Consider the following 57,671-nt stretch of genomic DNA (forward strand, 5'->3'; position numbering starts at 1 on the left):
TCCTATCGCGGTAAACAGCCATAGAGGCCGCGATTTCCTCTGTTTCTTTTCTTTCTCTGCTGTTCCACAATTTATCGATCGGACACCGCCCGCTCGCCAAACTTTTTGTAAAATATCAGCAGTCAAATTTTCAGAGTTTGACTATTGAGATTAAAGTATAGCGGTTCTCAAAAAAGTGAGGTATGCCCTATGCCCTATGCCCACGGAGGCCTATGCCCTATGCCCTATGCCCAGTCGTACCTCATATGATATCTCGAAAGGCTATAGTATTATAAAACATCATTAAGATTGTAAACATCAATAGACAATGGTAGTATCATATAGCCAGATGATTAATGCCGATGTTAACGGGTCTTATAATATTTTGAGAAAAGCAATCCCAAATGCGTTTAGCGATGGGATAGGGAGCTGCGTAGTTCAGCCGAGGCGGGTTAATCCGCTCAAAGTAAAAGCGAAAGGGAAGGGACTTCATGCCTCCCACGTCATGTAATAGATGACTATAGTTTTACAAGCTATAAAAGCTTTCATTAAAAATCATAATTAGTTTAAGGGAGGAAATTCTGTGCAACTAAAAACTAAAGTGACCATCAGGCGTGCAACTGGTGGATTTGCTCTGATTGACAGCTTGATCCGCCACGGCGTCAAGCATATTTTTGGTTATCCCGGCGGCGCAATTCTGCCGCTTTACGACGAACTCTACCGCGCTGAAGAAACCGGCGCTATCAAACATATTCTGGTGCGGCACGAGCAAGGCGCTGCTCACGCGGCTGACGGATACGCCCGCGCTACTGGCAAAGTTGGGGTTTGTTTTGCTACTTCGGGCCCTGGCGCAACTAATTTAGTGACGGGGATTGCGACGGCCCACATGGATTCGATCCCGATGGTAATTATTACCGGTCAGGTGCCCCGTCCGGCGATCGGCACTGATGCCTTTCAGGAAACTGATATTTACGGGATTACCCTGCCAATTGTCAAGCATTCCTATGTAGTGCGCGACCCTAGAGATATGGCGCGAATTGTGGCAGAAGCTTTCCACATCGCGAGTACAGGGCGGCCGGGGCCTGTTTTGGTTGATGTGCCCAAGGATGTAGGTTTAGAAGAATTTGACTATTTGCCCGTGGAACCCGGATCGGTGAGAATTCCGGGCTATCGGCCGACGGTGAAGGGAAATCCTCGGCAAATTAATCAAGCAATCTATTTGCTGCAGGAAGCAAAGCGTCCTTTGCTTTATGTGGGCGGCGGGGCGATCGCGGCGGGGGCCCACGAAGAAATTAAGGAACTGGCCGAACTTTTCCAATTGCCGGTGACGACAACGCTGATGGGCAAAGGTGCCTTTGACGAAAACCATCCTTTGTCAGTGAAAATGCTGGGGATGCACGGCACTGCTTACGCTAATTTTGCCGTTACCGAGTGCGATTTGCTGATTGCTGTCGGGGCTCGGTTTGATGATCGCGTGACGGGCAAATTAGACGAGTTTGCCGCGCGCGCTAAGGTGATTCACATCGATATCGATCCAGCGGAAGTAGGCAAAAATCGTGGCCCTGACGTGCCGATTGTCGGGGATGTCCGCCAAGTTTTGCTCGATTTGCTGCGCCGCTGTCGGGAGACTGGAGTTTCGGGGAAAACCGGACAGACTGCGGAATGGCTGCACAGGATCGATCAGTGGAAACAGGACTATCCGTTAGTTGTGCCTCATTACCCAGACATTTTGTCTCCGCAAGAGGTGATTTCCGAGTTGGCTACTCAAGCGCCGGATGCTTACTACACAACGGATGTCGGTCAACATCAAATGTGGTCGGCTCAATTCTTGAACAACGGGCCGCGCCGCTGGATTTCGAGCGCTGGTTTGGGCACGATGGGTTTCGGGGTGCCGGCTGCGATGGGCGCGAAAATGGCGCTACCCAATGAGCAAGTGATTTGTATTGCTGGCGATGCTAGCGTGCAAATGAATATTCAAGAATTGGGAACATTAGCACAATACGGCATTAATGTCAAGGTTGTTATTGTAAATAATGGCTGGCAAGGCATGGTGCGGCAGTGGCAGCAGGCGTTCTACGGGGAGCGTTATTCCTCGTCGAATATGACGGTGGGGATGCCGGATTTTGTGATGCTGGCTGAAGCTTATGGCGTGAAGGGGATGCTGGTTTCGCGGCCGGAGGAACTCAAAGATGCGATCGGGCAAATGCTAGCTCACGAGGGCCCGGTGCTGATGAACGTCAAGGTGACGAGGGACGAAAACTGCTATCCGATGGTAGTTCCAGGTAAGAGCAACGCTCAAATGGTTGGTTTGCCTGAACGTAGCAAGTTGCAATCTGCGGAGTTGATTTATTGTCCGAGTTGCGGCGCGAAGAATGTTTCGACGAATAAGTTTTGTCCTGAGTGCGGGACAAAAGTTTAAGTGAGTTTTGAGTGGGGACTTAGGCGGTGCCTATTAGTCTCAACTTAAGGTCAAACGTAGTCATAGACTGCTGTTTATCGTCGAGGCCAGATCCCCCTAAATCCCCCTTAAGAAGGGGGACTTTGAGATCGCTCCGGTTCCCCCCTTCTTAAGGGGGGCTAGGGGGGATCTGGCCTCGGATAAAAGCGAGAGATATCAAAGGTTTCAGACTTAAGTTGACACGATGAAAGGCAATGCGATGTCCTTACCCGGCTCTGCTGTTCCACATTTAACACCATCTCCGCTGGCATCGCATCGAGAGCTTTAATGTGTAATCTCTAAGCATATTTTATGAGCCAGTGTCTAAACCCTGATTGCCTATTCCAAAACCCGTCTGGCTATACAAAATTTTGTCAAAAATGTGGGAATAAACTGCTATTGGGCGATCGCTACGGAGCCCAAAAAATTATTGGACAAGGGGGATTTGGGCGCACTTTTCTAGCTGTTGACGAGTATAAACCCTCAAAACCTCCCTGCGTTATTAAACAATTTTACCCCCAATTTCAAGGCCCTTCTAGTATCCAGAAAGCTGGTGAGTTATTTGAGCTTGAAGCAGTACGCCTAGAACAGTTGGGTAAACATTCTCAAATTCCCGACTTATTAGCATATTTTAGTCAAGATGGACGGCAGTATTTAGTCCAAGAATTCATCGACGGTGAAAATTTAGCCGAAGCACTAGAATCTAAGGGATATTTTAGCGAAACGCAGATTCGCAATTTGCTTAATAATTTATTGCCAGTATTCGAGTTCATTCATTCCCGCCAAGTAATTCACCGGGATATCAAGCCAGAAAATATTATTCTTAGGCAAGATAGGCAACTGGTTTTAGTTGACTTTGGAGCCGCGAAATATGCCACACAAACGGCTCTAGCGGTAACGGGAACGAGGATCGGGACGGCTGGATATACGGCACCCGAACAAGCCAACGGTAAAGCTATTCATGCGAGTGATATTTATAGTCTGGGTGTCACTTGTCTGTCTCTGTTAACTCAGGTTAAACCGATTGATTTATTCGATGATAGCGAGTTTGAGTGGGTGTGGCGAGAACACTTAAAAACATCTGTCAGTTCGGAACTGAGTCAGGTTTTAGATAAAATGATACAACCTGCTCTTAAAAAACGTTATCAATCTGCTACTGAAGTTTTGCAGGCTCTTGCTTCTCAATCACCTCAATTATCAGCTCAAACACCTCCACCACCAACGCCACCAGACTCGCTTACATCAGCGCGGGGTGTTGACTATACTCGTCTCCGGGATTTATTAGCAGCAGGAAAGTGGAAAGAGGCGGATAGGGAAACATTCAAGGTGATGTTAAAAGCTGCGAGACGGGAGAAGGAAGGTTGGTTCGATACGAACTCGATCGAGAATTTTCCTGGCGATGATTTGCGGACGATCGACCAGTTGTGGGTAAAATATAGTCAGGGTCGTTTCGGCTTTAGTGTCCAGAAAAAAATCTGGTTAGAAATAGGCGGTAAAGTTGATTATGACACTGAATGCAAGCTAGGCGATCGTGTCGGTTGGCGAAAGAGGAGAAAGGGGAGGAAAGGTTGGTTGGAGTACGATGATTTAACCTTTAATCTGGAAGCACCACGGGGTCACCTCCCGTCGTGTGCGCGTGTGTTTGCGTGGGGGGGAGAAGGATTGGGTTGGGTTGTTGGGGTGTTGGGGTGGTTGGGGTTGGTTGTGTGGTTCTCTCTTCTCTCGCATCAAGAGCTGTAAGCTGTAATTTATAGCGATTTCAGCCCTTGGTTGGTTTGCCCGATCGTAGCAAGTTGCACTCTGCGGAGTTGGTTTATTGTCCCAGTTGCAGCGCGAAGAATGTTTCGACGAATAACTTTTGTCCTGAGTGCGGGACAAAAGTTTAAGGGATGAAAGTAGGGACACGGGGGTCAGCCCATAGGTGTCAACAATCGCCTGAAAACAATTGTATCTCTGGTCGATCGCCGAGTCCCAATCCCCCTCGCATCCTTAAGAAGCTACCCTGTATACACAAGTCCGAAATCTTTCCACACAATTCCTGAAACCAAAGTCTCGCATGAATCTCAGAAAGGAAGCTTATTTTAATAAATTTTAAGTTATTGATTCGGCAAAACGAGAAATCCAGGTGCTAGGAAACAGGGTTTCTACAATATGGGTCAGCGAGCAACTTGTGTGTACACGGTAGCATCATAGAGGGGGTAGCTAACCCGGATTTGGTATAAATATTTTTTAAATATTTAAATAACACTTATATGTGCAATACTTAAAATTGTTGTAAATCACAAATCCGTGAAAAACGTCTAGCAGCGACGTATCCCAACGGTTTACCTTTATAAACCAACACTTCTCTGACCACAATAAATTCTCACAAAAATTAAAGGGGTAACTGATGACGAATATTAAAGAGGCACTACCTGCTTCACAATTTCTGAAAAACAACTTGGGTATTTCCGAAATTCCCCTTGAAGCATACCTTAGCTATGGATATGCACTGCTCGCTATTGCTGGAGCTGATGGAGAGGTTTCAGAAGCCGAACTTAATTGGTTACTAAATCATCAGCGCATGGCTGGCGCTCCTGAAGAAGTAATAGAAAAATACAAAACATTTGAATACAAAAATGCTGATTTAGAAAGCCTGCTCACCAAGATTACAGTTGATGTTTCTACTTGGTCAAAATCAAGGTCATTGTTGTATCATGCAATTCAAATGGCTCGTGCAGATGACAATTACTCACTTGAAGAGCAAAAAGCTGTAAAAAAAGCAGCTAAACTGCTTAAGGTTGAAGATGATATTGCGCTTGCTCTCCATAGGTTGATAGAAACAGAAGAAGCAGTAACGGCATTACGTAAAGCGCTACTACAAACTGAGGTTTTAGGTTAATCGAAGGGCTTTGTGTTACTTGAAAAAAGTTTAGTTTGTTTCATTAATTTTTAGGGCAGTTCGATCCCGAATTCTTCAATAAGTCGGGGATCTAACTGCTTTTTGGTGTTGCTTAATCGGGGTAGAAAAAAAATAAGTTGAAAATGCAGAAGCTTTGTGGATACAGGTTTCTATGACTTGCATATTTAGCTTTTCATACCCTAAATTCAGCAACGCCTCAGCAACTACATACCTAAAATTTAACCCCCATTTGTGACAGTTGGTCTTAGTCCTAATGCAAATAAACTTTGTGGTTTCCTCAAAATAGGAAAATTCGCGGGAGTGGCAAATGAATCTTTATTTGGGAATAGATTTCGGCACGACTGGCGCGCGATCGACTGTCATAGACTCCCAGGGTACAGTACATTGTGAGACAGAATATACTTTTGCTAACAACGGTCAACAACAGCCTGAATTGCCCTCGGTGTGGCAAAATGCGCTGTGGGATTCGATCGAGCAAATTCCCCCAACAATCCGCAATCAGGTAAGGGCGATCGCCCTTGACGGCACATCTTCCACTGTCATGCTGTGCAATACTGACGGTATACCAGTATGCGAGCCGATTTTATACAATGATGCGCGCGGTGCAGCGGTGACAGAGAGGTTGCGGGCGATCGCACCGGATAACCACACAGTATTGAGCGCAACGTCGAGTCTGGCCAAACTCCTGTGGTTCCAAGACTTTCGAGAGGAAACCGCCCCTACATTTTTCCTGCATCAAGCTGACTGGCTGGCATTTCTGCTGCACGGAAAATTAGGAATTAGCGACTATCACAATGCTTTGAAACTCGGTTTCGATGTTGATACTTTGTGCTATCCGAATTGGCTGATAGAGGGAATTGCGGGCGCTGCAACGCCTGAATTGCCTAAAGTTGTCGCACCGGGCACGCCTGTGGGGGAAGTGAGAGCTCAAGTGGGCGATCGCTTCGGTTTTCCCCGCGATTGTATGGTTTGTGCTGGTACAACCGATAGCATTGCCGCATTTTTAGCAAGCGGTGTCAATTTACCAGGGGAAGCAGTAACTTCTCTCGGTTCTACACTAGCAGTCAAACTGTTAAGTCATACCCGCGTCGATGATTCTAGATACGGGATTTACAGTCACAAATTAGGCGATTTGTGGTTGGTTGGAGGCGCTTCTAATACCGGAGGTGCGGTGCTGCGGCATTTTTTTACTGATGTTGAGTTGGACAATTATAGCATACAAATTGATACCGGAAAAGAGAGTTTGCTGGATTATTATCCATTGTTGAAAAAGGGCGATCGCTTTCCAATTAATGACCCGAATTTGCCGCCCCGACTCGAACCGCGTCCAACTGATTCAGTGGAATTTCTGCACGGTTTGCTAGAAAGCATAGCACGGATTGAAGCGCGGGGATATCAATTATTGCAAGAATTGGGTGCAACTCCTTTGACCAAAGTTTATACTGCTGGGGGCGGGGCAAAAAATTTGGTTTGGACTGCGATTAGAAAGCGTTATTTAAAAGTGCCTGTTGAAACCCCAATTCATACTGCGGCTGCTTATGGAAGTGCGTTATTGGCGAAGCATGGAACGCAAATTTAAAGGTGGTAAATTTGGACTGATATCGCTCTCAATTAAAACTCAAATGAGAGGAAGCAAACATTCTGATATATTGTGTTAAGTTGTTATCCCTAAAAATTAAGGACAATGGCAAAGCTACCTGATGACATCCTGAACACAATTTTCACATTGCAGCGGCGGCTAGTGGAAATCCTCAACGAGACAACCGCTACAGAATACATTTTAATGCAGCAGTTTGGCGAGACAGAAGCGACACTCCCCGAACTAGAATCTCTGGATAATGTTAAGGAAAGGTTGAGAAACCCTTACAATCGTTTGTACAGGCTTTTGCAGCAGGTAGCAGAATCTCAACCCGCTGCGACTGCGGATACGTTAAACTTTCTGTATAGAACGATAGAACAAACAGAGGCGGCTGTCGATGCCTCAGAAGCAACTATCCGAGAAATCAAAATGGATTGGAATTTGCCATGAATCAACAACCTAGAATCCCCGACGCTGAAACCAGAAAGCGACACGTTGAAAAGATGCGTGAAGTCTGCCAACAGCTTGACGCTTTGACTCTAAACCTGGATGAATTAATCGCTATCTTTGAAGCTGACAACCGTCGCCAGCGTCGAGAACGTTTGGCGGGTAAATACAGACGTGTGGAATCTCAGGTAGTCGAATAAGATATGAGATGTTGCATCATTGTTAATAAGTCTTTTATGAACAGGCAAGATGCCTGTTCCACAAAGAGTGAATTTTCTTGTGGAACAGGCATCTTGCGATGTTGCATTATTGTTAATAAGTCTTTTATGAACAGGCAAGATGCCTGTTCCACAAAAAGTGAATTTTCTTGTGGAACAGGCATCTTGCCTGTTCTTGAGAATGGTGCAAGATGTGAGATAAGATCGATCGAGGGGCGATTCCCTGCGGGAGAGTCTTGAATCATTTCTTTTGTGTCCCCTGAAGTTCGGACGGAAGGTTGTGTAGTAACGGTGTTAACCGCCGACTCCGATCGGGAGTTTTCAACACTTTTCTATTAAACTCGCTGCAACTTAGCTGTTCTCGGATCGATGATTTTTCGGCCCAAACCTGAAAACTTAATTGCCAGATTAGTTTTATCGCCTTCTCCCAAAACGTGGGTAATTTCTCCAACTCCAAAAGCATGATGAAAAACCCGATCGCCCGTTTTCCACTCTGCCGATTGAGAATTCCCAGAATTAGCTGCTGAATTATTAGTTTTTCCCTTGGAAACAGCCGTTTTAGCTGTCTTAGTTTTCTTCGCAGTTCCAGCCAGCAAATGTGTCGGCAATTCCCCTAAGAATAGGGAAGGGGTGCAGTGTTCCCGGAAACCTCCCCAGAGGCGGCGTTCGCGAGTGTGGGTGAGAAATAGCAATTCCTGGGCGCGAGTGATGCCGACGTAGCACAAACGGCGTTCTTCTTCGATCGCTTTCGGGTCGTCCAAACTGCGGAAATTAGGAAATAAACCCTGTTCCATCCCGACTAGAAATACCACGGGAAATTCTAATCCTTTTGCGGAGTGCAGCGTCATCAGCGACACGCGGGAATCTTCTTCCTGCAAGTCATCTAAATCGGATGCTAAAGATGCTTTTGCTAAAAACGATGTCAGCGTCGGTTCTTCGTTTTGTTCTTCAAATTGTAGCACCGCATTGTACAATTCTCTGACGTTTTCGATCCGATTTTCTGCTTCCTCGGTTCCTTGATTTTTTAAATCGTCAATGTAGCCTGAATCTTCAATAATTCCTTGGACAATTTGCGAAGCCGGCAGAGTTTCTACTTGCGATTGCCAACGACCAATCATTTCGGCAAACTTAATAATAGCTTTTGCCGATCGCCCTGCGAGAGTATTGACAGAAGATTCATCGCTGAGGATTTCCCACAACGGAATGCCTAACTGAGTTGCAGCGTCTTCGATTTTGGAAAATGTGGTATCGCCAATGCCGCGGCGGGGAGTATTGATGATGCGTTTGAGGCTGACGCTATCGTCGGGATTGGCTAGCGCCCGCAGGTATGCTAGGATGTCTTTGATTTCTTTGCGATCGTAAAACTTGAGGCCGCCGACAATATTGTAAGGAATGTCTAAACGCATTAACGCTTCTTCAAAGGAGCGAGATTGAGCGTTTGTGCGGTAGAGAATCGCAAAGTTACTGCCCTTTTCGTATTCGGAGTTTTGGCGCTTCAAGGAATGAATTTGACCTGCTACAAATTCCGCTTCTTCTAATTCGTTGTCGGCGCGCCAGACAACAATCGGAGCTCCCGGTTCGCGAGTCGGGCGCAGAATTTTTTCGATCCGTTCGGTATTGTGTTCGATCAAGTGGTTGGCGACTTGCAGGATGTTTTCGCGCGATCGATAATTTTCCTCTAATTTTACCATTGTCTGAGTTTTATCGTCCGACAAACCATCTCCGAAATCCTCTTGAAATTCCAGCAATATGGTATAATCTGCCATCCGAAAGCTGTAAATTGATTGATCGACATCGCCCACGACAAAAATCGAACGGTTTTGCCATTTATCGAAGTTTTTCGGGTCGGCGTTATTTGTCACCAACATCCGAATCAAATCGTATTGAGTGCGGTTAGTATCTTGGTATTCGTCAACTAAAATATGGCAAAACTTTTTATGCCAGTAACTTAATACTTGCTCGTTTTGGCTCAAAAGTTTGACTGGAACGAGGATTAAATCGTCAAAATCTAGGGCATTGTTGGCTGCTAAAGCGTCTTGGTAGCGACTGTAAACATCGGCAATCACGCGACCTCGATAATCCGGTTCTGCTGCTTGGTATTCTTGAGGCGACAAGCCTTTATTTTTAGCGTTGCTGATGACATAGCGGACTTTTCGCGGGTCAAATTTCTTGTCGTCAAGGTTCAGTATTTTGGTGACGATTTGTTTAACGAGACTTTGAGCATCTGACTCGTCAAAAATCGAAAAATTTTTCTTCCACTGCCGGCCTTTTTCGTCTTGATATTTTTCAATATCGTAGCGGAGAATGCGGCCGCACAAAGAGTGAAAAGTCCCCATCCAAATGTGTTTGGTGATTCTTTGGTAAATTTGCGATCGCAATTTCGTCTGCACATCCGGGGCTAAGTCTACCAAAGGTTTGCCATATTCGGCTTCAGCTTGCTGAGTTGCTAGCAATTTCTCAATTCTTTCTTTCATCTCCCTGGCGGCTTTATTTGTAAATGTCACCGCCAGAATATTTTCTGGATCGACTCTATGGGTGCGAACTAAGTTAGCAACTCGGTAAGTTAGAGCTCTGGTTTTGCCGGAACCAGCGCCCGCTACTACTAACAGCGGCCCGTTATAATGGGCGACTGCTTGGCGCTGAGATGGGTTGAGGTGGCTGAGGAAATCAGTGGTTTGAGTCATAGGTAGAAAGTTAGTTTAATTTTTAAGGGGTAAATAATACTTGGTATGCGATACCGCGAGTTCTTTTAACGTAAGGTGTACCTAGCGCACCCTATATTATAACTAGAATGGTGATTTTTTAAACTTTAAATATTTTTTGGTCACGCGAGTTGTTTAAGGTAAGGTGCTCGGCGCGCACCCTACACTATAAATAGATAGGTAATTTTTTTTAACGTTTAAATATCCGTGTCAGCCAAATTGCTGCTAATATTCCCAAGCCAATCCAAATGGCAATAATCACAACAGCCGCAGCCCGATTAATCGGTTTTCCTCGCTCTATTTCTGCGGCTGCTTTTTCCCGACACTCGGCTAAAACCTGTGGCGGAATCATCTTCAGTACCAGCAAAATTCCCAAAGGTACAATTATCAAATCGTCCAAGTAGCCGAAAATCGGTATGAAGTCAGGAATTAAGTCGATCGGGCTAAAAGCGTAGGCCACAGTAAGCCCTGCTAAAATTCTGGCGTACCAAGGTACTCTCTGGTCTGTACTGGCTAAATAAACAGCGTAAGTCTCTTTTTTTAGTCGGCGGGCAACTTGTTTTAAGGATTGCATATAATGACTAATGACTAATGACTAATGACTAATGACTAATGACTACTGACCAATGACTAATGACTAATGACTAATACTTTTTTTAGTTGCTAAAAATGTAACCACCCGGATATTTAGCAATTTCAGTGGGAAGGTAAAGTATAGCATCGGTTGTATGTGAGGAGAATCAAGTTTATGAGTTCAAATTTGCAACGTGGCGATCGCATTAATTTCCGTAGTCTGCTAACAGCGTTGTGTTTAACCTTAACTCTCGTCAGTTTCGTGAGATTAGATCCGGCGGCTGCTCAAGAACAGCGGATCAGAACGCTGACTGTTACTGGGCGGGGTGTGGAAGCGATTCCTACAACTCAAACGCAAGTGCGGCTGGGGGTTGAGGTGCAGGGGAAAACGGCGGCAGAGGTGCAGCAGGAAGCCGCGAGACGATCGTCCGCTGTGGTAGAGTTGCTGCGATCGCGCCAAGTCGAAAAACTCGAAACTGCCGGCATCACCCTCAATCCCATTTATAACTTCGACAACAACCAACAGCGCTTGACGGGCTATACGGCGACGAATACCGTCAGTTTTCGGATTAATACTGCATCTGCAGGCACTTTGCTCGACGATGCGGTGAATGCCGGAGCCACACGCATCGACGGTGTGAGTTTTGTAGCGGCCGAAAGTGCGATCGAACAAGCTCGAAAACAAGCACTCCGCAAAGCAACTCAAGATGCTCAAGCGCAAGCGGATGCTGTCTTGAGCGCCCTCAACCTCAAGCGGGGAGAGATTTTGGGCATTCAAGTCAACGGTGCGATCGCGCCGCCTCCAATGTACCGGCAATTGGCTGCTCCTCGCATGGCTGCTGCTGATGCTACAACGCCTGTGGTGGGAGGGGAACAGCAGATTGAAGCTTCTGTGACTTTGCAAATTGGATATTGATTGCAGCTTGCATTCTAAATGAACGTAAAATGCGATATCTGTTAGATACCCGACTTCTTAAAAAAGCCGGGTATCTGAGTGTTTTATTTTTTTATGTTTGTCTGCTGGTTGTTAGATAAAATATCTTAAATATCCGACGATAAGATGATAAAGTTTTATCATAAAATATGACGAGCAATTTTTATGACGCGATTTATTCACGATCGCTTTGCCAAAGACTTGTTAACAGAACTGCTGTCTCCCATCGGGACGGTGAATATCGGGCATGATGTTACTGCCGAAGTCCGAGAAATCGATGTTTATTTCATTCCAATGACTGTAATTCCTGAATACTCAGCAACTTTAGGGTTGTTGGGAAAAATGGCTGAGACGACGGCAATTTTTGAACCGTTTCGCAATCCAGTAACTGTCGGCGAAGTCATTAGCTGTATGAGTAAGTTATGGGATTTGCGGGGAGAATTGGAGCGGCAAGCCAGAAGAGAAAATACTCGCTATGATGATGCTAAGTTGCCCCAACTGTGGATTTTGACACCTACAGCATCGAAAGGATTGCTGGAGGGTTTTGGTGCGATCCCAAATATTGAGGATTGGATCGAGGGCATCTATTTTTTGCCCAGGCATTTGAAATCGGCAATGGTGGTGATTCACCAATTGCCAGAAACTCCCGAAACCTTGTGGTTGAGGATTTTGGGGAAAGGGAAAGTGCAGCAAAGGGCGATCGGCGAGTTGAGCTCTTTAGCAACCGACGATCCGTTACGGATTATCGCGCTAGAATTGTTGTATCAGTTACAGTCAAACTTAGTAACCGATACCCAACAAGAGTTACAGCCAGAAGAGCGGGAGTTAATTATGGCGATCCCATCACTTTTTAGAGAACAGTTAGAAGCCGCACAACAACAAGGAATTGAACAAGGAATTGAACAAGGAAGACAAGCACAACAGCGCTTAATTTTAGAAAATTTTCTGCAAGTACGATTTGGAGAAATCAACTCAAAAATGACTGCTTTCTTATCTCCCATATCAAAGTTACCCGCTGCGGAATTTACGATGCTGTTGCTGGCAATATCCCTGCTAACAGTCGATGAAGCAGGAAAACAACAAGCGGTCAGATTATTAGCAGAAAATGTCTTAAAAATGCGCCAAAATGAATTGGGCGATATTCTGCCTACAGCCCTTACCAATTTACTAGCCTTGCCTGTCGATGAATTGACGTTTTTCTTAGAACAATTGCCTCAGTTATCGGTCGATGAATTGAGAGCAAGGTTAGCAAGATAAAACGCGATAATACCTGTTCGGGTAGTCATAAACTCTACCCGAATTTCCCGCCATCCCGTGCAAGTCATCCGAAAAATCTATTTCGATCGCCCCTTCCACTCCCCAACCCCGCCCCCAACAACCCCCACAAATCCAATTACTACCGGATCAGCGATCGAAGTACCCGATATCGACTACAGTAAACACAAAATATTATTGGCGGTGATTTGAGTGATTGAGACTTTAGCAACAGGAATCGCAGCAGCCGGTTCGCTGCTAGCATTGGGCGGATTGGGCCTAGAGTTGAACTATCGCCGGACTGGAAGTCCAAATAAATTAGAACTAACAGCCGGAGAATGGCACTTAGCCATCTCCGAATCCAACCGCTATCTTTTAGTCGGGGAAATGGAGTTCCGCAACCTGACACAGCGGTTTGAGATTATGTTGCCGGAAGTGCGGGCACAGGTGAAACTGCTGTCAGACGGAAGTTTGGATGGTGTTACTTCCCAGACAAAGGTGATTCCTTGCCACAAAGACGCAGCAGCCAGAGCAGACGATTACTGGTTCGGCTATATTGTTAAAGCCCAAAAAAACACAAAAATTAAAGTTTCTGTAGACATTCAAGGGCAAGATTTAACCAAATTGCAGTCAGCTTGGGTGCAAGTACACTTCGTCACCTACGGCCCGGGCGGGCGCATCCCCAAAGTCCGTAACGTAGTAGTTCCCCTGCAATTTCCCAACTCGGACACCGTACCCATCGCCAGAAATGTCGGAGTTGCCGAAGTTTTGCCGATTCGCACTCACATACTGGCGGAATTGGACAATCCCGTCGAAATTGTCAAGCGGTACGTGCTGCCGCGCGCCCAGAAAGGCGATATTGTCGCCTTGGCAGAAACTCCCCTAGCTTTGATGCAGGGACGCTACCGCCATCCCAGCGAAGTCAAACCCGGATGGGCGGCAAAGCGAGTGTGTTTGTTTTTCTTGCCCACGTCGAGTTTGGCGACGGCTTGCGGAATGCAGACGTTGGTTGATGTAGTCGGCCCTTGGCGCGTAGTAGCGGCATTTGCTCTTGGCGCTGTGGCCAAAATATTTGGCAAACCGGGAGTCTTTTACCAACTAGCAGGGGAACAAGCCAGGCTGATCGACGACGTTACCGGGACTTTGCCTCCCTTCGACCAATTTATTGTCCTAGGCCCCGACAATCCCCAGCAAGTTGTAGAGGAAATTCAACGAGAAACCGGACTTGCGGCGGCGATCGTAGACGCTAATGACTTGAAAGCAGTTAAGATATTAGCAGCGACCTCCGATTTATCGGTAACATTCTTAGAGCAAGCCTTGCGAAGCAACCCCGCCGGGAATGGTGACGAGCGAACACCGGTCGTTTTAATTCGACCTCTGCCACAAAAATCTTGAGTTGAAAACAGAAAATTAAAAATTCAAAAAGATGATTTGAAATTTTTAATTTTCGATCGCGCAAGAAAGGGAGAAGAATCAAAAGTTATAAGTTTTGAACTCAAAATTTACCCATTCAAAACTAAAAACTTCTCTAACTCTTCCCCTTTCTGAATTTTTATTTTTAAATTTCCATTCTCCACTTTTATGCTATGACTTCATTTCCCTCCCAAAACCAAAACCAGGTTGTGATTCGCCCGTTTCAGTATCGCGACATCGAGGTGATGGAACAACTGTGCGCGGAAACAGCCGAAGAGCCAGAAAACCGCAAGGGCGCAAGCTGCGACGTGGTACTAGGTAGAAAGTTGCAGCAGATTCGTCGCTGGTACGGACTACTAAAGATTTTTAGCTTGTTTCCCAACCCTTGTCAGTCCCTGTTCCGTGCCCACGTTGCCGAAGAAGAGGGGAGCGTTAAGGGGATAATTCAGATTTCTCCTTTCAACCGCACCCGCAGCACTTGGCGGATCGATCGCATAGGAGTAGACCCGGAAGCCCGCAGCAAAGGAATTGGTTCCATGCTGCTGCGGTACTGCTTTGAGGCAGTCTGGGAGGCGCGGACGTGGCTGCTGGAGGTGAATGTCGGCGACAAAACTTCCTTGGCTTTGTATCGGCAGAACGGGTTTCAGCCTTTGGCCCAGATGACATACTGGACGATCGCCCCAGAACGCCTGCAAGAAATGGCCAACTCGACGCCAGATTTGCCCAACCTGCTGCCGGTCAGCAACGCCGACGCTCAGTTGCTCTACCAACTGGATACCGCGTCTATGCCGCCGCTGGTGCGCCAAGTATTCGATCGCCACATTCAAGATTTCAAAACCAGTTTTTTCGGCGCTTTAGTCGAAGGTGTCAGACAGTGGCTGGCAAAAACAGAGGTAGTCAGCGGTTACGTGTTTGAACCCCAGCGCAAAGCCGCGATCGGCTATTTTCAGGTGCAGCTATCCCGCAACGGCCAGCAACCGCACGTCGCCCAGTTGACTGTACACCCGGCCTACACTTGGCTTTACCCAGAACTACTGTCCCAGATGGCGCGCCTCGTTCAAGATTTCCCAGTTCAAAGCCTGCAACTGGCTTCCGCTGACTATCAGCCGGAACGGGAAGCTTATTTAGAGCAATTTGGAGCAGTGCGCGTGGAACACAGTTTGCTGATGTCGCGATCGGTGTGGCACAAATTGCGCGAGTCCAAGTTGGTCTCTCTCGAAGGACTCCAGCTATCAGAAATGTTGCAAAGCTTCCAGCCAACTCGCAAACCCGTACCGGGCCGGATGTCCTGGCTTGGCCCGATGGCTGGGGAAGCAGCAGCAGGGCCCGCGTCGTCTGAGATTAAACCGCTGTTGGCTGACTCAGGAAACAGCCAAACAAATCAAGTTAACCCCTTGAACTTCCAGAATTCCGAATCAGCGGCAACAGATATCAGCAGCATTTTGCCTCTAAATTTGCCGGAGTTGCCTCTAGACGGCGGCGGGCCGGGAGAAGTTAATTCTTAGTGAAAGCAGAAGGTAGAAGGTAGAAGGCAGAAAAAAAGAAAATGAATCATCCAAGAAATTCATTTTTTTCTGTCATCATCCCAAAATCTCCCTTCTGCTTTTGATTGATATAAACTTAAGATTACCTATTTTCTTCTTACTTTCTTCTGTTATTCCTTCGCGTCCTTAGCGTATTCGCGGTTCGTTAAATAAGATTATTTCCGCAAAAAAACAGTAAATCTAAAATCTAAAATCTAAAATCTAAAATTGCTTGATTGATAATGTCCAACAATAAATTATGGATTTCAGCACTGGGATTAGATATCGGTCTCAAACGAGTCGGCATCGCCGGGTGTGACGGCACTGGTTTAATAGCTACGGGCATTACAACACTGGTACGATCGTCCTTCGATCGAGACGTAGCTTATCTCCGAGAACTCGTGCGAGAGCGGAGAGTGCAAATTTTAGTGGCAGGCTTGCCCTACTCCCTGAGCGGAGAATTGGGCGCCCAAGCCCGACAGGTGCAGAAATATGCCAATCGCATCGCCTCCGCCTTAGAGCTCCCCCTAGAATATGTGGACGAGCGCCTGACTTCGGTTGAGGCAGAGGAATTGATGAAAACACAAGGGATTTCGCTGTCGCAAAATAAGGGTGCGATCGATCGCAAAGCCGCAGCCCTGATTTTGCAGCAGTGGCTAGACGAGCGGAGGCAAAATATCTCCGCCCTTCCCAATCCTTGATAGCTTGTAACAGAGGCGTGATATCCTGGTTGTGCAAGTTTGCTACGCACACCTGTAACCCTTGACAAAGTGGAGAAAATTCTGCTGTACCCTCGGTACTCAAGAAGCACAAAATCGTGATTTGTCCTCAGTGTCGGTTGCTAACTCGACTGAGATTTAAACGCTGCACTCCTCGCCTGTGGAAAAGGCCGCGAGTCTCGCGGTTTAAGCTGGTGGACTGGCGATCGCCCATTTAGCCAGAATATCGCCACGAAAATTCCCAATTGTCAAGCAAACGTTACTGAATTATTGACGGAAAACTAAGATACACGCGATGTCCTCATCCCCATACCGCAAAAAAGAGAATGGCAATTCCAACGAAGAGTCCGTCACCTTGACGGATGAAGTTGGGCGATCGCTGACTTGCAACATAGAATATTCTATGAATCTCGAAGGTCAAGAATACGCTTTGCTGCTTCCGATTGACTCACCCGTAGAAATTTTTACTTGGCAGGGAGACGAGACGGACGAAGCAGCAATTCCTGTAGAAGACGAGACCGAAATTGACAAAATTTTTGAGACTGCTAAAGTTGTCCTGCAAGAGCAGAACTTGACGCTCCGACGCACAGCGGTGACGCTGACTGTGGTTGGCGAATTGCCGGAATTTCCCGAAGAGGATATGGCATCCGATGTCGATCCTGATGAGGAGTCGGAGTTCGAGGAGCTGATGTGGCTGACCAGTTTCTACCACGAAGAACAGGAATATGCGATTTATACGCCTCTAGACCCGTTCTTTATCTTGGCTAGAATGGATGATGACGGCAAGCCAGAATTGCTCTCGGAAGAAGAGTTCCAAAGGCTGGAACCGATGTTACCTATGCTGGAAGACCAGTTCTTTGACGAGCTTGATTAGATATTAATTGCAGGCACAAGCCCTGATGGCAAAAAGCAGAATTTTTTACTATTTTATAAAAAAGTAAACTGCTCGCCCGATCGAACTTTTTCGAGGTGGCCGCTTCTGCCTTCGCGATCGGGCTTTTGAATTGGGCCGCGTGGATTGGGTCTTTTAAAGGGCTTGTATTCGTAACTTTTCGTTCATCAATCGCAGGTCATCAGTCATTAGTCGCTAGTTAACCGCCGCTTATCCAGGACAACGGACTATGAATAAAGAACAAATGACAAAAGGCAGCGCGCGCGAGAGCCGAAAAGGTACTCCGCAAGCCTCTAAATGGTTGTTTTATCTGGCGTTGCTGCCGGCAATCTGGGGAGTTTGCGCTTGGCAGGGCTGGGCTTGGTGGAGCTGGGCTTCGGCGCCGCCTAAAATCACATCCTCATCGGGCAATCCGGCAGAGGATGCTGCTATTTCGATCCAAATCCCGGAGGGTACTCCCAGTCAAAAAATCGGCCGGGATTTAGAGGCAGCGGGGTTGATTCGATCGAGCTCGGCATGGAATATGTGGGCTCGCTGGCTGACTCTGCAAAACCGCGAGGGAGGTTTTCAAGCAGGAACTTACCAACTGTCGCCGACTCAGCCTCTGAGTGCAGTTGCTGACAAAATTTGGAAGGGCGAAGTCGTACAGCAGAGTTTCACGATTCCAGAAGGGTGGTCGCTGCAACAAATGAGCGCTTATTTTGAAGCGCAAGGTTTTTTTCCCGCTAAGGAGTTTATGGTGGCATCGAGTCAAATTCCTTACGCTCAATACCCTTGGCTGCCGAGCGGATTGCCTCATTTGGAAGGTTTTTTGTACCCGGATACTTATCAGCTAGACGGCGATAGAATTACTCCTCAAGCTGCGATCACACAAATGCTCACCCGTTTCGAGCAGACAGCTTTGCCGGTATATCAAAAAAATCAGAATAATACGAAGCTCTCCCTCAAAGAATGGGTGACTTTGGCGAGTATTGTAGAAAAAGAAGCTGTGGTTGCTTCCGAGCGGAACCGCATTTCTGGAGTGTTCAACAACCGTCTGAAAAAGGGTATGGCCTTGGGTTCTGACCCGACAGTTGAATACGCTCTCGGCATTAGGCAAACTAAGGAGAAGCCTTTGACTTTCAAGCAGGTGGAAACGCCTTCTCCTTACAATACTTATATCAATGTAGGGCTGCCGCCAACTCCGATCGCATCTCCGGGAATCGCCAGTCTGGAAGCGACTCTGACTCCTGAAAATACAGAATATCTGTATTTCATGGCGCGGTACGACGGCACTCACATTTTCAGTCGCACTCTGGCCGAACACAATGCTGCTGTGGCTCAAGTTGACCAAAAAGTGCGATCGACTCAATAGATGGGCAATGACTAATACAAAAGTAAAAAGTCAAAAGTAACGAAGGAAAAGCAATAATTATTCACTTTTGATTTTTTACTTTTTCAATCTTTAACTCCCAATTTCTTATTTCTCAATCTAAAATCTAAAATCTAAAATCTAAAATCATTATGACTTGGGGTAAACTACTACAGCCTGACTTAGTTCTAGGCGATTCAGTCATGAAGTTAACGGCTGATATTCTGGAGAAATATCAGATTAAAGGATTAGTGTTGGATGTGGACGAAACTCTTGTTCCCATTACGGCAATGAATGCTTCTCCTGAACTCAGCTTGTGGGTACAAGAAATTAAACCCGTAGTATCGCTATGGTTGGCAAGCAATAATTTAAGTCAAAATCGGATCGGTCGAATCGCTGATTCTTTGAATCTACCATACATCACTGGTGCGGCTAAGCCGTCCCGCCGCAAGTTGCGAAAAGCTGTGACGGCGATGAATTTGCCGGTGGAACAGGTGGCGATGGTGGGCGATCGACTTTTTACTGATGTTTTAGCTGGCAATCGTTTGGGTATGTTCACTATTTTAGTGGAACCAATGGTTGATGCTGGCTATGCGCTTCGCAAGTATCCGGTGCGCTCTTTTGAAGTTTGGGTTTCTCAAGCTTTGGGGGCATCTCTGAAAATTAAAGATTAAAAATGGGCATCGGGAATTGGCCAAACAGGGCATGGGGCATTGGGCATTGGGCATTGGGCATTGGGAATTGGTAATTAGGAATTGGGAATTGGTAAGTAATGGCAACAGACAACAGTCAACAGTCAACAGACAACAGTCAACAGACAACAGTCAACAGTCAACAGTCAACAGACAACAGTCAACAGTCAACAGTCAACAGTCAACAGTCAACAGTCAACAGACAACAGACTAAAACTATTGTTGTTAAAATTGGAACTTCGACTCTGACTCGATCGACTACAGGAAACTTAGCTCTTTCAACTATTGCTGCATTGGTCGAAATTTTAGCTGATTTGCGGCAGCAAGGTCATCGAGTAGTTTTGGTTTCTTCGGGTGCAGTTGGGGTTGGCTGCGCGCGCTTGGGTTTGACGGAACGCCCGCGAAATATCGCTCTGAAACAGGCTGTGGCGGCTGTGGGCCAAGGGCGACTGATGCGGGTGTACGATGACTTGTTTACTACTCTACAACAGCCGATCGCTCAAGTATTGCTCACCAGGGGCGATTTAGTGCAGCGTAACGGTTATGTTAACGCTTGCAATACTTTTGGGCAATTGCTCAGGTTGGGCGTGATTCCGATCGTCAATGAAAACGATACAGTAGCGGTAGACGAACTCAAATTTGGGGATAACGACACGCTTTCGGCGCTAGTAGCGAGTTTGGTAGAAGCAGATTGGTTGTTTGTGCTCACAGATGTCGAGGCGCTGTATTCCGCCGATCCGCGCAGCAATCCCGACGCGCAGCCGATCGCCCTAGTCCAAAGTATGTCACAGCTCACAGAATTTCAGGTGCAAACAGGAGATTCCCGCAGCGGTTGGGGAACCGGCGGAATGGTGACAAAAATTGAAGCAGCCAGAATAGCAACTGCATCGGGAGTGCGGACTGTCATCACTGACGGCTGCTTTCCTGGTAATATCGAGAAAATACTTAACGGAGAGTCGATCGGTACTCAATTTGAGCCTCAACCGCGCCCTGTAAACGCTCGCAAACACTGGATAGCTAACGTGCTAATTCCGGCCGGAAAACTATATTTAGATCCGGGTGCAGTCCAGGCAATTTCCCACGGCGGAAAATCGCTTTTAGCTGCGGGTATTGCTCAAGTAGAAGGAGAATTTCAAGCTGATGATTCCGTGCAGTTGTGCGACGCAGCCGGCAAGCAAATTGCTAGAGGACTTGTGAATTATAGCAGTTTAGAATTGAGACAAATCCAGGGCTGCAAGTCAGAGAAAATTGCTGAGATTTTAGGCTATGCAGGCGTAGAAACGGCGGTACATCGAGATAATTTAGTGATTGTTTAAACTACCCAATATCGAGACAGTCGATCGGGCAATGAGCGAAGGCAGAAATTGAGGATATTTGCAGCACAGTCTTGCAAGAATTTGTTTGGCTGTGTCGTAATAGCTCGTTCATCGCTTCTGTAAACAGTTCAAATACATTTTGTGCTAATTCTAAAGCGGCTTGGCATTCCGCATTAGTAAGTTTGATATCTGCTAAAACTTCCAACATCTCTGGCGTGTTTAAAAGGTGATAATTTTCTAAACCCCCATAAGATCCTCCAAAATCAACAGATTCTTTTTGGTTAATTTGCTGTAATTCCATTACCACTGCTAGCGCCGCTTCAAAAAAAACTTGGGCCGTTCCTTCGAGGACTTCTACTAACACCAGTTTTTGAATGGGAGAAGCTTTCCAAGCGTAGCGTTCGATCACTGAACATAGCGATCGAGTTTTTTTAGTTTCTTCACCCCAAAGCAGTCTAAAGTCGCCGTAACTCATTAATTGATTTAAGCCTAGTTCCTCTAGGTATTCTAGATAGTCGTGCCAATAATAGTTTTTTTTATAAGTATATTTATTAATTAGTTCCTGAACTTTGCTATTACTAGAAGAGTCTCGCAATACATATTTATTTAAATCGCTCAATCCCACAGCCAAAGGAGCGAGTACAGGTGCATAAATTAGTCGTTGATTCGCGTGAATTTGTTTATTGGCTAGAAAGTCAAACAAGGGCAATTTTGCAAACTCTTGCTTTTTGGGTTCAATGAATGCTACAATGGCTTCCATACTTTTTTCGCCTGAATAGTTGCTGTCAAGATAATCTTCCTACCTCTGTTAATTATCTATATTTTTGAGCCTAAATAATTGTGTTTATTATCATACATATTTGTATTTGAGATCATAGGTAAGAGTGTTGGCAGTCACAGCAAATTGTGACAATCAAGCATCCAGGATACAAGCCCCCGGATTTATTCCTTCGCAGACTCAGGACGGAAAAATAAAAAACCTGTATCCGATGAAACTTGCCGAACGTATTTATCTCGCGCAAGTCAATGCTTCAATTCTTTAATCTAAAATCTCAAATCTCAAATCGATTGACTTGTATCATATTGTGCCAGAAGTTAGAGCATCTTGTTCCCTAGAGATCAAATATTCTACCTTTAAATTGCATATTTCGGGCGTTGCTCAAAGCCAACCCACAATAATTTGATTATTTATTGACCGATAATTTAAAGGCTGATTAACTTATAGAGGCAAGTGCTCATTCTGCTCGCACTGCTAAAAAATGCTTTTTACAAAATCGGGATGCTGCCTGCAAATCAGTCCTAGACGCATAGGAATCTCGCAACCAGGTTTCTTTGCAGATTCATCGCTGCTCAACAAAAATTTCTCGTAGAAACCCGGTTTCTTTAACCCTTGCTTTTATTGCTTCTTCCCTCTTTTCTCTTCACTCTTCTTATTCCTTCTTCCTTCTTCCTGTAGCCATAAGCCTCAAAATAACAATTTCCCATTCTCAGAATTGCCTTTAGGTGCGTTCTGAGTTACTCTATCTTTTGGATCAGTTAACACAATTATAGGAGTTAATCTTGGAACGGACTTTTTTAGCGATTAAGCCCGACGGCGTACAACGCGGACTCGTCGGCGAAATTATCGGTCGTTTTGAAGCCAAGGGCTTTAAGCTAGTTGGTATGAAGCTAATGACGGCGAGTCGCGAACTAGCGGAACAACATTATGATGTTCACAAAGAAAAACCCTTCTTTGCTGGATTGGTAAACTTTATCACTTCAGGCCCTGTAGTGGCGATGGTGTGGGAAGGCGACGGCGTTGTGGCGTCGGCGAGAAAAATCATTGGCGCCACAAATCCTCTGAATGCAGAACCGGCGACAATTCGGGGCGATTTTGCTGTCAATGTCGGCCGTAATCTGATTCACGGTTCTGATGCTGTCGAGACTGCCCGTGCCGAAATTAGCCTTTGGTTCAAGGAAGAAGAATTGAGTGCTTGGACACCTTGTTTAACTCCTTGGATTGTGGAATAGTTTTGATATTCTCCCGATGGTTAATCGGGAGATATAGCCTTTTTCAGATAGATGATATCGATTCCGGTTGCACCGTCCGTGATTGTTGACTGTTGACTGTTGAATGTTGACAGTTGACAAGGGAAATATTTTACACCTAATTTCCACCTCCCAGATTCATCTGTGGAGTCAAATCTCAAATCTCAAATCTCAAATCTCAAATCTCAAATCGACTGACGGTTGACGGTTGATTGTAGAAGGAGGTGTCAAAAAAATGAAAATTGCGCGAATTATTTATTGGCAGCTTGATTCGACTTTACGCCCGACGATGAAGCGCGGGTTTGATATCATTTCGGCGCAGACGGAATAGATATGAAATATCATGTTTATGACTCATTCATAACCGTAAATTGTAGAATAGTTTGAGATTTTTACTCGTTACCAGGAGTTTCCTGGTAACGAGAAGAAAAAACGTTAATCGGAACTTAAAAACTCCAAATAATTATTAGTCAATTCTTTGACTGCTAATTCGTAAAACTGCTGACCGTGTTCGGGGGTTGCTAAACCCGGATTTGAACCCATTCTCCCGTCTGGAAATCGGCGGCGGAAGTCAGCAGCACCGAAAATTTTGTGCCCGGAAGCGACTTCTTCCGAAAGCGGAGCTTGCTTGATTGCTTCTGGATAAAGGTACTGGGTTAAGGCGATTTCGCTGGGGGTGGCGTGGGAACCTTCTTGGTTTCCGTACAATTCTTTTGCTAGTTTGTAGACTGAACCGCACATAAACCAGTTGCCGATTTGACACTGGATTCGATCGGCATTTGGTAAATTTAAGTCCGACAAATGCGCGTATGTCTCGGAAAATGCTGCTTTCATTGTCGCAATGTTGCCACCGTGACCGTTAATGAAGAAATATTTCTCAAATCCCGCTTTTGCCAAAGATGTGATATAATCCCTGATTACCAGTATCAGCGTCTGCGGTCGGAGGCTGATTGTGCCGGGAAAGCTGGTGTGGTGCAAGGCCATGCCTATATTAATTGTCGGGCCGATTAAGGCATTGGCAGCTTCGCCGACACCGCGGGCGATCGCCTCTGCTGCAATGGCGTCAGTCCCGATCAAGCCGGTGGGCCCGTGCTGTTCGGTGGAGCCGATCGGGATAATTATGCCTCGGGAGCTTTCGAGATAAGCTTCTACAAGAGGCCAGGTACTCAAATGCAGCAACATGATAGGCAGTCTACAGAATTTTTACTTGCTATCGTCGATCGTAGCCGGCACGGGAAGAAAAAGAACTTTGGGAAAACTTATTATTGTATTCTTAAAAAAAGCTCTACAGTGCGAGCGCCACTTTACCGTTATATTACTTAACCTTAATAATTTAACGACTTGATTACCAAAACTTTACCTTTTAATAACCTTTTAAGAGTAGTATAGCAATCATCTCCCTATAGATTGGGTGTTACGTGGTCAATTAACAGCGGGCAATGTTTTATGAAATTAACACCGACCCCGAAAAATGACCAGACTTCTGTGGCCTGGACGCAGGCAGACAGCGCGGTTCCGGCAACTGCTCTACGGCTGTATTCCTTACATGAGCAAGTAGCAAAGGTCGAGCGCGTGTCTGTGGGATGGACTGGGGAAAGATTCTAAGCGATCGAACAAATGGCGATCGTACAAACGATCGCAGCGCGAGAGTGCCTCAGCTACTGAAGAAGGTACCTCGCGCTAGCCACATACAAACATCACTCCCACTTATATTTATGTCTTCTGCTGAATTAAGCGAAAGTCCTTCAAGGTTGGCTGTTGGACAAGCCGGCCGTATCTTGTTATTGGAAGGTGAAGATCTGTTGCGGGAAATGCTAGCTTTAGCCCTTAAAGAACAGGGCTACGAGGTGGTGGTTACTAGCGACGGGCGCAACGCTCTGCCTTCTGTACAGGCTTCTTCGTCATACCACGGTGAATTTGCCTTCAACCTGTTAATTATGGATTCAATTAACGGTTTGGATCTGTGTCGAATGTTACGACATCAAGGAAATCCCGTCCCTATTTTGATTATCGGTGCTAGAGGAAGTGCCAACAATTGCGCTTTTTACCTAGAAGCCGGATCGGATGATTATCTGACCAAGCCTTTTGGAATGCGGGAGTTTATCGCTCGCTGTCGGGCGCTGATGCGACGCCAGCGCCTCAGTAGGTTACCCGAACCGAGGACGCTGCAATATAAGAGCATAACTCTGTATCCTGAAGAGTGCCGCGTGTTGGTTCGTGGTCTGGAAGTGAAATTTTCTCCTAAACAGTTTCGCTTACTAGAACTATTTATGAGTTATCCCCGGCGAGTTTGGTCTCGAGATCAGTTGCTGGAAAAAATTTGGGGTCAAGATTTTATCGGAGACAGCAAAACAGTTGACGTGCACATCCGCTGGCTGCGCGAAAAGTTGGAAATCGATCCGGGCCAACCGGAATATATCATTACGGTACGCGGGTTTGGCTATCGATTTGGTTGAATTTTTAAATCAGTTGTAGGGTGGGAAGTTGCAGTCGAATAAACAAACGTAGGGACACAACAATGTTGTGTCCTTATTGGTCTATGTAGGGTTCGCAAGGCAAGAGCTTGAAGGCTCAACCAGTAGACCGATTGTAGCGACCGTTGCCGTTATCTTTTACCCTGGGCGATAGGTATAAACTCACATCTTGCACCATTCTCGCTTAACAGGCTGTCCGGCCTGTTCCACAAAGAGTGAATTTTCTTGTGGAACAGGCCGGACAGCCTGTTCATAAAAAGCTTATTGAGAATGGTGCAACATCTCACTATAAATCAAAACTCCCTTGTCCACTCCCAACAATGAAGTTTCCAGCAATCTCCTGCAACCGCAACAGCCGCCACCATATCGGAACTGGGAATTAATTCAATTAAAGACCATCTCGATGCTTCTTCGGGGTTTTCTTCAACATTTAACAGCGCTGCAGGTTCTCCTGGTGCGAGGCTGACATCAAACTGATTCAGGGGAATAGAAAGTCCTTTGCCGACTGCTTTGATATAGGCTTCTTTGCGAGTCCAGCAGGTGAAAAACGCTGTGGCTTGGAGATGTTCTGGGAGCGAACGCAACACAGAATTTTCTAATGGTGAAAAAAACTTTTCTGCAATTTCCAGGCAAGGAAAGTTGGGATTTATGCTTTCAATATCGACACCAATATCTCGATTTTTGGTAATCGCAATTAGTGCCATGTTCCCTGAGTGAGACAAATTGAAACGCAGGGTATTTCCACCTTGGGTGGCGATGAGAGAGGGTTTGCCGTAGGGATTGTAATCAAAGCGCAAAATGTGAGAATTTATGTTCAGATAGCGACTCAGAATCGCTCTGAGTGCGCCACGACTCACAATAAATTGCGATCGAACTTTGGGAAAGTGAAAACCCTCGGCTTTTGTCCGCTCGTCGGTAGAGAGAGTCTGTTGTAAACTCTGCAAGCAAGATTCGGTTTGAGCCAGAGACACGCGCCAAACATGAATTTCGCCCCGCTCCAATATCAGGTTTTGCGGTGGGGACTTCCACGAATCAAAAGCAGCAATCATGTATTTATCTTCTTTTCTGAGTCACCTCATTCAGCATTCCCAGAAACAGGCAAGATGCCTGTTCTACTTTTGTTCTACTTTGAGAAACAGGCAAGATGCCTGTTCTACTTTTGTTCTACTTTGAGAAACAGGCAAGATGCCTGTTCTACTTTGAGAAACAGGCAAGATGCCTGTTCTACTTTGAGAAACAGGCAAGATGCCTGTTCTACTTTGAGAAACAGGCAAGATGCGTGTTCTACTTTGAGAAACAGGCAAGATGCGTGTTCTACAACAGATGAATTTCAATCCCAAGGGTCAATAAATCCAGGTTTGTACAACTTTTCCTGCTATTTTTTGTCCCAACCAAGGCGTATTTGCCGATCGCGACTTCAGACTTGACCCGTCAACAGTCCAACTTATTTCCGGGTCGAACAAAATCAGCTCAGCAGAGACTCCTGGTGCAACCGTGGCGGGGGTTTGTCCGAGACAAACCACAGGGCCTGCGCTCAACACTCGCCACAGTTGCAAAGCTGAAAATTCGCCAGTTTCTACCAGTCCGTGCCACAGTAAAGGCAAAGCTAATTCCAAGCCGATCGCCCCGGGCGGACTATCAGCAAAAGCCACAGTTTTCTCCTCATAAGTATGCGGGTTGTGGTCGATCGCGATCGCATCAATTACGCCATCTTTCACAGCTTGAATCAACGCTAATTGGTCGCTGAGATTGCCCAGCGGCGGTTCTAGGTGTAAATTCGGATCGTAGGGCAACGAAGCAGTCAGAGCATTTTTCCCGCCGGAATCTTGAGAGTTTCCTGAAATTGCCCCGACATTCAACAGCAAGTGCATCCAAGTCACACTCGCAGTCACCGGCAAACCCCGCGCCTTCGCATCTCGAATCAATTCCACACTGCGCGCCGTAGAAACGCGCATAATGTGCACTCCTGTGCCCGCAGATGCCACCAACTCCAGGATGGCCGCCAAAGCCGAAGTTTCCGCACTCGCCGGAATTCCTGGTAAACCCAACCGCACCGACACCGCACCCTCCCGCGCCGCGGCCTTTCCTGCCAAAGTTCGATCGCACGGCCACAAAGCCACAGACTTGCCCAAAGGCTGGATATACTCAAGCAAACGCCTCACCAGAGCCGGATTAGACAGCGGCAAACCGTCCGCAAAACCCACCACTGCACAGGAGGCCAGCTCGCCCAACTCGGCCATCTGCTGCCCTTTAACGCCCGCTGTCAGCGCTCCCCAAAAATACAAGCGGGGCAGCCCGGGCGACAAATTGCGGATATGTTGCTGCAACAATGCTAAACCGGCCAAATTGTCAACAGGTGGCGAGGTATCCGGCAAAATCGCCACTCGCGTAAAACCCCCAGCCGCCGCAGCCTGCATCAAAGATTCCAGCGTTTCTCGATCCTCAAAACCCGGTTCTCCGCTGTGACTGTACATATCAGTTAACCCCGGCCCCAAAATCAGTCCCTGGCAATCCCGCACTTGGGTGTCAGCGGGAAACTCAGCAATTTTTTCCTCAACTGCTTTGATATTACCTTCGGTAATTAGAATATCAGCGATGCGATCGCTCCCTGAAACTGGATCTAGCACTCGTACATTTTGTAGCAGTTCGCGGCTCATAACTTAAGATTCAAATATATAGAAGAAAGAAGTTCGGCAACGGATTCTGTAACGGATGTAACGGATGGGTGGAAGATGGAACCGCGAAGACACGAAGGAAGAAGCAATCCACCGCATTAGTTTCAGGAATTAAGAACTTCCTAAGCGTCGGGCGCGGTTGTTATCAAAATTCAAACATTTTTCAGGCGGGCGAAGGGTAGCGGTGGACATTGGTGTTAACTTAAGCCTAAAAGCTTTGATAAATTTCGCTTTGACACGAGTCTCGCTCCCCCTAAATCCCCCTTAAAAAGGGGAGTAGGGGTTGACTTTAAGAAGGCTCCTGTCCCCCCCTTCTTAAGGGGGGCTAGGGGGGATCGAAGGCCTAATCGTCAAACAGCAGACCGGTAATACGTCTACGGGTTCGCGCTCAGCACTTTACTAATTAGAGTGCTCCGGCTGCTGTTTTGTCAAAAACGCCGCCGCTCAAATGAGTTGTGACATTCATCGCTTGTAATACCGGCAAACCATCGGGGCCGTGGGGATAATCAATCACGCTAACGGCTCCGTTTCCTTGTTTGAATTTCCAGAAATGTTCGGGTTCCAAACCGAATAGATGGCAGAGAATAGCTTTGTTAATGGCATCGTGAGCAACGACAATTCCAGTACCAGAAACAGAATGTACAATTTCTCGCCAAGATGCGATCGCTCTCTGCCAAACTTGCTGCAAATTCTCTCCTTCGGGCATTTGAACTTTTTCAGGAGATGTTTTCCATTCTTCTAGCAAACCCGGATAGGATTGTTCGATTTCTGATTCAAACTTTCCTTCCCAAAGTCCGTGGCTGATTTCTCTCAAGTCGTCGCGGAGTTCTAGTTGCAAACCGCCGTGATGTTGGAGAATAATTTCCGCAGTTTCTTTCGGGCGCAGCATCGAACTGCTAATCGCAAAATCTAATTTTACATCCTTGAGAAATTCTGCTGCCCGCCGGGATTGTTCGCGGCCGTTATCGTTGAGAGGTACGTCTATTTGCCCCTGAAATTTACCTGCTTTATTCCAGTCGGTTTCGCCGTGACGCACCAGTAACAAGCGCGGGCCTTGGTGTCCGTCCCTCGGTTTGGGAAAAATTTCCCCGGTATGGGAAGTTAAATTCACTGACTCTAATTGAACTGCAACTTTCTTTTTTTGCTCTCCAAGTGCGTCGTTGGTAACAGGGGAAGTTCCAAAATTAATGACGCTAATTCCGCAATTTGACTGTTGAATTGATTGATAGTAATCCGGGGTAATTTCTGAGGCTGTGGCGATGAGAGCGCGGTTTATTCCGTTGTGACCTACTACTAGAATTGTGCCGTCCTGGTGACGCGATAAAAGTTCTTGCCAAAAATGACGTGCGTTAGCAAAAATTGCCAATACGGGAAAGTGTTCGATTTCTCCGTCAGCAGATAGCAGTTTCATGGAAAATTTGTCTGGCTGTTTTTGCCACTGCTGATATGCTTCGGGGAATTTGTCTATAGCATCTTGGCGCAACATTCCTTCCCACAGAGGCAAATCGATTTCCATCAAATTATCAGTTGGCTGGAGTTGTGGCGGATTTGTCAAGCGCGACAGGATGATTTCCGCTGTTTCTTTGGCTCGTTGCAGGGGACTGGTATAGGCGGCATCAAAGGCGATACTGCTGAGTGTGTCGCCTACTTGCAGGGCGGCGCTGCGGCCTGCTTCTGTCAAAATTGATTTATCGAGGCGGCCTTGGATGCGGCGTTCTTGATTGTATGTGCTTTTGCCGTGACGGACTAAGATAATGCGAGTCATTCGATTTTAGATTTTAGATTTTAGATTTTAGATTTAGCCTGTTACCGCGCTTCGGGTGCGCGGTGCACCCATTGGTGTCAACTTAAGCCTGAAACCCCTAATAAATGTCGCTTTTAGGCAAAGTCTAGATCCCCCTAAATCCCCCTTAAGAAGGGGGACTTTGAGAAGACTCCTGTCCCCCCCTTATGAAGGGGGGCTAGGGGGGATCTGGTCTTAATAGTCCAACATCAGTCTATAACTGGGTTTGACGTTAAGTTAACACCAATGGTACGCACCTTACGCATACATGGCGGAGCGAGGATTTGTGGCGTAAGTCTTGTTGAGGCGAGTCAAAAAGATGAGCCAGTGAAATTTTACCAGTTGTCGGGATACTCTCGTCTGCAACGACCTATGATTAAAGACGGAAAAGATTTAGCCACGGATTCGCGCGGGACGGAAAACGAGGAATGACACTGAAGCGGGTTATTTTAGGTATTTTAACGGCGATCGCGATCGCCCTGGTCGGTTTATCTTTACTTGCTAGTTGGAATCAGCCGCAAATTCAAAGTCGGCTGGAACTCTACCAGACAAATTTACTGCTGCACGCCTCGGAGTGGCAAGGAGAAAATAATCAGAGTGCTAATTTAAGTTCGGCGCGCAACAATATTGTCGGTGCAGATCCTTTAAATACGGCTTTGACGCAATATCAAGAAGCGCGAGACTCGACTCGCAAAACTCTCGAAACAACTCAAGCACAAGTTAAAGAAATTCAGTCTGCCATTGCCTCTCAGTCTGAGGATAATACTCTGAATTTGGTTCAAAATAAGGCGGCGTCCGAGTCGATAAAGCAACAGTCAGTGCTGCTAAACGAACTTGACTTGCGATTGGGAATTTTGCAGGCAAGCAGTGGCAAAACTGAGACGGCTCTCCAAAGTTGGAAAAATTTAGTTGAGCGCTACAAAACTAAAAGTGATGATGATTCTTCGGTGGAAACTGCTCAAGTTTTAACGGGAATTTGGAGCAATCCGGCTCAACTGCTGCCGGATGCCGAGCCGCGCATTCAAAAGTCTTTGGATGGCTGGTTTCGCTATCGCGCTCTCGCTCAACTTTACAAGCTGCAAGAACGTTCTAAAGAGCTGTCGGCGCTACAAGCTGCAGAGCAAGCAACGGCAGAGCAAGCTGTAGAAAAGTTGGCAATTATAGTTGGCGTTCCGGCGATCGCACTTTGTATTGGTACGGTTTTGCTGGTTGGTTTGACCGTGCAGTGGTTGTTGCAGCGGAAGCAGTTAGATACAGCAGGTTCCGGCCCGCTGTTGGCGCGAAATGCGAGCTTGACTTGGGATGTGCCTTGGGACGGTGAGATTGTTTGGCAGGTACTTGTGGTCGGCTTTTTCTTTGTAGGCCAAATCTTGATTCCCTATTTGTTGCTGCCTGTTTCTCTGGCTGTTTTAAAACTCAATCCTGCTACTTTTGACCCGCGCGACAAGGCTTTTTATATCTTTGCTACTTATTTGTTGCTGTCGGCTGGGGGGCTTTCGGTACTGTATTTTTCGGTGAAGTCTTTTTTGCCTTTGCCTGATGGTTGGTTTCGGATTAATTGGCGGGGAAATTGGTTTTTGTGGGGATTTGGCGGCTATTTTGTTGCTTTGCCTTTGGTAGTTTTGGTGTCGCTGATCAATCAGCAATTGTGGCAGGGACAAGGTGGCAGTAATCCGATTTTGCCGATCGTTCTCGAAGGTAGGGACAACGTGGCTTTGGCGGTGTTTTTCGGCACTGCTGCGATCGCGGCTCCGGTTTTTGAGGAAATTGTGTTTCGGGGCTTTCTACTGCCTTCTCTGACTCGCTATTTGCCTGTTTGGGGGGCGATCGCAGCTTCTGCTTTCTTGTTTGCGGTGGCTCACTTGAGTGTCTCTGAGATTCTGCCTTTGGCGACTTTGGGTGCGGTTTTGGGGTTTGTGTACACGCGATCGCGCAATCTACTTGCTCCTATGCTTCTCCACAGTCTTTGGAACAGCGGTACTCTCTTGAGTCTGTTTCTTTTGGGCGGTGGCGCGAGTTAATTGGGGCGGTTGTTAATAATTGTGAATTAACCGAGTTTTTTTGACAGTTTTCGTGCGGGCGATCGACTCTTGCCAAAAACAGCAGTAGGCTGTTCGCTGCGCCCCTGATATCTAGGCCGGTACAATAACCGGAACTCCCATAGGGGCGGGTTCACATTAATCTGTAATATTAGCCACAGATCCAGATAGACCCGCCCCGGTTCCTTACTTTAGCGGAAAAACAGGGTTTAAGATGGAAGTAATATCTTGTCGGCTGATGATTGAGAGACTGGCGCGGGCGATCGCACCAAACGGAAGTTGACAATCCGGCTAATTTATAGCTAAATTTTAATTTAGGATGAGGCTTAAACCCATGAGCAATTTGAACAGCCGCAACTTAGAGGGAACGCCGAGTTGGATGCGTTTCGCACCCTACGCAGCCTTGGGCATTTTAATATTTTCTCTCAATTCAGGCAGCGAACTCAATTATTTCTTGAGAGGCTACTTGGTGATTCTACAGGCTCAAGTCGGTATAGTTCTGCTGTATTTTGCGATGTCTAAGTTTCGCAAAAACCCAAATAAATGAGTAAAAATTAGTAAAATTACTTAGCTCGATCCTTCAAGGTCGCGCATTCAAAGTCGATCGTGGAAGTTAAAATAAAAAACTGGGGAAGTAAAAATGGTAAAAGATAAAACCGTAGCAGTTGCGTTAGCTTTCTTTGTAGGAGGTTTCGGAGTTCACAAATTTTATTTGGGCAATAACTTAGCAGGGGTATTATACTTGCTATTTTCTTGGACATTAATTCCGTCAGTGATCGCATTTTTCGATTTTATCGGCCTGCTGCTGATGTCGGAACAAGCTTTTCAGGTTCAGTACAATGGCGGCACGTTGCCGTCGGGGTATGCCCTCAGAGCGGCAAAAGATGTAACCGGGGCGATCGGCGAATTAAAAAAACTTTACGATATGGGCGCAATTACCGCCGAAGAATATGAAGAAAAACGCCAAAAATTGCTGCGAGAATTGTAATTAAGAACGCAGAAGGAAGAAGGAAGAAGGAATAAGGAAGTTCGGCAACGGATTATGTAATGGATGTAATGGCTGTCAGTCTGATGTCCGTCGGAAGAAGGAAGAAGGAAGCCCACTATTAAAAAAGTGGGAGTGAAATAAGTAAGTGTGAGAGCACCGCTATTTAAGGAGAAAATTAAAGTGTCTCAAGATTTATACTGGCTGCGTCAAACTCCAAACTGGGTGTGGTATTCTTTTATTCCCTACTTCGGCGGATTGGCGATCACCTATGCAGGCCAAAAGTCAAATATTCGTAGTTGGATGGGATGGGGTGTTGGCATTACTTTAGCAGCACTAGCGGTATCTTCTTCAGCTAATTTGGGTACGATCGTGTGGATTGCTCAAATTGTTACTGCTTTTAGTTTGAAAAAGCGCTATCTCATCAAAACCGCACCCAGAGGTTTACTGGTTCCTGCAAGTGCGACGAATGCCGAAGAACTGGCAAACGTGCGCGGCAAAATAGATATTAATGAGTGTACCAAAGACGATATGGTCAGAATCTTGGGTTTGCCGATCGTCTACGCCAACGATATTGAATCTTTGCAAAACGAAGGCTACATTTTCACCCACGCCGAAGAGTTATCAGAAATAGCCGGAGTTCCCGAAAGTCACGTCAGACGCATCGCCCCGATGATTTGCTTCAGCTACAATTATCAAAAAGAATCTCAGTTTACTTGGAAACGGTTAAATATTCTTTCGCCGGAAGAGTTAATCGCCAGCGGTTTAGATCGATATGTTGCGGAAAAAATAGTTAGAGAAAGGCAGAGAAAAGGCGCTTACAAATCAGTTGTCGAAGTCAAGCGGCGGACGGGACTGCCTTTTGATTCCTATCGCCATATTTGTTAATTTACAGTTGTTAAGTAAGTCCAAAGCAAAAAAAACAATAATATGCGACCGAACCTTGTAGGGGCGGGTTTGACCAACAATAATTGCCTAAAACCAATCATCTCGTAAACCCGCCCCCGCCCAACTAAAAAGTATTATGACAACAAAATTAGAAGTAGAACGACAAAAATTGTATGATACAGATTACCTGAGATGGATTGAAACCACTGTGGAAAAGTTGCGGGTTCGCGACTATTCAAACATCGACTGGGAAAATCTAATTGCAGAAATAGAAGAGATGGGGCGAAGTGAACGCCGGAGTTTAGAAAGTAATCTGGTGGTAATTCTCCTGCACTTGCTCAAGTGGCAATTTCAACCGGATCAAAGAAGCGGTAGTTGGAAAGGCAGCATTGTCGAACATCGCAGACGCATTCGCCAAGCTCTCAAAGATTCCCCCAGTCTCAAACCATATCTTGAAGAGGTACTGGCCCAATGCTATGCGGATGCAGCAGAACAAGCAAGTGCTGAAACTGGATTGCTTGTAGAGACGTTTCCGAAATTATGTATCTACAGTGCTGTTGAGGTTCTAGATTCTGAATTTTTGCCAGATTTTCTGGCAGATGAGATGATTCAAGGGTAGTATGGCAAAAAACTCGATCGCCTCCTGGTAATTGACATTAAATGCACCTGCTGGCAAAAATCTCCCCCACCAGGCGGGCAAGCGCGAAATTCTCAAAAAAAAGTATTTATCATCTTGACATTTACACAAAATAATGATATCAGAATATATTGTGAAACTCGTACTTTTCCCTAGCATCAACTCCAAACCAGGGTAAGTTTTCCAGAATCTGCCTTAAATATCAGTGGTAAGCTATCTGAATTATTATTGAAATGCAAAACGACACAATAGTAGCAGTACCGCTAACATCAAATTATGTCTGACTCTCCTCCATCCCAAATCTCCCCAGAAGCTGCACCGGAAAGTGCAGCTACCGAAAACCGCAGTTCCAAAACTCGGCAACTGTTGGGCATGAAAGGGGCCGCTAGCGGGGAAACTTCCATCTGGAAGATTCGCTTGCAATTGATGAAACCGATTACCTGGATTCCCCTGATTTGGGGCGTGGTGTGCGGGGCGGCCTCTTCTGGAAACTATGTTTGGAATCTAGAGAATTTCTCGATCGCAGCAGCTTGTATGTTGATGTCAGGGCCGTTGCTGACCGGGTACACTCAAACTTTGAACGATTTTTACGATCGCGAAATCGACGCCATTAACGAGCCCTACCGTCCGATTCCCTCCGGGATTATCTCGATTCCCCAAGTAGTAACACAAATTTTGGTATTATTAGCCGCTGGGATTGGGGTGGCTTATGCTCTAGACTTGTGGGCGGGTCATGAATTCCCGATCATGACTGTTTTGACTCTCGGCGGCGCGTTTCTAGCTTATATCTACTCTGCACCCCCGCTGAAACTCAAGCAGAATGGCTGGTTGGGAAATTATGCCCTAGGTGCTAGCTACATTGCCCTGCCTTGGTGGGCGGGTCAAGCTTTGTTTGGTACACTAGATCCCACCATTATGATCTTGACGCTGTTTTATAGTTTGGCAGGGCTGGGGATTGCGATCGTCAATGATTTCAAAAGTGTTGAGGGCGATCGGCAATTAGGGTTAAAATCTTTACCAGTGATGTTTGGCATCAGCACTGCAGCTTGGATTTGCGTGTTGATGATCGACATCTTTCAAGCTGGGATTGCAGGCTACCTGATCAGCATCCACCAAAACCTTTACGCTGTCATTCTGCTGCTGCTGATAATTCCCCAAATTACTTTTCAGGATATGTACTTTTTGCGTAATCCCCTGGAAAATGATGTTAAATATCAGGCAAGTGCTCAGCCTTTCCTGGTTTTGGGTATGCTGGTAGCAGCCTTGGCACTGGGTCATGCGAGTTAAGCAGAGTTTTGAGGTTTGAGTTAAAAAATTTTGAATTCAAAAAATATAATTCACTTCTCAAAAAAATACCAAGTTCTGCAGCGTTAAGAAAAGTTTTGAATTTTGAGTTTTGAATTCAAAAGTTTTGAATTCAAAAAATCTAATTCAAGGCAGCGTGTTATTCAAGAAAAAATGTCGAATTAAAAATTAAGAATTTAAAAAGGCTAGCTTTTTTAATTTTTAATTTTTAATCGGACTTGATGAGGTTTGAAGGTCTGAACGTGGCAGAATTTTTCTCAAATATCAAAGATACATTGAGCAAAGTCACTAACGCAATAAGCGGTAATTCCGATCGAGAACCGCCCAAGGCTGCGAAGGGCAATAAGCTCAACTCGCCGGAATCCGAGGCGGAATTTTCTACACGGACAAGGGATGAGCGCTCCGAGTATGTGGTATCAGAAGATGCTGCACCTCTAGAAGAATCAGAATATTTAGAGTCAGAATATTTAGAGTCAGAGTATTTAGAGTCAGAATATTTAGAGCCAGAATACGCTCGATATCCAATAGTCAATCGCAATTGGCAAGGATTGAAGCGCTTAATTGCTTGGTTGGAAATTGAACCTCAAGTTACCAGCTTGCAAACCAAGGGAAAAGAATTGTTGCGGCCGGGATTAAGTTTGCTGGGAACTAAATCACCCCAAAAATCGGATAGTAGCGAATTGCCGGAAAATAGCGAATCGCAGAACACCCAACTGCAGATAAATACGGCACTACAGGAAAATAGCGCACCGCAGGAAAATACTAAAAAACGTATCCCCCGCCGTCCTAGATTTTGGATAAGTTTAGGTGTTGCCAGTATAGGCGGGGGCGCTTTAATCTACGGTTTATGGATTTTGTACACCTTAGACAAAGGTTTGCCAGATGTTAACGATTTGTCCGCCTTTAACCGCGACGGGACACTGACAATTAAGGCGGCAGATAATACGATTTTGTTGCAGTCGGGGCCTGCAACTAGAGATAAACTGAAACTTCAAGAAATTCCCGAACTGTTGGTTAAAGCTTTTATTGCCATAGAAGACCGCCGTTTTTATCAACATCGCGGGGTGGATTATCAAGGTATTGTGCGATCGATTGTTTCTAATTTGATAGCGAGAGATTTAGTGCAGGGCGGCAGTACAATTACGCAACAATTGGCTCGCGTTGTTTTTCTTAATCAGGAAAGAAGTATTAGGCGGAAGGTTCGGGAAGCTCTTTTAGCTCAGAAAATAGAGCGGGAGTTGAGTAAAGACCAAGTTTTAGAAAGATATTTAAATCTGGTTTATTTGGGTTCGGATGCCTACGGAGTGGCAGATGCAGCTTTGGTTTTCTTTAGCAAAACAGTCGATAAATTAACTTTGGCAGAGATGGCAACTTTGGCGGGTTTGCCGCCGGCACCGAGCGAATATTCGCCTTTAGTTAATCCTGATATTGCGAAGCAACGCCGCAATCTTGTGCTGCAACAAATGCAGGAAGCGAAGGTAATTACAGAGGTTCAGGCGAAGGAGGCGATGGCGGAACCTATCGCAGTTAAACCAAGTCCGCCGAAGCGATTTAAAGTAGTCGCACCTTATTTTGCTAGTTACATTCGGAAGGAATTGCCGCGCTATGTTTCTCAGGATGCTTTGGAAGCTGGCGGTTTGACTGTTGAGACGACGGTGGATTTGAAGTGGCAGAAAATAGCGGAAAAGGTGGTTAAAGATGCGATCGAAGTTGATGGCCGCCGTCAGGGTTTTGAACAGGCCGCTTTAGTTTCTATGGACACTAAGACTGGGGAAGTTAAGGCGCTCGTAGGAGGGGGAAATTTTAAGGAAAGTGAATTTAATCGCGCTACGCAGGCTTTGCGGCAGCCCGGATCGACGTTTAAAGGGTTGGTTTATGCCGCGGCGATGGCGGCGGGTTTTTCTCCCTATGACAGTTACGAAGACGAACCAATTATTATCGACGGCTATCAACCGAATAATTATGGCAAAAAATTTAGCGGTTGGCGATCGATCTCTGATGCTTTGACGAGTTCGGTGAATGTCGTAGCTGTGAAGGTGTTGATGGATGTGGGGTTTGAACCGGCGATCAAAGTAGCCAACGATATGGGAATAAAGTCGAAATTGAGTCCGATTTATTCCCTGGCTTTGGGTTCTTCGGAAGTGAATTTGCTGGAGTTAACCAATGCTTACGGTACTTTAGCCGCGCAAGGGAATTTTATTGAAGCCCACGGAATTAAGCGGGTGATTAATCAGCGGGGAGATGTGATTTATCAGGCTAATTTTAAACCGAAGCGGGTTTTGGATAAGGATAGTGCTGCGATTACTACTTGGATGTTGGAAGGTGTGGTGCAAGACGGTACGGGGGGGCCTGCGGCTTTAAACGATCGCGCTGTAGCGGGCAAAACCGGTACTTCGGAAAATGTTAGGGATTTGTGGTTTATTGGTTACATTCCACAGGTTGTGACTGGGATTTGGCTAGGGAATGATGATAATTATCCCACCTGGGGAACTAGCGGTACGGCGGCTTACAATTGGCGCGATTTTATGAGTCAAATTGTTAAGGGAATGCCGGTAGAGAAGTTTCCGAAGTTGCCGGAGTTGGAGGGCCGCAAAGGCAGTATTAAGGCAAAACCGGTGCAGCCTCATAAGATTATTCGGGGGATGATTGTGAATGAGGATGGTGCGATCGTACCTTACAATCCCAATCCTCAACCCCGGTATCGCGAGTGGCAAGAACCGGCTTATCAAGAACCGGCTTATCAAGAGCCTGCTTATCAAGAACCGGCTTATCAAGAGCCTGCTTATCAAGAACCGGGATATTAAACTATCGGTTTGGAGTAAGGGCTTTACTCCTTTTTCAATTGCTTTAGCCTTACCATAAAAAAGCCATCCATGTGATCTCTGTGCGGCCACACTTTCACCCATCCTTCGGGTGATGGCTGTACGGGTAAATCAATTGTTGGCGGTTCTATTTGCCAGTGAGGATTGCTGTCTAAGAACGATCGAATAACTGTTTCATTTTCCAAGGGATGAATTGTGCAAGTTGCATAAACTAATACGCCGCCTGACTTGACAAATGTCGCTGCATTTGCTAATAATTCCGATTGCAGTTGAGATTGTTGTTGAATGTTTTCGGGCGTGTGGCGCCAGCGGGCGTCAGCGCGGCGGTGGAGGGTTCCGAGGCCGGAACAAGGGGCGTCTAGTAAAACTCTGTCTGCGAGGTTAACAAACTCAGGGAAATGGCGGCTGTCTCCGGTATGAATTTTAATGGATTTCATCTGGAGTCTGTCTGCATTTTCTTTAAGTTTTTTGAGTCTGCTGGCGGTTTTATCGCAGGCATAAATAGTGCCTTCATCCTGCATTAATTCGGCGCTGTGGGTGGTTTTTCCCCCTGGCGCGGCACAGGCGTCGATAATAGTTTCCCCTGGCTGGGGCCCTAGTAAATGGGTGACTAATTGAGCACTGCTGTCTTGGATTGTCCACCAACCTTCGCTGTATCCGGGGAGGTTTTGAATTGCGCCGATGCTGCCATTTAGTCTTAATGCTTGTGGCAAGTGTGGGATTCTGCTAACGCTGATGTTTTGGGATTTGAAGGCGGTTTCGATTTGGGCGATCGAGCTTTTTAAGGGATTGATTCTCAGGTCAATTGTGGGGGATTGGTTGAACCATTCACAGAGTTGTTCGGTTTCGGTTTCGCCTATTTGTTCGATCCACAACTTTACCAGCCATTCGGGGAAGCTGTGCAGAATTCCTAGGCGTTCGACGGTTGATTTATAATTAGTAACTTTTAATGGGTTTAAGTCACTATCTGTTAAACGAATGTATTGTCGCAACAAACCGTTGACAAAACTGCTGAGTCCTGAAAATCCGTTTTCTTTTGCTAGTTGAACGGTGGTGTTGACGGCGGCGGAGGGGGGAATATGGTTGAGATATTCGAGTTGATATAAGCCTAAATGTAGGATGGTGCGGAGTTCTGGCGGTTGTTGGGAGGATTTCTTTGTTGCTAGTTTGTCGATGATTAAGTCGATCGATCGCATTCTCCTGACGCTACCGTAAACTAATTCTGTCACTAAACGCCGATCGAGGTCGTTGAGTTGAGAATTGCGGAAAGTGCGATCGAGTGCGGCATCTGCGAATGCACCGCGGCGGTGAACTTCGCGGAGTGCGAGAAAAGCTATTTGGCGGGGATTTTGCATAATTAAGATATGGGGGTCTAGAAACCGGGTTTTTTACGATAAGATGCGTTACAGCCCGCAGATTTGGTGAAAAACCCATTTTCCGATCGCCCGTGATTCGAGGACTATTATAATCTCAAATGTCCTCTGGATTTATGCCCATTTCTCGGAGTTTTTCTGAAAGGCGATCTGCTTTTTGCTGTACTAACTCTTTCTCCTGTCGTTCTTGTTCCATTTGTTGGCGTTCTTGTTCCATTTGTTGCTGCGCTTGTTCCATTTGTCTTGATAACTCCACATAAGACAAAAACTTTAGTCCGTCAGGACGATAAATTTCCAAGTCTCCCGATGCAGTTTCAAAACGTGTCTGCAAACGCGGACTTACCCAACCCTCCATTGATTCAATATAGTTGAGTTGTCCGTCACTTCGCACCCAACCTATTAACTCATTATCCTCTGGATCGTAGACATAATATTCTTCTACTCCATAATTTTCATAGAACTTAAACAGCTTAAACATTTCTCCCAGTCGATTGCCGGGGGAGATTATTTCAAAGACAACTTGCGGGGCGATATTATCTTCAAGCCACTGTTGGTAGGAACCTCTGTAACCTTTCGGTCTGCCAAACACTACCATCGTATCAGGTGCTTGGCGAGTTTTGTTATCTCCTTCCACGGGATACCACAGCAAATCACCTGCTACAAAGACATTTTCATTGTCTTTGTATAAGGCATCTATTCCGCCTTGAATGGTGACAATTAGTTCAAACTGTTTGGTATTGTCTGACATGGGTTTGCCGTCGCTGTCGGGGTAGATGATTTCTGCTGAGGTTTTAGTGGGAATTGTTACGGTCATGGGGATGAGTCCTTTGCTAGTATCATCAATTTCTATTTTATACATATTTTATAGGACTTACGCAGGGGGTCCAGAAACCGGGTTTTTTTAGGAAATTACTTCGTTCCTACTCGAAGATTAGGTAAAAAACCCGGTTTCTTTGTCGGAGTGCGTAAGTCCTGTTTTACTTATTCGGGTTTTGTTAATACCAAGAATTCTGTGAACACCAAGAATTCTAATAAATTGCGTTCTTCTATGGGAAGTTCTAGCAAAAGTCGTCTGTCGCCCTTTGTTTCCTTATAGCGGACTGCCGCATTCAGCAGGCGCATGGGAATTTGGAATTCTTCGTATTTGCTGGTTAGTTCTTGCCACAATTCTAACCAAGTGCGTGCGGCTTTGTCGCTTACCATTTCTGACATTAGCGCGGGAATGTTTTGCACAATTCCCTTTCCTAAGATTGAGAGAGATTCGTGTTTTTCGTAAACTGCAATTAGGCTGGTAATGCGATTTTTCCCTATCGCTGCATCGTGCATGTTTGCGAACAGGTTGCTGGTAATTAACTCGGCATCATCTGCATCAGCTTCCTCGCCTGGTTCTAGGCGTTGGAATGCGTCGTATAAGGCGGCGATACCTTCATCCCAACGATTTAATCCGAGAATAGCAATGGCGCGGTTGAAGAAGACATATGAAGATTGCTCACCAAGTTCGATCGCTTTATCGCAATATGCTAAAGCTTCTTCATAGCGTTTGAGGTTGTTGAGTACATCGCCTCGAAGTGTCCAAGCAAACTGAAGATTGGCATCTAGTTCGATCGCCCGATCGTAAGATGCTAAGGCTTCTTCATAGCGTTCGAGGTTGCTGAGTACATAGCCTCGAAGTGTCCAAGCCGACTGATAATTGGCATCTAGTTCGAGCGCCAGATCATAAGATACTAAGGCTTCATCATAGCGTTTGAGGTTGCTGAGTACATTGCCTCGTAAAACGCAAGCCCACTGATTATTGACATCTAGTTCGAGCGCGCGATCGTAAGATTCTAAAGCTTCTTCATAGCGTTCGAGGTTGTTGAGGAAAAAACCTCGGCTCACCCAAGCTAACTTATCATTGGGGTCAAGTTCGATCACCCGATCGTAAGATTCTAAGGCTTCTTCATAGCGTTCGAGGTTGTTGAGTACATCACCTCGCATACGCCAAGCCCACTGATAATTAGCATCTAGTTCGAGCGCCCTATCGTAAGATTCTAAAGCTTCTTCATAGCGTTTGAGGTTGTTGAGTACACCGCCTCTGCTAGCCCAATCCCACGGATCATTGTCGTCAAGTTCGATCGCCCGATCAAAGGATTCTAAGGCTTCTTCATAGTGTTTGAGGTTGTTGAGTAGATAACCTCGCTTAGCCCAATGCCACGGATCATTCTCGTCAAGTTCGAGCGCCTTATCGTAGGATACTAAGGCTTCATCATAGCGTTTAAGACTTTCGAGTACATCGCCTCGATTCGCCCAAGCCCTTGCATAATTCGAGTCAATTTCAATAGCTTTTTCTAAACATTCTAATGCTTCATCGTAGCGTTCCAGGCTATTTAAACAGCGTCCCTTTTCTACCCAATCCCTTGCCTCGCCGCGACTTGTTACCAATTTTTCCGCATATTCTAAAGCCGAAACATAGTCTTTCTGTTCAATACAATTTTCAATTTCATCAAAATAAGCCTTCAGACGCGGGTCTTCCTCATTTCTCTCAATAGCCTCAAGCGCCCGCGTATAATATTCTCGTTCCATCACAGCATCAGGTGGAATCGGTTTCAAACCTTGCCGATACATAAAATGACTTTCTTTCTCCGCCAAATCAACATCCGCCATCCTCAATCCCAATCGCTGCTGCAATTCTTGCCGCGTATACCAAACCCGCAAAAAATCCACAAATAATCTAATCGGTTCATTGCGCTGCTTCTTAACTTCCAAACAAAAACGCATCAGCGGTTCCCGCAATTCGTACCAAGACTCCCGCCCGATTTCTTCACTTTTCACATAACCCTTTTGCCGCAACTCTTTCAGTTGACTTGATGCAGTTTGGTGAGAGATAAAACAGCGTTTGGCAATTTCTTTTACCGGGGCCGCGCGGCGCAAATCAGCCAAAAAATCAACAATCTTGCGCTGCTGATTTGAGATATATTTCATCCGATCCTGGTAATACGGCGTTAAATCGTCTAGCATCGCCATAAATGTTTCCACGAGTTTATTTAGAGATTCGCGGTTCACCAGGAAATCCGAGAAAACCATATAGATGCGGGGACTGCCACCAGAAAGGAAATGCACAACTTTAATGCGATCTCTTCCAGTTGGATTTTGAATAAAAGATGCTAACTCGCTTTTCCCTTCCAAGCTAGCAATCTGATGTAACAAAGCTACAGCATCATCGAGGTCTAATTCATTTAAATTATGAGGATAAAAAAAGCCGTAAAAAGGTCGAGCGCGCGATTCAATTCCATCAAACAAACTTTGGGAAGTTGCCAAAATAGTCAAAAAGCAATAATTTTGAATATAAGCCCTAAACTGCTTTTGTCCGATATCGCCCAACCCGCCAAATACATCATCCAAATTTTCCACAATCAACAGCAAAACGCGCTGACCAATAAAATCTCTCAACAATTGTGCCGCCACAGATTCAGCATCCTCCGACGACAACTCATAAAGCCCTTCGACAGCATCGTGTAACTGGGTTCGATATTCTGCCGGATATTTTTTACCAATGGCGCGCAATATTGCAATTAATAAATCTAAAAAAGATGCTATCCCATATTCTTCTTCCCTCAACCATGCAATGAGCAATTTATCCTGCAAATCCTCCATCTTACAAACGCGGTGATAAATCAGAGAAACTAAGTGAGTTTTCCCTATGCCGCGCGGCCCGATTAGCAGTTGAAAATGCTTGTTAGCTGTTAGCGCGCTCTCTCGGATTTTATCTACTAAATAGTTGGCCAGTGCGTGACGCTGTACCAGGATAGCTTCGAGAGTTTCTGGTGCCATCAAGCTTGGAGTAAATCGAGAGATTAATGTGTTTTTCATGGATTAATTTTGTTGGTTATTTAGTCGGCTCGTCCGCCAGTCCGCCAGAGAATTAATTCCCTGGCTCATAGCGAAAGTCCTCGCTATGAGGACTGAAGAGCTCATTAGTAGTCTGTAACTGGTAACGAGTAGAAAGAGTAGACGAGTAGTCTCGGATTTTGTATGAGTCCTCATAGCGAAGACTTAAGCTTTGAGGCAGGGGTTTGAACCGCTGCCGGACTCAATGTTTAACGTTTAACTGCGAACGATAAAAAAAAATATCAACATCTTAAGGATTTCCAGTATTTTTTAATCAGCGCATAGCGAAATTGAAATCTGCTATCTTTCTTATAAATATAGTAATCCTGCTCCAAAAGCCTTAAAACTTTCCTCGTCATTTCCTTGTCTTGAGTTTCCGACTCTTGCTTGATACCGTTAAACAACTCATCAAATGACAAAGACCCTTCACCCGCCGCCAAAATATCGAGCAAATTCAGGGCATAAGGACGCTGTTTGTCATCGTAGTAACTATCAACTCGCTCCCGATAATATTCCATTTTCCAGGGATTCAGCGGGTCATCTAAACAATCAGCAATGATTTCCTTAATAGCTGGAATGTCCCCTGAACCACCGCGCAGTTTGAGTTTAGCAATTAAATGGTGGATGTAAAAAGGAATATTACTTAATTCATCGGCTATAAAAACCGCAGTTCCTTGGATATCCGGTGTAGCAATATTTTCGCCCTCAAGCAATTTGCGAGCTAAATTAGTTGCATCTTTAACGGATAGCGGCGGCACATCTTGGACGTACATATCATTAGTAGGGTCGTTTGTATAGCCCGCTTTTCTGAGAGCACCAAGGACGTGATGCAAGCCAATTGAACCTGTATACACCATTCTGACAGCCGGGTACATCTGGCGGATCGATCGCAAAGTGTCGAGCAATTCCATAGCCGCTTCATCGCCGATGTTGTCGAGCATATACGGCACTTCATCCCAAAACAGTACGACTGTGCGGTCTTGATTTTCTACCAAATCTGCGATCGTTTCAGTCAGCAATGCTTTCCACTCAGTTGCGGCAATCTCGGGTAACTTGAAACCGCTAAATTCTGCTCCTCCCAGTTGAGTTACGAATGCGCGAGCTTTCTTGGCAGTGCGATTAAAACGGCTTAAATATTCTTCGACATCCTTAAAAACTGTCTCGACAAATTCTAAGGGCGATCGCACATTTTCTAAGTCACGATAAATCGGCAATTTATCTGCGGTAGCTTCCGATCGCATTTTCTTAATTACTGATGTTTTACCCATCCGCCGCTCGGCACTCAATATAAAACTTTGCTGTTCTAAAATCCCCCACAAATCAGAAATGAGCTTGTCTCTGCCCATGACTTCTGCTGGGGCAATTTCTCCGCCTGGATTTGCTTTCATTTTGTATCCTTAATTATCTTGAGGAAATATACGTTATTTTCATTGTACGTCAAACTTAACGTATATTTCAGATTGACAGACAAAATCAATCAAACTCTTGTGGGATGGGCATCTTGCCCGTCCGAAAATCTTTGTTTGGAATCGAGGCTCTGCCTCCCCATCTACGTCCCCAGGCCGAGCCTCGGAACAAGAAAAAATCTGAAAAATATTCCTTAAGACTTGTTACAATACACAAAACTTCATACTTTCCCCAACACTGGATGACCTTTTTCAACGCCTCCGAACCCCTAATCCGCAGCAAACAGGAACATCTCGACGTACAAGACCTCGAAGGCCTGTTGCAACTCCGCTGGCAAATTGGAAATATTACTCTTTTCTCAGGATTTTATACCCGCATCGACCAAACTTTTCTGCTTTGGGGTTTGGTGACAGGGGGGATTTTTTTTACGGCTCAATTTGTCCCCATCAGTTGGAGCTTTCAGGCGATTCTGTGGTCAAGTTTGACTTTAGTTGGCACTGCGGCAATGGCCGTTTTGACTTTGTTTTGGGTAAGAGTCGAGCGAGTTAGCTGGATTCTTTACTCTTGGGCGATTTTGATGATAACTGGTTTGGTTCTAACGGATTACAGTATTTTTGCCGGTTGGGGAGGTTTGTTGCTGCACCTTTGCGATTTGTGGTTGGGGTTGAGCGCGATCGGCTATTTGTTGACGGGATTAGGTTTGCGATCGCGCACTTTTCTCCTGATTGGACTAACTCATTTATTTAGCATACCTCTATTAACATTTGTTGCACCTTGGCAATATCTAACCACAGGAATAATTATGGCGGGCTGTTTGTTGTTATTGTCCGAATTGCAGTGGGATATGCGATCGCCGATCGACAATAGTTTGCTAAGCGCAGAACAGAAAGAATTTAACAAAATTCAACAGCAACTGCGACAGAGTGGCGCGATTGTATCCAAATAAATCACAAATGTAAAGAATTCTGTAGCACTGCTGACACTTTCCACAAATCGTACACAATAGAAAGATACAGCATAAATAAAAAACAAACTTTAACCAGAACAGGTGTTTTGCTGTTTTACCTGTGAATCGCCAACCTTAGGGGAACGGTGTCCGGGAGGCGACGGGCTAACCATGCTGTACTTGCGACCATAAAAGTTAATTCCGGTTGAGAGTAGTTGTTAAAACAAAAAAAGTGGTGCAGGGTTTTTACCGTTTCCCCTGCTTCGCAGTCTCTGAGGAGAGGCTAAACCCTCTACTAGAACAGCCCGACGAGATTGACACAAGTTTTGACAGTTGCTCATGCCGATTTTTAAGTTCAGTGTTTAAGAAAATTGAGGAAATGCTCGCTGAGGAGCATTGCAGGACTTAGGATTAAATAAGTCCTGCTTTAGTTTAGGAAATTTAAGTTCTGTTTTACTCTGACGTGCGTTTTCGCAATATTTCCCTTACTTCCATTAAAATCTGGCCCAACATATTTTTGCCACTGCCATCTTTACCGCAACCCCAATAGTAATCAATAGGGGAATTTTCGACTATTTCCTCATCGCCAGTAGCGAGTAAAATTTCTCTAATTTCGGCATGAGTTTCAAATTTTCGGAGTACGGCTTTTCGCATGATATCATCTTTTACTTGTTCCCAATCTTTGCGGAGGGGACGAGAGCGATTGCGCCCCATTTTTGCGGCATCTTTCGGTGTTTTTGCTTGGCGAATTTGGTCACAATGAGCCGTTTTGGGAAACTTTTGTGCTTGAAAATAATGTTCGGTAGTTGGCCAATATTCTCCGTCTAACTCGAATCCATGAGATGAAAAGTTAGAAAAAAAGCCGTATTCGCTGCCAGTGGTGTAGAAGTAGATAGCCATAAAGTCTGCGATTTAAATTTCGTTAATAATCTTGGTCGATCGTCAGTTTTACCTCTCTGGATTATCCACTATCTTCAACCGCAAATCAATAGTTTCAAGATGGGAACCGATGTAAGACAGCAGGGCATAGATGAATACGATTACCCCTACCATTTCCAAAATTTCCTCAACACAAACCATCAAACCGTATATCAAGTTTCGTTGAGTTACCGCATCTGCATAATAGCCAGTAACCATTTCCATGCCAAGTGATCCACCGACATATATACTGCCTGCTAGTAAGAAAAAATCCCTTGTTTTCCGGGGTAGATCCCGGAGAAACTTCAGATAAGCCAACGCAGTAACCCCAACAAAAATCGCCCCCGGAATTACCCAAATGAAGTAAAAAATTCCCCCTAAATGCAGTGCCTTTCGCAAGTCGTTAATAATTAATATTTCGTGCAGACTCAAAATTTCATCTAAAGAAAAAAATACAAACATGAACCCTAGCGCTTTCCAGTGTCCAAAATACCGATCGCCGTCCTTCTTTTTAGCACTAGCAATAATACCTAGCAAAATCGCGCAAAAGAGCAACGTAAATGACGAGTACCACGAAGGATAATTTATTTCTTGGTCTAAGTTAAACAAACTAATCCAGCGTTCTTTATAGTTAAAACCGTAGCGCAGAACTTGTACGATGCAACCAGCAACAGCAAAGAAGAGCACCCAAATGCTGAGAGAGAAGGCAACTCTCTTCGGCGAAACAGAAATAAGGAATTTCATCAAGTTTTTGATAAACTAGAACGAGCAAAATCAAACTATAAAGTAAAAAGTTACAAATCGCAAGAGCGGCGCAATCCGCCACCTGGGATTTTAATTTAGAAAAAATTACCAATCACTGACAATGCACCTTCAAATTGAAACCTTCACTGTCCGCAAGCGGTTTGCCCTTACCATCAGCCGCGGTACAACAGCCCAAAGTACCAATTTATGGGTAAAGCTAGAACACGAAGGCATCGAAGGCTGGGGAGAAGCTTCGCCGTTTTCCACAGGTTCTCGGCCCCAAACTACCGAAATTCTGCTAGCTGCATTGCAGGAAGTTGCACTGCTGCTAGAAAAGTTTACTCCGTTCGATCGCCAAAAAATCGCACAAGTATTAACAGAGGTCAACTTACCCTCAGCCGCCCGCGCCGGCATCGACATGGCAATGCACGACTGGGTGGGCAAAAAAGCAGGCTTGCCGCTGTGGAAAATGTGGGGATTAGATCGATCGCGCATCGTCCCCACCTCCGTCACGATCGGCATTAATTCGCCGAGGAGTGCAAGAGAAAGAGTGCGCGATTGGTTTGGTAAAGATGCGACAGATCCAGCAAGCATCAAATACCGCGCCGTTAAAGTTAAATTAGGAAATCCCGCAGGAATCGAAGCCGACAAAGCTATGTTAATAGCAGTGCTAGAGGAAGCACCACCTAACATTAAAATCAGTGTAGATGCTAACGGCGGTTGGAGTTTAAACAGCGCGATCGAAATGTGTCAGTGGCTGGAAAAATACCAGATAAATTATGTCGAACAGCCGCTTTCACCCCTCGCAGATATCAATGAATTATCAGAACTGTACCGTCAATCGCCCCTGCCAATTTTTGCTGATGAAAGTTGCTTTAATAGTTCCGATATACCCAAGTTAGCGCACTGCGTCCACGGCATCAATATCAAAATGATGAAGTCAGGCGGATTGACTGAAGCAATGCGGATGATTCATACTGCAAAAGCCTGCAATTTGCAAGTAATGTTCGGCTGCTATTCAGATAGCGCGATCGCAAATACAGCAGCAGCACAACTTTCACCGCTAGCTGACTATTTGGATTTGGACAGTCACTTAAATTTATTAGACGATCCTTTCACCGGTGCGATCGTCGAAAATGGGTGTTTGCTGCCAAACGGGCGATCGGGATTGGGAGTGCAGCGAATGAAGATTGTAGAATAGAAGTATCGCTCAAAATAAATCTGGAGATAGTATGATACCAGTAGAATCAATAGGACAGGGAATTGATAGAGAAGCCAAACTTTTTTTTGAAGAACATAAACCGCCGACTGATTTAATTTTTGATGATGGTGCAGAAATGGAAAGCAACCGCCACCGTATAGCAATGACCGTTTTAATCCGTTCCGTAGAACAAGGTTTAGCTCACCGGAACGATTTTTTTGTCGGTGGCAATATGTTTATTTATTACAGCGCTAAACAGATTCGGAATCAGGATTTCCGAGGCCCGGATTTTTTCGCTGTGTTGGGTGTTGACAGCAATACTTCCCGACAAGGCTGGGTAGTTTGGGAAGAAAACGGACGTTACCCGGATGTCATTGTGGAACTGCTGTCGCCGTCAACGGCAAATCAGGATACAGGCAAAAAAAAGGATATTTACGAGCAGGTTTTTAGAACTCCTGATTACTTTGTTTTCGATCCTTTCGAGCCGAATTCTTTGCAAGGATGGCGTTTAGATGCCAACCTGCGCTATCAGCCGTTAGTTGCCAACGAGCGGGGTTGGCTGTGGTGCGAAACGTTAGGTTTTTGGTTGGGTACTTGGGAAGGAATTGTCGATCGAGAAACAGCGACTTGGGTGCGTTTTTTCGATGAATCTGGCAATTTAGTTTTGTTGCCAGAGGAAGCCGCTCAACAACAAGCCGAAGCCGCTCAACAACAAGCGGAACATGAACGCCAGCGAGCCTCGCGACTAGAGGCCAGATTGCGAGAATTGGGAGAAGATCCGAATGATCTTACCCTGAACCAATAATCCCAAATCACAGCTAACACCCAATCGATTTTAGATTTTAGATTTTAGATTTTAGATTGAAGCTAAAATCTAAAATCGCCCGTCTCAAAAGTGAACCAATGACTAAAAATTATTCGATCAAAAATGGCAAAGTTGCTATCCTGCTGCACGAGGGAATTATCGGTTCTTCCGGGAAAACAGGCTTAGCTTTTTTACGCTACAGCGAAGCACAAATTGTAGCAGTAATAGACCGCCAATGTGCCGGACAATCTTTACCTGAATTAACGGGCATTCCTCAACAAGTACCGATAGTTGCTTCCGTTGCAGAAGCAATGCAATTTGCGCCGGATATTCTGCTAATTGGTATCGCTCCTTCCGGCGGTGTTTTGCCTGCGGAATGGCTGCCAGAAATTAATCAAGCGGTAGCAGCAGGTTTGTCAGTTGTCAACGGTTTGCACGCGAAACTTGCACCTTTGATAACAGTTCCGTTAACCGAAAATCAATGGATTTGGGACGTGCGTCAGGAACCGAAATCTGTCGGTGCGATCGCCTCTGCCGCCGCCGCTAAATTAAGTTGTCGCCGCGTATTAACTGTCGGCACAGATATGAGCGTTGGCAAAATGTCAACCAGTCTGGAACTTAATCGCACTTGCTTGCGGCGAGGTTTGCGTTCCAAATTTTTGGCAACCGGACAAACGGGTTTAATGATCGGAAATGAAGGCATTCCTTTGGATGCAGTGCGAGTTGATTTCGCCGCTGGTGCTGTCGAACAAATGGTGATAAAATTGGGTTCGGAATGCGATATTCTGCACGTAGAAGGGCAAGGTTCGCTATTGCATCCGGGTTCGACGGCGACTCTGCCGCTGTTGCGCGGTTCGCAGCCAACTCACTTAATTTTAGCCCACAGAGCCGGACAAACTAGCATTCGCAATCACCCGCACGTATCGATTCCCAGGCTATCAAAAGTAATTGAATTGTACGAAATAGTTGCCGCTGCTGCGGGTGCTTTTGCAGGGGGAAAAGTGAGCGCGATCGCCCTCAACACTCATCACTTAAATGAGGCAAATGCGCTGTTAGCAATAGCTGAAGTTCAAGCAGAAACGGGATTGCCTTGTACCGATCCGGTAAGGTTTGGCGCGGAGGTTTTGTGGGAGGCGATCGACAGTTGATATGCTACAATACGTACCAACTAAAAAATAAATACATAAAACTATGACACAAAGCATTCAAGCAAAAACACTGACCCTGCTAGATGTCGAAACAAAATTTAATTTTCAACTTTGTGAAGATGAGCAATTCTTCCGGGAGTGGATTGACGATTTACCGGAAATTAGCGATGACAAAAAGCGAGCGCTTGACAACGTAAAAGCAGGTTATATCAACAGTGTCAAGTACGCGATGCTGGAAGATACCGTAAAAATGGTGGTACTGGCTCCCTTGCTATTTTTAGCAGATTTCTACTTGACTCCCTTTCACATAGAGGCAGAAAAATCAGTAGAACTGACTATTGAAGATGAAGATACAATTGTCAGGGGTAGCATTGATGTCCTGCTATTGCTGAAATCTTTTTGGGTAGTTGCGATCGAAGCCAAACGCTCTCAATATTCCGTTGAAGCTGGGCTTCCTCAGTTACTATTTTATATGCTGAATGACCCCAGCCCAGAACCAGTAACATTTGGGCTTCTGACAAATGGCAGCAGCTTTCGATTTATCAAAATGACCAAACGAGACACACCGCAGTATGCCGTCTCTAAACTTTTCGATATTGCGAATCCCGGAAATGAACTTTACGAAGTTTTTCGCATTTTGAAGCGGCTAGCTGGTATAATTTCCAGTAACAGCAGTTATACTTAAATACACCATCTGGAGCTCGACTCGGAAAATAAGAATAAATTTACTAAAGCTTATTTTATGGAATCATAATGAATGAAAGTTTTTTTTCGTGGCCGTCTGAATGCGCCATCCGCCAAGCCTCAGCTCAAGATATCAAATCAATTAGAAAGTTAGTTTGGAGCGCCAAACTCGATCCAACTCAGTTGCGCTGGGATCAATTCTGGGTCATCGAATGCGAGGGAAAATTGGCAGCTTGCGGACAGTTGCGGAAATTTGCGGGGGCGCAAGAATTGGGCAGTTTGGTGGTGGCGAAAGATTGGCGCGATCGAGGTTTGGGAAGTTATCTCACAAAACATTTGATTCAACAAGCGACTGAACCGCTATATTTAGAGTGTTTGGGCTCCCGACTCGCATCATTTTATACTCGCTTTGGCTTCACAGAAGTTTCCGTACAAGAATTGCCGCAGTCGCTTAAATTCAAATTTGGCTTGTCTCAATTGGCTAAAACTTTATTCAGAATTCCTGTAACGATTATGCAGTATCAAGCAGGTTTTTGATAATTATGACTTTTATGAATTTAAGATTCTGAATTTATGAATGGATTTTAAGTTCGACCTGTTCAATAATTGGATAACAGGGTGCGATCGAGCTGCATCGATCAAAAACTCCTACCGCCTCCTGATATCTGCGTCAGTCTCGATCGCCTATTTTCTATGCCTAAATAGGTAGGTACAAATCAATATCGCATGGGGAGGGTGGGTGAGTTGCCAAGTTTACTTGCTTATATCATAGATCCGCTTACGGGCCCCTAATGGCGCACAGGGTGTCAGAAACCGGGTTTTTAGGGGTTTGGTGCGTAAGTTACGGACTAGATATTTATGGATATTCCGGATTGGGCGATCGAGACTGCGTAAGTTCATAATTCACCGTTCGCGGTAGTCCAGTTAGCTAAATTGGCACAGCCAGCAGCCTGATATTTAGGCAAAAACCTTTGAAAAATGGTTGTTTGCGGGTTTAGGAGTGTCATGTGCCAGTACCAGAGTCGGAAAGTGGACTGGCGATCGCCCCAAAGACATTCGACTCCTGGCAAATTAGTAAGTGTAAAGCAAGTGAGTCACAACCCAATCAAAACATAAAACCCAAAAAGAAAACATCTTCATAGCAGCAGTAATGCGGAATCAGTCAATCTCTAATGTAGCTAACAACATCTACCCTTAAGGTAAATCCTACCAACTACTCAACCACTAAACCCTTAATTCAATACCTCGGAATTACTGGATTTAGACTCCCTGCAACCGCTTCTCAAATCCCCTCAACATTTCAAAAATTCTTTGCCTTTTATCCTGATAAAACCACGGAAGGCAAGAACAATGAAATATCAAGGCAATCAATCAATCTTAACAGAGGAAATGCAGCCTCTCAAATAGCATAAACCGACAATTACACATCCCCATATATTTTAACACAACAGGAGTAAATATCATGTTCAACGTAGTAAAAGCTTTCGGCTCGATTTTCTCTACCCAAGGATACAGCACAGCTAACAATATGCTTATCAAAAATTACATCAACACCAATTTTAACTACTTCAACGAAGAAGCTGTCGTCGATGAATCGATTTACCCGAATCAAACAGGTCGCGTCCGCTTTCAAGGTAGCTGGTGGCCCGCACGGTGCGATCGCCAAATCACCCTCACACCGGGAGACACGGTTTATGTCATCGGCGTTGACAACATCACTCTCTTAGTTTCCCTCGCTCCCGCAGACTAAATCAGAGCATGAACAACCTGGGAATCAATTTCAACCAGGAAATGCTACTTTTCAAAGAGCCTCAAATAGGCGATTAAACTTCGATATATTTTAACACAAAAGGAGTCAACAAAATGTTTAACGTAGTAAAAGCTTTCGGTTCTATTTTTTCTCTTCACACCTACAGCACAGAAAAGAATATCTTAATGGATAACTACATCAACACCAATTTCCACTACTTCAACGAAGAAGCAGTAGTTGATGAATCGATTTACCCGAATCAAACAGGTCGCGTCCGCTTCCAAGGTAGCTGGTGGCCCGCACGGTGCGATCGCCAAATCACCCTCACACCCGGAGACACCGTTTATGTCATCGGCGTTGACAACATCACTCTGTTAGTTTCCCTCGCTCCTGCAGACTAAACTATAAAGCGATCCAAACTGCCTAACTTTTCACACCCATATCTGATTTCGGCAGGGTTTATGCAAATAAACCCTGCCTTTAGTATGCTTAAATAAGTTGAGACACTCGCTAACCATATTTAAACCAGTGAATTTTCAATCAGTCATTGCCACCTTAAACAAATTCTGGAGCGATCGAGGCTGCCTGATCGCCCAATCCTACGACACAGAAAAAGGTGCAGGAACCATGAATCCCCACACCTTTCTCAGAGCAATTGGCCCCGAACCTTGGTCAGTCGCCTACATCGAACCCTGTCGCCGCCCCACCGACGGACGCTACGGCGAAAATCCCAACCGCTTCCAACATTACTATCAATATCAAGTTTTAATTAAACCCTCTCCTCCTAACATCCAAGACATCTATTTAGACTCCCTCAGAGCATTAGGAATTAGCCCTGAAGACCACGACATTCGTTTCGTAGAAGACAACTGGGAATCGCCCACCCTCGGAGCTTGGGGCGTCGGCTGGGAAGTCTGGCTCGACGGCATGGAAATCACCCAATTTACCTACTTTCAACAGTGCGGTAGCATTGATTGTCGTCCGGTATCTATTGAAATTACCTACGGACTAGAACGCCTCGCAATGTATCTCCAAGAAGTCGATGCGATGACGAAAATTCAGTGGAAAGATGGCATAACTTACGGCGACGTTCACCTGCAAGGAGAAATTGAACAGTGTACTTATAACTTTGAAGCTTCTAATCCCGAATTGCTGTTTACTCTATTTGGATTGTACGAGCAAGAAGCCGAACAATTGACAAAAAAAGGATTGGTTTTGCCTAGTCTTGATTATGTGTTAAAATGTTCTCACACTTTCAATTTACTCGATGCTAGAGGTGTGATTTCGGTAACAGAAAGAACCCGCTACATTACCAAAATTCGCAACTTGGCGCGGCGAGTGGCTCAGCTTTATTTGGAACAGCGCGAAAAGCTGGGTTTTCCTTTAGAAAAAGCTGTAAAAGTTTGAGAAGGAAAAGGATCACGACAGGGATACACGGATGAATTTAGTTGCGATCGTCCTCGACTCATACCAATTTTATAGGTCGTTTCAGAGAATTCAGATCCCCCCTAACCCCCCTTAATAAGGGGGGGACAAGATTCCGATCAAAGTCAACCCCTACTCCCCTTCTTAAGGGGGATTTAGGGGGATCGAAATATGTGCAACTTTTTGGGATTTTTAATTAATTAAATGCCTAATTATTCGGAAAATAATACAGAAACAAATCCTCAACTGCGACTTGACGGTGTAAGCTTGAAAACACCGATCGCCTCAAGTCATTTGTTGGAAAATATATCATTTCAGGTACACAAGGGAGCTCGCGTGGCAATTGTTGGCCCTTCAGGTGCCGGCAAAACAACGCTGTTGCGGTTGCTAAATCGGCTCAGCACTCCCACCAGCGGCTCCATTTATCTGGAAAATACAGAATATCGCCAAATACCTGCGATCGAACTCCGCAAACAAATCACCCTCATCCTGCAAGAATCCAAGCTTTTGGGAATGTCGGTGCGAGAAGCATTGGCTTATCCTTTGAAGCTGCGGGGGGTGACTGCATCAAACATTGCTGAGAGAATTAGCGGGGCGATCGAACAACTGCACATACCCCAAGAATGGCTCGATCACACCGAATTGCAGCTTTCCACAGGCCAAAAACAGCTTGTGGCGATCGCCCGCGGCATCATCCTACAACCAAAAATCTTGCTTTTAGACGAGCCAACATCCGCCCTAGACGCAGGAAAAGCCGCCCACCTTTTGCAAGTATTGATACAGCTAACAAACGGCCAAACCACAATTGTAATGGTAAACCATCAATTAGAATTAGCCGAGCAATTTAGCACGCGAATTCTGCATTTACAGCGCGGAAAGCTTATCGAAGACTCGCCCTCTCATCAAATAAATTGGGTGCAACTGCGGCAAAATTTAATTCAAGCTGAAGCTGAAGCCCAACAAGAATGGTGAACTCTGGTTGCGTAATTAATTTGGATGTTTTAACCGCAGAGGGCGCAGAGGGCGCAGAGAAAGAGAAGATAAGAGGGAAAGAGAGAAGTTTACAAGTTGTTGAGGATTGCTAGAGAGAGAGACAGTCAGATATTAGCTTTGGGAATCTTGTTTAAGGTTGGCATTTGTGATTTGACGGTAAATTGTTACTGCGGAATTAAACCCATTTTTTGATAAAGTGGTCGGACTAAGTTTTTTAAAGCTGGCAATTGTTTGGTAAAAATTATGGAGCCTACAACACAAATTATTCCTCCAATGATGACTGTATTGGGAGCGCCGATATAATTGGCCAATCCGCCGGCAACTAAATTCCCAAAGGGTGTCACTCCAAAAAATGCCATCGTGTATATGCTCATCACTCTTCCGCGTTTGTCGTCTTCTACAATTGTTTGCAAAAATGTGTTTCCTCCTGCAAATTGGATAATGAAACCAAAACCCACAAACAACATCATGATTAATGACAGCCATAAGATGCGGGACAAACCAAAACCTATCAGTCCGAATCCCATAATGGCCGGTGACATCGCAATCAATTTGCCGAGGCCAACTATACTTTTGCGAGAAATCAAATAAATCGCGCCCGCGAAGGCGCCAACTCCCGAAGATGCCATCAAAAAGCCGAGGGTTTGTGCGTCGCCTTGCAGAATTTTGGTGGCAAAAATTGGGACTAATACTGTGTGGGACATTCCGGCAAAACTGACTAATGCTAATAGCAGTAAAATTGCTCTAATCGGGGGGAACCCGAAGGCATAAACGAATCCTTCTTTTAATCTTTGTAAGGGTTTGGTATTAGTTGCGGCAATTTTTCGGGGTTTGATTTGCATCGCTAATAAGCCTGCAATTACAGCGATGTAGCTGAGTCCGTCAATGAGAAAGCAATAACTTGCCCCGACTGTAGCTATTAGCAAACCTGCAATTGCTGGGCCGATTAATCTGGCGCCGTTGAACATGGAAGCGTTGAGGGCGATCGCATTTCCTAAATCCTCTTTCTTTTCTACAAGTTCCGGTACAAAAGCTTGCCGTGCCGGCGCGTCAAAGGCGTTAATTGCGCCTTGGAAGAAACTCAGTACCAGGATCTGCCAAATGTTAACGACTCCTGTTAGCGCTAAAAAGGCTAGCGCTAAGGATTGAACCATTGCTAATATTTGAGTGGCAATGATGACTCGGTGGCGGTTCCAGCGATCGATTAAAACTCCTGCAAAAGGTAGTAAAATTAATGTGGGGATTTGACTTGTAAATCCCACCACGCCGAGCATCCAAGGTGAATCGCTCAAATTGTAGACAAGCCAAACAGTAGCAACTTGCGTCATCCAATTGCCAATTAGGGAGATGCCTTGTCCTGCAAAAAACAGGCGATAATTTCTCGATCGCAGCGCTGGAGGCAGTTTTATTGTTTTGATTTTTGCTAGTAGATTCATGCTGCAAGTACGGCCTTAGCAATCCTATTTGATTGGTAAACATTTTTTAGGGGTAGCGCCCCTAAGCCTACCCCTAATTAGCGAAGGGCAATCATCGGGGGACTGCCCCTAGACTCATTATTACGAATCATTGAGAATTGCGATATGAGCCGGAGGTTCTATTTTACAACTCCCGAAAACCCGGATTTGAGTATTGTTAAATTTTTGCCCGTAGGAAAACTATCGCCACATTTAAATTTTTCTGTTGCGATCGCTTGACTAACGAGAAATTCCTTCCCTCAATTAATGCTCAACAGCCAAGTACCGAGGTAACGCAGCAAGGGAACGTCGCCGGGGGTGCGGATGCGGACGTTGAAATGGTACATTCCGCCGGGAGATGGGTTTCTGACGTTGGAGAGTACAACCTC

The 57,671-nt window shown here is 45.5% G+C and carries 54 protein-coding genes and 1 pseudogene (1 of these 55 cut by a window edge); 38 read left to right on the top strand and 17 right to left on the bottom strand.

The annotated features are described in order from the left end of the window. Window positions 1-316: 316 nt before the first annotated feature. The 8 genes and pseudogenes from QUB24_RS00760 to QUB24_RS00790 all read left to right on the top strand — a co-directional run. Window positions 317-490 (top strand): annotated as a pseudogene (locus tag QUB24_RS00760) (RNA-guided endonuclease TnpB family protein); the annotation flags it as partial. A gap of 72 nt (window positions 491-562) precedes the next feature. Next, window positions 563-2,398, top strand: a complete 1,836-nt coding sequence (gene ilvB / locus QUB24_RS00765) for a biosynthetic-type acetolactate synthase large subunit (protein WP_333149666.1) — start codon at window positions 563-565, stop codon at window positions 2,396-2,398. A gap of 330 nt (window positions 2,399-2,728) precedes the next feature. After that, window positions 2,729-4,156 (top strand): serine/threonine-protein kinase, encoded by a 1,428-nt coding sequence (locus tag QUB24_RS00770; RefSeq protein ID WP_333149668.1) that lies wholly within the window; start codon window positions 2,729-2,731, stop codon window positions 4,154-4,156. Between the two features lie 68 nt (window positions 4,157-4,224). Further along, complete coding sequence (locus QUB24_RS33510; protein WP_445300374.1) at window positions 4,225-4,302, top strand: zinc-ribbon domain-containing protein; 78 nt, start codon at window positions 4,225-4,227, stop codon at window positions 4,300-4,302. A 503-nt stretch (window positions 4,303-4,805) separates the two neighbouring features. Then, window positions 4,806-5,297: a TerB family tellurite resistance protein gene (locus tag QUB24_RS00775; RefSeq protein ID WP_333149670.1), complete on the top strand. Its 492-nt coding sequence runs from the start codon at window positions 4,806-4,808 to the stop codon at window positions 5,295-5,297. A 328-nt stretch (window positions 5,298-5,625) separates the two neighbouring features. Beyond that, window positions 5,626-6,897, top strand: a complete 1,272-nt coding sequence (locus QUB24_RS00780; protein ID WP_333149672.1) for an FGGY-family carbohydrate kinase — start codon at window positions 5,626-5,628, stop codon at window positions 6,895-6,897. 105 nt (window positions 6,898-7,002) lie between these two features. Beyond that, window positions 7,003-7,347 (top strand): hypothetical protein, encoded by a 345-nt coding sequence (locus tag QUB24_RS00785; protein ID WP_333035397.1) that lies wholly within the window; start codon window positions 7,003-7,005, stop codon window positions 7,345-7,347. Continuing rightward, window positions 7,344-7,544: a hypothetical protein gene (locus QUB24_RS00790; RefSeq protein ID WP_015174854.1), complete on the top strand. Its 201-nt coding sequence runs from the start codon at window positions 7,344-7,346 to the stop codon at window positions 7,542-7,544. The genes QUB24_RS00785 and QUB24_RS00790 overlap by 4 nt, the downstream gene beginning before the upstream one ends. Here the strand turns inward: QUB24_RS00790 and QUB24_RS00795 are convergent. From QUB24_RS00795 to QUB24_RS00805, 3 genes are all read right to left on the bottom strand, one after another. Continuing rightward, window positions 7,529-7,807 carry a hypothetical protein gene (locus tag QUB24_RS00795; protein ID WP_333149674.1) on the bottom strand — a complete coding sequence of 93 codons (279 nt, stop codon included), beginning with the start codon at window positions 7,805-7,807 and terminating at the stop codon, window positions 7,529-7,531. The two genes, QUB24_RS00790 and QUB24_RS00795, sit on opposite strands and share 16 nt — an antisense overlap. Window positions 7,808-7,897: 90 nt before the next feature. After that, a complete protein-coding gene (gene pcrA, locus QUB24_RS00800) occupies window positions 7,898-10,246 on the bottom strand; it encodes a DNA helicase PcrA (protein ID WP_333149676.1) in 2,349 nt (782 codons plus the stop codon). Between the two features lie 208 nt (window positions 10,247-10,454). Next, window positions 10,455-10,838, bottom strand: coding sequence for a YkvA family protein (locus QUB24_RS00805; RefSeq protein WP_333149678.1), 384 nt, complete (start codon window positions 10,836-10,838; stop codon window positions 10,455-10,457). Between the two features lie 174 nt (window positions 10,839-11,012). Here QUB24_RS00805 and QUB24_RS00810 point away from each other — a divergent pair, with 174 nt between their 5' ends. From QUB24_RS00810 to proB, 9 genes are all read left to right on the top strand, one after another. Continuing rightward, a complete protein-coding gene (locus QUB24_RS00810) occupies window positions 11,013-11,753 on the top strand; it encodes an SIMPL domain-containing protein (RefSeq protein ID WP_333149681.1) in 741 nt (246 codons plus the stop codon). A 183-nt stretch (window positions 11,754-11,936) separates the two neighbouring features. Further along, window positions 11,937-13,028 (top strand): flagellar assembly protein H, encoded by a 1,092-nt coding sequence (locus QUB24_RS00815; protein WP_333149683.1) that lies wholly within the window; start codon window positions 11,937-11,939, stop codon window positions 13,026-13,028. Between the two features lie 210 nt (window positions 13,029-13,238). Further along, complete coding sequence (locus QUB24_RS00820; RefSeq protein WP_333149685.1) at window positions 13,239-14,420, top strand: F420-0:Gamma-glutamyl ligase; 1,182 nt, start codon at window positions 13,239-13,241, stop codon at window positions 14,418-14,420. 191 nt (window positions 14,421-14,611) lie between these two features. After that, window positions 14,612-15,943: a GNAT family N-acetyltransferase gene (locus QUB24_RS00825; RefSeq protein ID WP_333149687.1), complete on the top strand. Its 1,332-nt coding sequence runs from the start codon at window positions 14,612-14,614 to the stop codon at window positions 15,941-15,943. Between the two features lie 260 nt (window positions 15,944-16,203). Then, window positions 16,204-16,662, top strand: coding sequence for a Holliday junction resolvase RuvX (gene ruvX / locus QUB24_RS00830; protein WP_333149689.1), 459 nt, complete (start codon window positions 16,204-16,206; stop codon window positions 16,660-16,662). 313 nt (window positions 16,663-16,975) lie between these two features. Next, complete coding sequence (locus tag QUB24_RS00835; protein ID WP_333051560.1) at window positions 16,976-17,554, top strand: DUF3727 domain-containing protein; 579 nt, start codon at window positions 16,976-16,978, stop codon at window positions 17,552-17,554. A gap of 247 nt (window positions 17,555-17,801) precedes the next feature. Continuing rightward, window positions 17,802-18,926 (top strand): endolytic transglycosylase MltG, encoded by a 1,125-nt coding sequence (gene mltG / locus QUB24_RS00840; RefSeq protein ID WP_333149691.1) that lies wholly within the window; start codon window positions 17,802-17,804, stop codon window positions 18,924-18,926. A gap of 149 nt (window positions 18,927-19,075) precedes the next feature. Next, complete coding sequence (locus tag QUB24_RS00845; RefSeq protein ID WP_333149693.1) at window positions 19,076-19,597, top strand: YqeG family HAD IIIA-type phosphatase; 522 nt, start codon at window positions 19,076-19,078, stop codon at window positions 19,595-19,597. Between the two features lie 98 nt (window positions 19,598-19,695). Continuing rightward, the gene (gene proB, locus QUB24_RS00850; RefSeq protein ID WP_333149695.1) at window positions 19,696-20,931 is read left to right on the top strand and encodes a glutamate 5-kinase; all 1,236 of its coding nucleotides are present in this window, start codon (window positions 19,696-19,698) and stop codon (window positions 20,929-20,931) included. 1 nt (window position 20,932) lies between these two features. Here proB and QUB24_RS00855 read toward each other — a convergent pair whose 3' ends face one another. Continuing rightward, complete coding sequence (locus tag QUB24_RS00855; protein ID WP_333149697.1) at window positions 20,933-21,691, bottom strand: hypothetical protein; 759 nt, start codon at window positions 21,689-21,691, stop codon at window positions 20,933-20,935. A gap of 800 nt (window positions 21,692-22,491) precedes the next feature. Between QUB24_RS00855 and ndk the strand changes: the two genes are divergently transcribed. Further along, window positions 22,492-22,941 carry a nucleoside-diphosphate kinase gene (gene ndk / locus QUB24_RS00860; protein WP_333035325.1) on the top strand — a complete coding sequence of 150 codons (450 nt, stop codon included), beginning with the start codon at window positions 22,492-22,494 and terminating at the stop codon, window positions 22,939-22,941. Between the two features lie 453 nt (window positions 22,942-23,394). On the opposite strand, the gene QUB24_RS00865 is transcribed toward ndk, so the two are convergent. Then, entirely contained in the window at window positions 23,395-24,141 is a 747-nt protein-coding gene (locus tag QUB24_RS00865) for a creatininase family protein (protein ID WP_333149700.1), read from the bottom strand. Between the two features lie 264 nt (window positions 24,142-24,405). Here QUB24_RS00865 and QUB24_RS00870 point away from each other — a divergent pair, with 264 nt between their 5' ends. Further along, window positions 24,406-24,564, top strand: a complete 159-nt coding sequence (locus tag QUB24_RS00870) for a hypothetical protein (protein WP_015174720.1) — start codon at window positions 24,406-24,408, stop codon at window positions 24,562-24,564. Window positions 24,565-24,674: 110 nt separating this feature from the next. After that, window positions 24,675-25,415, top strand: coding sequence for a response regulator transcription factor (locus QUB24_RS00875; protein ID WP_333149702.1), 741 nt, complete (start codon window positions 24,675-24,677; stop codon window positions 25,413-25,415). A gap of 311 nt (window positions 25,416-25,726) precedes the next feature. On the opposite strand, the gene QUB24_RS00880 is transcribed toward QUB24_RS00875, so the two are convergent. From QUB24_RS00880 to QUB24_RS00895, 4 genes are all read right to left on the bottom strand, one after another. Beyond that, complete coding sequence (locus tag QUB24_RS00880; RefSeq protein WP_333149704.1) at window positions 25,727-26,482, bottom strand: 4'-phosphopantetheinyl transferase superfamily protein; 756 nt, start codon at window positions 26,480-26,482, stop codon at window positions 25,727-25,729. 63 nt (window positions 26,483-26,545) lie between these two features. Continuing rightward, window positions 26,546-26,707, bottom strand: a complete 162-nt coding sequence (locus tag QUB24_RS00885; protein WP_333149706.1) for a hypothetical protein — start codon at window positions 26,705-26,707, stop codon at window positions 26,546-26,548. 69 nt (window positions 26,708-26,776) lie between these two features. After that, a complete protein-coding gene (locus tag QUB24_RS00890) occupies window positions 26,777-28,090 on the bottom strand; it encodes a dihydroorotase (RefSeq protein WP_333149708.1) in 1,314 nt (437 codons plus the stop codon). Between the two features lie 421 nt (window positions 28,091-28,511). After that, on the bottom strand, window positions 28,512-29,873 hold the full coding sequence (locus tag QUB24_RS00895) for a histidine phosphatase family protein (protein ID WP_333149710.1): 1,362 nt from the start codon (window positions 29,871-29,873) through the stop codon (window positions 28,512-28,514). A 264-nt stretch (window positions 29,874-30,137) separates the two neighbouring features. On the opposite strand from QUB24_RS00895, the gene QUB24_RS00900 reads away from it, so the two are divergent. The 8 genes from QUB24_RS00900 (at window position 30,138) to QUB24_RS00935 (ending at window position 38,549) form a co-directional block, all read left to right on the top strand. After that, entirely contained in the window at window positions 30,138-30,323 is a 186-nt protein-coding gene (locus tag QUB24_RS00900) for a hypothetical protein (RefSeq protein ID WP_333149712.1), read from the top strand. After that, a complete protein-coding gene (locus QUB24_RS00905; RefSeq protein ID WP_333149715.1) occupies window positions 30,320-31,912 on the top strand; it encodes a CPBP family glutamic-type intramembrane protease in 1,593 nt (530 codons plus the stop codon). The genes QUB24_RS00900 and QUB24_RS00905 overlap by 4 nt, the downstream gene beginning before the upstream one ends. A gap of 352 nt (window positions 31,913-32,264) precedes the next feature. Continuing rightward, complete coding sequence (locus tag QUB24_RS00910; RefSeq protein ID WP_333149717.1) at window positions 32,265-32,477, top strand: hypothetical protein; 213 nt, start codon at window positions 32,265-32,267, stop codon at window positions 32,475-32,477. A 93-nt stretch (window positions 32,478-32,570) separates the two neighbouring features. After that, window positions 32,571-32,918, top strand: a complete 348-nt coding sequence (locus tag QUB24_RS00915; protein WP_333149719.1) for an NINE protein — start codon at window positions 32,571-32,573, stop codon at window positions 32,916-32,918. A 180-nt stretch (window positions 32,919-33,098) separates the two neighbouring features. After that, a complete protein-coding gene (locus QUB24_RS00920; protein WP_333149721.1) occupies window positions 33,099-33,803 on the top strand; it encodes a helix-hairpin-helix domain-containing protein in 705 nt (234 codons plus the stop codon). Window positions 33,804-33,939: 136 nt separating this feature from the next. Next, window positions 33,940-34,422, top strand: coding sequence for a DUF29 domain-containing protein (locus QUB24_RS00925; RefSeq protein WP_333149723.1), 483 nt, complete (start codon window positions 33,940-33,942; stop codon window positions 34,420-34,422). Between the two features lie 294 nt (window positions 34,423-34,716). Beyond that, window positions 34,717-35,727: a chlorophyll synthase ChlG gene (gene chlG, locus QUB24_RS00930; protein WP_333149725.1), complete on the top strand. Its 1,011-nt coding sequence runs from the start codon at window positions 34,717-34,719 to the stop codon at window positions 35,725-35,727. A gap of 239 nt (window positions 35,728-35,966) precedes the next feature. Continuing rightward, a complete protein-coding gene (locus QUB24_RS00935) occupies window positions 35,967-38,549 on the top strand; it encodes a penicillin-binding protein 1A (RefSeq protein ID WP_333149727.1) in 2,583 nt (860 codons plus the stop codon). Between the two features lie 23 nt (window positions 38,550-38,572). On the opposite strand, the gene QUB24_RS00940 is transcribed toward QUB24_RS00935, so the two are convergent. The 4 genes from QUB24_RS00940 to QUB24_RS00955 form a co-directional block, all read right to left on the bottom strand. Beyond that, a complete protein-coding gene (locus QUB24_RS00940) occupies window positions 38,573-39,922 on the bottom strand; it encodes a 16S rRNA (cytosine(967)-C(5))-methyltransferase (protein ID WP_333149729.1) in 1,350 nt (449 codons plus the stop codon). Between the two features lie 115 nt (window positions 39,923-40,037). Beyond that, the gene (locus QUB24_RS00945) at window positions 40,038-40,754 is read right to left on the bottom strand and encodes a Uma2 family endonuclease (protein WP_333149897.1); all 717 of its coding nucleotides are present in this window, start codon (window positions 40,752-40,754) and stop codon (window positions 40,038-40,040) included. A gap of 167 nt (window positions 40,755-40,921) precedes the next feature. Continuing rightward, entirely contained in the window at window positions 40,922-43,789 is a 2,868-nt protein-coding gene (locus QUB24_RS00950; protein WP_333149731.1) for a tetratricopeptide repeat protein, read from the bottom strand. 260 nt (window positions 43,790-44,049) lie between these two features. Beyond that, entirely contained in the window at window positions 44,050-45,195 is a 1,146-nt protein-coding gene (locus tag QUB24_RS00955) for a hypothetical protein (protein ID WP_333149733.1), read from the bottom strand. Between the two features lie 260 nt (window positions 45,196-45,455). On the opposite strand from QUB24_RS00955, the gene QUB24_RS00960 reads away from it, so the two are divergent. Further along, window positions 45,456-46,160, top strand: coding sequence for a hypothetical protein (locus tag QUB24_RS00960; RefSeq protein WP_333149735.1), 705 nt, complete (start codon window positions 45,456-45,458; stop codon window positions 46,158-46,160). A gap of 453 nt (window positions 46,161-46,613) precedes the next feature. Here the strand turns inward: QUB24_RS00960 and QUB24_RS00965 are convergent, their stop codons facing one another. Beyond that, complete coding sequence (locus QUB24_RS00965; protein ID WP_333149737.1) at window positions 46,614-47,060, bottom strand: NADAR family protein; 447 nt, start codon at window positions 47,058-47,060, stop codon at window positions 46,614-46,616. A 48-nt stretch (window positions 47,061-47,108) separates the two neighbouring features. Next, window positions 47,109-47,822: a hypothetical protein gene (locus tag QUB24_RS00970; protein ID WP_333149739.1), complete on the bottom strand. Its 714-nt coding sequence runs from the start codon at window positions 47,820-47,822 to the stop codon at window positions 47,109-47,111. A gap of 121 nt (window positions 47,823-47,943) precedes the next feature. On the opposite strand from QUB24_RS00970, the gene QUB24_RS00975 reads away from it, so the two are divergent. From QUB24_RS00975 to QUB24_RS01015, 9 genes are all read left to right on the top strand, one after another. Continuing rightward, on the top strand, window positions 47,944-49,023 hold the full coding sequence (locus QUB24_RS00975; RefSeq protein ID WP_333149742.1) for a dipeptide epimerase: 1,080 nt from the start codon (window positions 47,944-47,946) through the stop codon (window positions 49,021-49,023). Between the two features lie 31 nt (window positions 49,024-49,054). Next, window positions 49,055-49,828 (top strand): Uma2 family endonuclease, encoded by a 774-nt coding sequence (locus QUB24_RS00980; protein WP_333149744.1) that lies wholly within the window; start codon window positions 49,055-49,057, stop codon window positions 49,826-49,828. Window positions 49,829-49,926: 98 nt separating this feature from the next. Beyond that, window positions 49,927-50,976 carry a DUF1611 domain-containing protein gene (locus QUB24_RS00985; protein ID WP_333149747.1) on the top strand — a complete coding sequence of 350 codons (1,050 nt, stop codon included), beginning with the start codon at window positions 49,927-49,929 and terminating at the stop codon, window positions 50,974-50,976. Window positions 50,977-51,019: 43 nt separating this feature from the next. After that, a complete protein-coding gene (locus tag QUB24_RS00990) occupies window positions 51,020-51,661 on the top strand; it encodes a type I restriction endonuclease (RefSeq protein WP_333149749.1) in 642 nt (213 codons plus the stop codon). 68 nt (window positions 51,662-51,729) lie between these two features. Continuing rightward, a complete protein-coding gene (locus QUB24_RS00995; RefSeq protein ID WP_333149751.1) occupies window positions 51,730-52,197 on the top strand; it encodes a GNAT family N-acetyltransferase in 468 nt (155 codons plus the stop codon). A 925-nt stretch (window positions 52,198-53,122) separates the two neighbouring features. Next, entirely contained in the window at window positions 53,123-53,410 is a 288-nt protein-coding gene (locus QUB24_RS01000) for an NfeD family protein (RefSeq protein WP_172191372.1), read from the top strand. Between the two features lie 113 nt (window positions 53,411-53,523). Next, a complete protein-coding gene (locus tag QUB24_RS01005; RefSeq protein WP_333101689.1) occupies window positions 53,524-53,811 on the top strand; it encodes an NfeD family protein in 288 nt (95 codons plus the stop codon). A 127-nt stretch (window positions 53,812-53,938) separates the two neighbouring features. Further along, the gene (gene glyQ, locus QUB24_RS01010) at window positions 53,939-54,817 is read left to right on the top strand and encodes a glycine--tRNA ligase subunit alpha (protein WP_190660228.1); all 879 of its coding nucleotides are present in this window, start codon (window positions 53,939-53,941) and stop codon (window positions 54,815-54,817) included. 222 nt (window positions 54,818-55,039) lie between these two features. Then, window positions 55,040-55,807, top strand: a complete 768-nt coding sequence (locus QUB24_RS01015) for an ATP-binding cassette domain-containing protein (RefSeq protein ID WP_333149753.1) — start codon at window positions 55,040-55,042, stop codon at window positions 55,805-55,807. A gap of 185 nt (window positions 55,808-55,992) precedes the next feature. Here QUB24_RS01015 and QUB24_RS01020 read toward each other — a convergent pair whose 3' ends face one another. Together QUB24_RS01020 and QUB24_RS01025 are read right to left on the bottom strand one after the other, a co-directional pair. Next, window positions 55,993-57,264 carry an MFS transporter gene (locus QUB24_RS01020; protein ID WP_333149757.1) on the bottom strand — a complete coding sequence of 424 codons (1,272 nt, stop codon included), beginning with the start codon at window positions 57,262-57,264 and terminating at the stop codon, window positions 55,993-55,995. Between the two features lie 278 nt (window positions 57,265-57,542). Next, window positions 57,543-57,671 carry the end of a DUF2808 domain-containing protein gene (locus tag QUB24_RS01025; RefSeq protein ID WP_333149759.1) on the bottom strand. The gene runs 384 nt beyond the window's last position, so only the last 129 of its 513 coding nucleotides appear in the window; its start codon lies beyond the right edge, outside the window; its stop codon occupies window positions 57,543-57,545.

The sequence above is a fragment of the Microcoleus sp. B9-D4 genome, assembly GCF_036705105.1.
Classification (GTDB): domain Bacteria; phylum Cyanobacteriota; class Cyanobacteriia; order Cyanobacteriales; family Microcoleaceae; genus Microcoleus.

What these genes read in the sequence shown, in the direction of transcription:
- QUB24_RS00770 (WP_333149668.1), top strand. Translation starts at nt 2,729, where the DNA reads ATGAGCCAGTGTCTAAACCCTGATTGCCTATTCCAAAACCCGTCTGGC.
- QUB24_RS00775 (WP_333149670.1), top strand. Translation starts at nt 4,806, where the DNA reads ATGACGAATATTAAAGAGGCACTACCTGCTTCACAATTTCTGAAAAAC.
- QUB24_RS00780 (WP_333149672.1), top strand. Translation starts at nt 5,626, where the DNA reads ATGAATCTTTATTTGGGAATAGATTTCGGCACGACTGGCGCGCGATCG.
- QUB24_RS00785 (WP_333035397.1), top strand. Translation starts at nt 7,003, where the DNA reads ATGGCAAAGCTACCTGATGACATCCTGAACACAATTTTCACATTGCAG.
- QUB24_RS00790 (WP_015174854.1), top strand. Translation starts at nt 7,344, where the DNA reads ATGAATCAACAACCTAGAATCCCCGACGCTGAAACCAGAAAGCGACAC.
- QUB24_RS00795 (WP_333149674.1), bottom strand. Translation starts at nt 7,807, where the DNA reads ATGATTCAAGACTCTCCCGCAGGGAATCGCCCCTCGATCGATCTTATC.
- pcrA (WP_333149676.1), bottom strand. Translation starts at nt 10,246, where the DNA reads ATGACTCAAACCACTGATTTCCTCAGCCACCTCAACCCATCTCAGCGC.
- QUB24_RS00805 (WP_333149678.1), bottom strand. Translation starts at nt 10,838, where the DNA reads ATGCAATCCTTAAAACAAGTTGCCCGCCGACTAAAAAAAGAGACTTAC.
- QUB24_RS00810 (WP_333149681.1), top strand. Translation starts at nt 11,013, where the DNA reads ATGAGTTCAAATTTGCAACGTGGCGATCGCATTAATTTCCGTAGTCTG.
- QUB24_RS00815 (WP_333149683.1), top strand. Translation starts at nt 11,937, where the DNA reads ATGACGCGATTTATTCACGATCGCTTTGCCAAAGACTTGTTAACAGAA.
- QUB24_RS00825 (WP_333149687.1), top strand. Translation starts at nt 14,612, where the DNA reads ATGACTTCATTTCCCTCCCAAAACCAAAACCAGGTTGTGATTCGCCCG.
- ruvX (WP_333149689.1), top strand. Translation starts at nt 16,204, where the DNA reads ATGTCCAACAATAAATTATGGATTTCAGCACTGGGATTAGATATCGGT.
- QUB24_RS00835 (WP_333051560.1), top strand. Translation starts at nt 16,976, where the DNA reads ATGTCCTCATCCCCATACCGCAAAAAAGAGAATGGCAATTCCAACGAA.
- mltG (WP_333149691.1), top strand. Translation starts at nt 17,802, where the DNA reads ATGAATAAAGAACAAATGACAAAAGGCAGCGCGCGCGAGAGCCGAAAA.
- QUB24_RS00845 (WP_333149693.1), top strand. Translation starts at nt 19,076, where the DNA reads ATGACTTGGGGTAAACTACTACAGCCTGACTTAGTTCTAGGCGATTCA.
- proB (WP_333149695.1), top strand. Translation starts at nt 19,696, where the DNA reads ATGGCAACAGACAACAGTCAACAGTCAACAGACAACAGTCAACAGACA.
- QUB24_RS00855 (WP_333149697.1), bottom strand. Translation starts at nt 21,691, where the DNA reads ATGGAAGCCATTGTAGCATTCATTGAACCCAAAAAGCAAGAGTTTGCA.
- QUB24_RS00865 (WP_333149700.1), bottom strand. Translation starts at nt 24,141, where the DNA reads ATGTTGCTGCATTTGAGTACCTGGCCTCTTGTAGAAGCTTATCTCGAA.
- QUB24_RS00870 (WP_015174720.1), top strand. Translation starts at nt 24,406, where the DNA reads ATGAAATTAACACCGACCCCGAAAAATGACCAGACTTCTGTGGCCTGG.
- QUB24_RS00875 (WP_333149702.1), top strand. Translation starts at nt 24,675, where the DNA reads ATGTCTTCTGCTGAATTAAGCGAAAGTCCTTCAAGGTTGGCTGTTGGA.
- QUB24_RS00880 (WP_333149704.1), bottom strand. Translation starts at nt 26,482, where the DNA reads ATGATTGCTGCTTTTGATTCGTGGAAGTCCCCACCGCAAAACCTGATA.
- QUB24_RS00890 (WP_333149708.1), bottom strand. Translation starts at nt 28,090, where the DNA reads ATGAGCCGCGAACTGCTACAAAATGTACGAGTGCTAGATCCAGTTTCA.
- QUB24_RS00895 (WP_333149710.1), bottom strand. Translation starts at nt 29,873, where the DNA reads ATGACTCGCATTATCTTAGTCCGTCACGGCAAAAGCACATACAATCAA.
- QUB24_RS00900 (WP_333149712.1), top strand. Translation starts at nt 30,138, where the DNA reads ATGGTACGCACCTTACGCATACATGGCGGAGCGAGGATTTGTGGCGTA.
- QUB24_RS00905 (WP_333149715.1), top strand. Translation starts at nt 30,320, where the DNA reads ATGACACTGAAGCGGGTTATTTTAGGTATTTTAACGGCGATCGCGATC.
- QUB24_RS00910 (WP_333149717.1), top strand. Translation starts at nt 32,265, where the DNA reads ATGAGCAATTTGAACAGCCGCAACTTAGAGGGAACGCCGAGTTGGATG.
- QUB24_RS00915 (WP_333149719.1), top strand. Translation starts at nt 32,571, where the DNA reads ATGGTAAAAGATAAAACCGTAGCAGTTGCGTTAGCTTTCTTTGTAGGA.
- QUB24_RS00925 (WP_333149723.1), top strand. Translation starts at nt 33,940, where the DNA reads ATGACAACAAAATTAGAAGTAGAACGACAAAAATTGTATGATACAGAT.
- chlG (WP_333149725.1), top strand. Translation starts at nt 34,717, where the DNA reads ATGTCTGACTCTCCTCCATCCCAAATCTCCCCAGAAGCTGCACCGGAA.
- QUB24_RS00935 (WP_333149727.1), top strand. Translation starts at nt 35,967, where the DNA reads ATGAGGTTTGAAGGTCTGAACGTGGCAGAATTTTTCTCAAATATCAAA.
- QUB24_RS00940 (WP_333149729.1), bottom strand. Translation starts at nt 39,922, where the DNA reads ATGCAAAATCCCCGCCAAATAGCTTTTCTCGCACTCCGCGAAGTTCAC.
- QUB24_RS00945 (WP_333149897.1), bottom strand. Translation starts at nt 40,754, where the DNA reads ATGACCGTAACAATTCCCACTAAAACCTCAGCAGAAATCATCTACCCC.
- QUB24_RS00950 (WP_333149731.1), bottom strand. Translation starts at nt 43,789, where the DNA reads ATGAAAAACACATTAATCTCTCGATTTACTCCAAGCTTGATGGCACCA.
- QUB24_RS00955 (WP_333149733.1), bottom strand. Translation starts at nt 45,195, where the DNA reads ATGAAAGCAAATCCAGGCGGAGAAATTGCCCCAGCAGAAGTCATGGGC.
- QUB24_RS00960 (WP_333149735.1), top strand. Translation starts at nt 45,456, where the DNA reads ATGACCTTTTTCAACGCCTCCGAACCCCTAATCCGCAGCAAACAGGAA.
- QUB24_RS00965 (WP_333149737.1), bottom strand. Translation starts at nt 47,060, where the DNA reads ATGGCTATCTACTTCTACACCACTGGCAGCGAATACGGCTTTTTTTCT.
- QUB24_RS00970 (WP_333149739.1), bottom strand. Translation starts at nt 47,822, where the DNA reads ATGAAATTCCTTATTTCTGTTTCGCCGAAGAGAGTTGCCTTCTCTCTC.
- QUB24_RS00975 (WP_333149742.1), top strand. Translation starts at nt 47,944, where the DNA reads ATGCACCTTCAAATTGAAACCTTCACTGTCCGCAAGCGGTTTGCCCTT.
- QUB24_RS00980 (WP_333149744.1), top strand. Translation starts at nt 49,055, where the DNA reads ATGATACCAGTAGAATCAATAGGACAGGGAATTGATAGAGAAGCCAAA.
- QUB24_RS00985 (WP_333149747.1), top strand. Translation starts at nt 49,927, where the DNA reads ATGACTAAAAATTATTCGATCAAAAATGGCAAAGTTGCTATCCTGCTG.
- QUB24_RS00990 (WP_333149749.1), top strand. Translation starts at nt 51,020, where the DNA reads ATGACACAAAGCATTCAAGCAAAAACACTGACCCTGCTAGATGTCGAA.
- QUB24_RS00995 (WP_333149751.1), top strand. Translation starts at nt 51,730, where the DNA reads ATGAATGAAAGTTTTTTTTCGTGGCCGTCTGAATGCGCCATCCGCCAA.
- QUB24_RS01000 (WP_172191372.1), top strand. Translation starts at nt 53,123, where the DNA reads ATGTTCAACGTAGTAAAAGCTTTCGGCTCGATTTTCTCTACCCAAGGA.
- QUB24_RS01005 (WP_333101689.1), top strand. Translation starts at nt 53,524, where the DNA reads ATGTTTAACGTAGTAAAAGCTTTCGGTTCTATTTTTTCTCTTCACACC.
- QUB24_RS01015 (WP_333149753.1), top strand. Translation starts at nt 55,040, where the DNA reads ATGCCTAATTATTCGGAAAATAATACAGAAACAAATCCTCAACTGCGA.
- QUB24_RS01020 (WP_333149757.1), bottom strand. Translation starts at nt 57,264, where the DNA reads ATGAATCTACTAGCAAAAATCAAAACAATAAAACTGCCTCCAGCGCTG.